The organism is Micromonospora sp. NPDC051924 (assembly GCF_055586005.1).
The window spans coordinates 1-57671 of record NZ_JBVJJA010000043.1 but is presented as its reverse complement, the minus strand read 5'-3'; the positions used below and the strand labels follow the sequence as shown (position 1 = coordinate 57671).

Here is a 57671-nt window from a genome sequence, read left to right as displayed (position 1 = left end):
ATCCGCAAACTGCTCGCCTACCTGCGCAAGGTGCACGGCCGGGTGATCCGCATCGGCCGCGAGGCCCTGCGCTAACCCCGGACCCAGTCGCGCCCGCAGGAGCACGCGCACAACCGACAGATGCGTCACAAGTGCGTGTTTTACGCGTTTGGGTCCCAGTCTGCGAGCTGCTCCATCGGCTCGGTGTCGCCGGTGGTCTCCAGGCCGTCGAGCGGGGTGCGATCGTAGAAGTAGAGGACCAGTTCGCTCGCTGCGCCTCGCATCGCCATGTCGCCCGGCTCCGCGTCGGCGGCGAGGTCGTCGCAGCGGACGCCGTCGGCGTTGAGGGTCAGGCGCCAGGAGCGGCCCTCGGTCGTGTGCAGGTCGATGGTCGCCGGCTTGAACGGCCAGGGGACGGTCGTCGCCGAGACGGTCGTCAGGAACTCGTCAACGCCCTCGACCGCGACGTCCGTCGGCAGCGGCTGTGCGGCCCCCTGGGTGACCTGGACGTCGTAGGTGTGGACGGCGATCTCCTGGATCTGGTGCCGGGCCACGGCTCCGCTGGTCTGCGGGGCCTGCGAGCGGCCCCACCAGGTCCAGCAGCCGCGGTCCGGGCCGGCCTCGCGCATCGCGTCGAGCATGAGCTCGGTCGACTCGGCGAGCCAGGCGTCCAGGGCTTCACGGTCGCGGGGCGCGGTCGGGGCGCCCTTCGGGTCCGTCCTCGCCGGGGGCTCAGCGCCCGGGCCCGCCGCGACGATGGCAGCCTGGCGGCGGCGGCCGTCGCCGAAGTGCTGCGCCAGTTCGCGCAGCGTCCAGTCCGGGCAGGTCGGGACCTGGACGTCAAGGTCAGGGGCGGACGCGATCGCGGCGCGGAACGCGGCCGAGCGGTCTTCGATCAGCCGCAGGACCTCGGGGAACTCCAAAATGTTTTGCACCTCGGTTGTGTATCACTGCGCTCCGGCCGCCGGGTAGCGAATTTGTCGGACGAACGCGTCGACAGCCGGGCGGAGCGCCGGCGCCGAAGCCGTCCCGAAACTCCGCGCACTGCTCGCCAACGGCGACTTCGACCGCTACTGGACCTACCATCTGGGCCAAGAGCACCAGCGCAACCACAGGCCCGCTACCAACTCGCTGCTTGACCTACGAAGTCACTCCCACAATCCGCACCCCTGGCCGATGCCAGCGGCCTGAGTAGTGTGCGGCCGGGCGGCGCGGAAGTGTCCGTGCCGCGGTTGTGCAGCGTAGCGCCGGTCAGGGCGAGAAGTGCGAGGCCGACCAGGGCCCCGCCAGACCGAGCCCCTAGCCCCAGCAGGGCCTCGCGCCTGTCTGGAGCCCAGGCCCCGGCATTCGCCGGGGCCTGGGCTCACTACCAAGTGTCGAGATGTCAGTAGAAGTACGAGACCACGCCGGCGTCGACCGTGGCGTCCTCGCCGCCCGCGAGGTTCATCCAGTCGCTGTAGCCGTACCTCGTACCCGAGGAGTCGGAAATGTTGTCGTAGTACACCAGGTCGGAGTCGGTCGAATCGATGTAGATGTAGGGGTTCCGTACGGCGAACCGGACCCGGTAGGTGCCCGGCCGCGCCTGGGCGACATAGGTGCCGTCGGGGTTGACGGTTGCGCTAGCACCCGGTTGTCCGTCTGCCTGCGGTTCGAGCTGGATCCCGGCGACGCTTGCAGTGGCGGCACCCGGCTCGCCCTCGTCCCGTACGCCGTCCTGGTCGCTGTCTACCCAGACTGTGCCCCGGATGGTCACCGGCGCGACGACCGTGACCCGCGTCCGCAGCGTGTCATTGTCGGGATTGACGTCCGGCACAGGGTTGGACACGGTGGCGACCATGTCGAGGACGGTGCCAGGCTGCGCCCCAGAAATCTTGGCGACTACACCGAGGTAGTTGCTCGTCTGGTCGGCCCAGAGCGGGGCGTAGGTGCAGCGGTAGCCGGGCAGCCCGTCGGCGGCCGTGTCGCCGTAGGCGCAGGTCCAGCCGGTGCCGGATGCGCTGTAGGGCACGAGGCCGGCCGGGAGCGGCACGGTGACCGCTACCTCGCCCGACTTCGCCCGCCCGGTGTTCTGCACGTAGGTGTTGAGTCCGACAACTTCCCCGTCGAGCCTCTGGTAGTCGGCCGGCTGGGCGGTGAAGCCGAGGTCGACCGTGGCCGGAACGTAGCGAAGCTCCGCCGTGCCGGTGTTGTTGGCAAGCGACGACTCGCTGCCTCCGCTGACGGTGGCGCTGATGGTGAGCACATCACCGGCGGTGCCGGCGGCGACGCTGAGCGGGATGCTGAGCGCCTCGGCCGCAGACCTGGCGGAAATCGGCGCGGTAGTGCAGGTGGCCGTGCCGAAGAGGTCGCACTGCCAACTCTCCGGGATCACGTAGCCGTCGCCGACGAAGGCGACGCCGGCCGGGAGCGCGAACGACAGGGTCACCGCCTCGCTCGTCTGCTTGCCGGCGTTGCGGATGTCGACCGTCAGGGTGCTCCAGTCGCCGCTGTCGACGACCTCGGCCGGGCCGACACTGGCGGACACCACGAGGTCGGCCGGTGGCGGTGCCGCGTTCGCGGCGGTGGCGGGCAGCAGCCCGATGATGAGGGTCAGTGCACTCCCCGCGAGTGCGCCGACCAGCTTGAGACGTCGTTGCTGGTGCAGAGCCATGGCATCCTTACATCAGAGGACGGGCCGGATCGTTCCGGCCGGGACAGGAGCATGCCCTGTCCAATTTGGACAGCGGCCAACTGGCGATCTTCGTCACGTGTCCCGTCGCGACCAGGCAAGGCCCGCCGTCGCCACCGCCGTCCTCTACCGCTGCTACCTGGTCACCCGGGACGCGAAGGCTGTGGCACCCGCGCTGCTCGCGGGCCTGGAGATCCTCGACATCAGCGAAACCTGGGACTGACACCCTTCCCGCTGCGATGTCGCTGGGCGACGCGGGCGCTGGGTGGGGCGGTGGAATCTGCCGGTGATCGAGCAGCTGACGCCAGCCGCTCAACACCGACGTCGGGGACGTGCTTTTCGCGGAGCAGCCCTCGACATCGGGTCCTCTCGGCAGCCGACCGCGGATGGCATCGCGCGGGCCGGTCCGGAACCAGGCCGTTCCACCCCTGGCCGGCGGCGAGCCCACGGGCGTGAGCCGGCCGCGGCCGCCAGATCGGCAAGGTGTGGCGCAGACTGGCCGGCGATCTGCTCGGCGATCGCCGAGATCGGCTGCATTGCCCTATGGCAGACCGGAGCGTTGATCGACATCATGGGAGTCGCGGTCATCCCGCAAGGGCGCCGGAGAAGCGGCAAACGCCTGACCGCCAACACGGAGGGGCCGACGCCTAGCGTCGTCCTGGCGACCAAGGAGCTGCATGTGCTTATCGGCGTTGTCAACGAGTCGAGGCGCGGGGAGACCCGGGTGGCCGCAACCCCCACTACAGTCGCGCAGCTGTTGAAGCTGGGCTACCAGGTGGTGGTCGAACCTGCCGCCGGGGAGCCGTCGAGCTTCCCGGACGAGGCCTACGTCTCTGTCGGCGCGCTACTGGGGAACCCCCTCACCGCGGACATCGTGTTCGGTGTGAACGCGCCGTCGGTGGAGCAGCTCGACTCGCTCCGCCCGGCAGCGACGTGGGTCAGCCTGCTGGCTCCGGCGTCGAACCCCGAACTGGTAGAGGAGCTGGCGCGTCGTCCGATCACCGCCCTCGCAATGGATGCGGTACCGCGTATCTCCCGAGCGCAGTCCCTGGACGTGCTGTCCTCGATGGCGAACATCGCGGGGTACCGGGCTGTGGTGGAGGCAGCACACGTCTTCGGCCGATTCTTCACCGGTCAGGTGACCGCTGCCGGCAAGGTGCCACCGGCGAAGGTGCTGGTGGCGGGTGCAGGCGTCGCGGGGCTGGCGGCGATCGGCGCCGCCGGCAGCTTGGGCGCCGTCGTCCGCGCTTCCGATCCCCGTCCAGAGGTGGCCGACCAGGTGCGCTCGCTGGGCGGGGAGTACCTCGCGGTGGAGGCGCCGGACGTGGAGGTCTCGGCCACCGGTTACGCCAAGGAGATGTCGGAGGACTACAACGCCAGGGCGGCTGCCCTGTACGCAGAGCAGTGCAAGGACGTGGACATCATCATCACCACAGCGTTGATCCCCGGGAAGCCCGCGCCCCTGCTCCTCACCAAGGAGATGGTGGCGAGCATGAAGCCGGGAAGCGTCATCGTCGACATGGCGGCGTCGAACGGCGGGAACGTCGAGGGCACGATCCCCGGTGAGGCGGTCGTCACCGAGAACGGCGTGACGATCCTCGGCTACACCGACCTCGCCGCTCGGCTGCCCACCCAGGCATCGCAGCTCTACGGCACCAACCTCGTCAACCTGATGAAGCTGCTCACGCCCGGCAAGGACGGCCAGCTCGTGCTCGACTTCGACGACGTGGTGCAACGGTCGATGACCGTGGTCCGGGACGGCGCACTCACCTGGCCGCCACCGCCCGTACAGGTCTCGGCGGCGCCGGCCGCGGCAGCCGCAGTGGAGAAGTCACCGGAGCCGCAGGCGAAGCAGCCCGTGCCGGCGTCCCGCCGCCTCGCGGTGGTGACGGCCGTCGGGGTAGCACTGTTCCTGGTCGCTGCTCTGGCCCCGCCGGCCCTCCTGGGGCACCTGACGGTGTTCGCACTGGCGATCGTGATCGGCTACTACGTGATCGGTCACGTGCACCACGCGCTGCACACACCGCTGATGTCGGTGACCAACGCGATCTCCGGGATCATCGTGGTCGGCGCGTTGCTGCAAATCGGTCATGGTGAAACGTCGAACCGAGCCCTGATCACCGGGCTGTCGTGCGCCGCGATCCTGCTGGCCAGCATCAACATCTTCGGCGGCTTCGCGGTGACCCGCCGCATGCTCACGATGTTCTCCCGCAGCTGAAGCCTCACCCGAGCCCTGGAGCTTCTACAACATGACGATCGAAACCGCGGCTCAGTCCGCGTACATCGTGGCCGCGCTGTTGTTCATCCTGGCGCTGGCCGGCCTGTCCAAGCACGAAACCGCCAAGGCGGGCAACGGCCTGGGCATGGCCGGCATGGCGCTGGCCCTGGTCGCCACCATCGCGCTGGCCGCCGACCACGGCATCGGTGCCACCGGCGCGAGCCTGCTCGTCGGGGCCACCCTGGTCGGTGCCGTCATCGGCCTGGATCGGGCCAGGCGGGTGGAGATGACCGGCATGCCCGAGCTGATCGCGCTGTTGCACTCATTTGTCGGCCTCGCCGCCGTGCTCGTCGGCTGGAACGGCTACCTCCAGGTCGAAGGCGACCTCGACGGCGCCGAAGCTCACGCGCTTCAGACCCAAGAGATGCTGGGAATCCACCACGCCGAAGTCTTCATCGGCGTCATCATCGGCGCGGTCACCTTCACCGGATCGGTTGTCGCGTTCGGGAAGCTGTCGGCACGGATGAAGTCCGCCCCGCTCATGCTGCCCGGCAAGAACGCGCTCAACATCGGCGCCCTGGCCGCGTTCGCGTTGCTCACCGTCTGGTTCGTCCTCGACCCGCAGCTCTGGCTGCTCGTCGTAGTCACCGCGATCGCGCTGACACTGGGCTGGCACCTGGTCGCCTCCATCGGCGGGGGTGACATGCCGGTGGTGGTGTCCATGCTGAACAGCTACTCCGGCTGGGCTGCCGCCGCATCCGGATTCCTCCTGGAGAACAACCTGCTCATCATCACCGGCGCGCTCGTCGGCTCCTCCGGCGCCTACCTCTCCTACATCATGTGCCGGGCGATGAACCGATCGTTCCTGTCCGTCATCGCTGGCGGCTTCGGTATCGAGAGCACCGCCCCGGGGGAGGTGACCCAGGGCGAGCACCGCGAGGTGACCGCCGAGCAGGTCGCCGAGATCCTCGCGGAGGCGGACTCGGTCATCATCACCCCCGGCTACGGCATGGCGGTCGCCCAGGCACAGCACGGCGTCGCCGAGCTCACCCGCAAACTCCGCGAGCGGGGCACCCAGGTCCGCTTCGGCATCCACCCGGTAGCGGGACGGCTGCCTGGCCACATGAACGTCCTGCTGGCCGAGGCGAAGGTCCCCTACGACATCGTCCTGGAGATGGACGAGATCAACGACGACTTCGCGCACACCTCGGTCGTCCTGGTGATCGGCGCCAACGACACCGTCAACCCGGCTGCCGCAGAAGACCCCGACAGCCCCATCGCCGGAATGCCCGTGCTGAGTGTGTGGAAGGCAGGCCAGGTCGTGGTGTTCAAGCGCTCGATGGCCACCGGCTACGCCGGTGTCCCGAACCCGCTCTTCTACCGGGACAACACATCGATGCTGTTCGGGGATGCCAAGCAGCGCGTCGAAGACATCCTCGCGGCGCTCACGGCGCACAGCACGACTGGCCCGACACTGACCACTGCCGGGTAGAGCCTGTGCTGAAGCCCCGGTGGTGGAGCAAGAAGCTCCGTGTCGGTGATCGATAAGCAGCGGAGAATCGGGGAGGGGGATGGGAGCAGACGCCTGCACCACGACGGCAGTGAAGTCCGCGCGACGACGCAGAACAGTGCTCAACGGCACCAGCGCCCACCGGCGATTCTGTGTTCGCGCAGGTCAAAGTGCACGCTGGGCCCTGCTTCACACGGAGTACGCAGCGGTTTCGCGCAGCAGTTGATCCGCCTGGAATGGCCTCGGCCGACCTGACAGCAAAGCCAACGACGAGAAAGGGGCAGCTTGGTCGGCATGGTGTTGATCGGGTGCCGGTTGTCGGCGGGGGAGTTGGCGGCAGTGGCCGCCGACGAGTCGGCTGTCGACCTGCTGCTTTATGGCGATCTCGACGATGACGAGGCCGACATGCCGGAGCCGGAGTTGAACCTGGACAAGTCGTGGCATGGCATTCACCACCTGTTCCCCGGCACGGCTTGGCAGATCGGCGAGGGTGCTGGGGCGGCGATCCTCGGCGGCGTCGAGATCGGTCAAGATGGTGACTACGGCCCGCCCCGGCTGCCGCTGCGACCGGGCCGGCACCCGCGGGCAGGCCAGGAGACCGCTCGGGTTGACCGCGCCGCGTCCCCGTCGCTGCCTCGTCGCGGTGGTCGCCGATGGCGCCTCCGTCCGGCCCAGGCTGATAGCGTCGCCCATCGTGGCCAGCGTGGAGTCCTCACGGAGCCGCGTCGGATGCCCGCCTCACGAGACGGTCAGTGGAGACGGGCCCGCAGGTCGGCGATCCGATCCGCTGCGGCGATGAAGCCGGCGGAGTCGAGCTGCCCCTCGGTCTGGCCGTTGACCAGGGCCGCCGCCCACCCCATCGCCGTACGCGGCTATTCGACTAAACCTTCGCCCCGCCCCGGCTCGGCGTTCTCTGCTGGTGGTCGGCCCGGAGAGCGTGCTGCTCGGCCGGCTCGACCGGCGGGGACGACTGCGGTACACCAACCGCTCCCACCCGCTGACCACCGGCCAGGCCGCGGAGTTGGCGGCGCTGCTTTCGCCGCCGCGCCCGCCACGGCCCGGCATGATCGCCCACCCGTGGCCGCAGCCGCTGCTCGCGTCCTGGTCTGGCCAGTTGGACCGGCCCGAGCCCTTGCCGTATGTGCAGGTGGACCCAGTTGTGGTGGCCGAGATCGACGCCGACGTCGCGTTCGAGCACCAGCGGTGGCGCCACCGGGTGCGCTACGCGCGGGCCCGGCCGGACACGTCGGTCTACGACGTGCCGCTACTCCTCGGTGAGGGCGAAGACCTCTTCGGAATACCGGTCGACTGACAGACGTGAACCGGTGGCGATGGCTCGTCCGCAGCCACGTCGCCGCCGAGGATGTCCAGGCCGTCGTCGTCGGCGCTGGCTTCCATTGATCTCCGTTGTGGTGGACCGCCCGACGTCATACGATCATGAACGTCCAATGTGGTGACCGACCAGTGGGTGGTCCAGATGACGAGCCAGGTGGCAGAGAGCCATCATCCCGAGTCTCCGTGGGGTGGCGCCGTCGGCGAGTCGTCGGATGCTCCCGCGGGCGGCGCCGCCGATCGCACCGTACCCGAGGCGGTGCTGCGGCAGGCGCGGAGCGCTCCCGACCGTGCCGCAGTCGTCGATCAGCGCGGCACGCTGAGCTACCGGGAGCTGGTCGACCGCGCAGGAGCGCTCGCGGCCTCCCTGCGGTCGGCGCTGGCCGAACACGACGACCGCGCCGAACCGGTCGTCGCGGTGCTGTGGCCACGTACCGCGGCGGCGGTGGTCGGCCAGCTCGCCGCCTGGTTCTGCGGGGCCGCCTTCCTGCCGCTGGACGCGGGCCTGCCGGCGGCCCGGATCCGCGAGATCCTCGACTGGGCCGGCTGCCGGGCCGCCACCGTCGACGACGGGCTGGCCGACCTGTTGGCCCCGGAGGTGGCCCGGGTGGTCGAGGGCGACGGCCACGCCATCGAACTCGCGGCACCGGACCGGCTCGCGTACGTGATCTCCACCTCCGGATCCAGCGGGCGGCCCAAGCAGGTCGAGATCGAACATCGTGGCCTGATGGGCACGCTCTCCTGGTACGCCCGGTACTTCGGACTCCGCCCGGGGGTACGGACGGCGGCCTTCGCGGGGTTGGCCTTCGACGCGTGCCTGCTGGACCTGTGGGCGCCGCTGATGTCCGGTGCGACCGTGGTGCTGGCGGACGAGGCGACCGTCCGCGACCCCGAGCTGATCGCGGCCACGCTCCGCGAGGTCGACCACAGCTTCCTCGCCACCCCGCTGGTCGAGCAGCTGCTGCGCGGCGGTGCGGACACCGGTCGGCTGCGTACCCTCGCCACCGGCGGTGATCGGCTGCGCGTCTGGCCGGCCCCCGACTTCGGGGCGGCGGTGCACAACCTGTACGGGCCGACCGAGGCGACCATCCTGGTCACCGCGACCGGTGACCTGCGGACCGGCGGGGACCGCTCGGTGCCACCGCCGATCGGCCGGCCGGTCGCGGGCGCCCGGCTCACCCTCGAGCCGCCGCCGGCCCGGCCCGGCGACGAGGGCGAGCTGTTGATCGCCGGCGGTGGGCTCGCCCGGGGATACCGCGGCGCTCCCAAGGAGACGGAAGCCGCATTCGGCGTCGGCTCGGACGGGACGGCCCGCCGGTACCGGTCCGGGGACATCTGCCGGTGGACCGAGGATGGTGAGCTCAGCTTCGTCGGTCGCGCCGACGGCCAGGTCAAGATCCGTGGCAACCGGCTCGAACTGCGGGAGGTCGAGCTCGCGCTGCTCGACGTACCGAGGGTGACGCAGGCGGCGGCGGACGTGACGCACCGGGCGGGCGAGTCGGTGCTGACGGCCTGGGTCGTCGGTGCGGTGGACGCCGATCGGGTGACCGCCCGCCTGCGGGAGCGGCTGCCGGCCGCGATGGTGCCGGGCCGGGTGGAGGTGCTCGCCGCGCTGCCCCTGACGGTCAACGGGAAGCTGGACCGGGCGGCGCTGCGGGCCAGTGCCGAGACCGAGCCAACGGACACCGCGTCGCCCTCCGAGGGGCCGGCCGCCGGTGCCTCTCCGGCTGGCCGTGCGGTGACGCGGGCGTGGCACACCGTCCTCGGCTCGACGCCCGGGGCGGACGACGACTTCTTCCGCGCCGGCGGGGACTCCCTGCTCGCGGTGCGGCTCACCAGCCAGCTGCGGCGCGAACTCGGCATCGACGTCAGGTCGTCGTTGCTGTACGAGCACCGGCGGTTCGCCGACTACCTCGCCGAGATCGAAGCGGCGCACGCGGGGCTGACCGCCGGTACGGAGGCGGGCGCCGAGCCGACCGCCGGTGGATCGGAGTCGCCCCAGTGAGCGGCGTCGCGTTGAAGCAGGTCAAGCGGGGTTCGGGGCGGTGCCTGCTGTCGGTGGAGTTCCCCGGCGACTCGTCGGGTCCCGGGCTGGCGGCCGCACTGGCCGAGCGCAGTCCCGACCACGAGATCTGGCGGCTCGACCCGGTGACCACCCTCGACCTCGGGGGCGACCTGCACGACTACGCGACCCTCGCCGACCTCGCCGTGGCGGAGCTCCGACGGCTGCGGCCGGCGGCGGACCCGACGCTGTCCGTCCTCGGCTACTGCAGCGCGGCCGCCTTCGCCCAGCACGTCACCCGGTCCGTGGCCGCGGCCGGGCTGACACCACGCTCCCTCGTCCTGGTCGACGCGCGGATCCCGACCGAGCAGACGATCCGGGACGAGTTCGGCGAGCTCAGCCGGAAGCTGACCGGTGACCGACCGGCCGAACCGCCGTTCCGGCTGGTCGACGACACGACCGCGGCGATCGGCTGGCTCACCGGGCAGCTGACCGTTCAGGCCCGCGACTTCGTCGTCGAGGCCGGCTACGGGCCGGCCGAGGCGGCGGATGCCGTAGACGAGATCGTCGGACGCTACCGGGCGTGGTTGTGGTTCCTGCTGGCGGCGGCCCGGCCGGGCGGGCCGCCGGCCGGCTGCCCGACGATGCGGGTCGATCGGGACGGCGGGCGGTCGGTGGCCGGCGACGCGCCGACCGGCCGGTTCGACGGCGGTGCTGACCTGACGGAACTCGTACTGCGTGCCGTAGCGACAAGCGACACAACCCACAGATGCGGAAATGAGCCGTGACGACAGACCAGGGTCCAGAAATGTCTGAAACCGCGCTGTACGAGGTCGTGACGGTCGCCTGGAGTGCGGCGCTGCGCCGCGACGAGGTGACCGGCGAGGACGACTTCTTCGCCCTCGGCGGGGATTCGCTGGCCGCGACGCGGATGGCCGCCATTCTCCGCACCGCCCTGGACGTGCCGGTACGGATGAACGCGGTGTTTCAGCACGCCACGCTGGCCGACTTCGTCAGGGCTCTGCATGCCGAGTACGGGTCGGCCGTGGATGCGGCCGCCGAGCAGTACCTGACCGTGCTGGGCTACTCCGACGACGACGCCCGGGCGGCGCAGGAGCGGACCGGATGACCGACCTGCTCAGCCCACGGAAGGCGGCCCTGCTCGCGGCGCTGCGCGCCGCACAGGGGGACCGGACCGCCTCGGACCGGATCACGTCGGGTGGCCCGACCGGGACGGCGGTCACGTCGTACGCCCAGCGGCAGATGTGGTACCTGAACCGGCTGGCCCCCGACGAGCCGACCTACCTGGTGCCGGTCGCGTACCGGATCCAGGGACCGCTCGACGAGTCGGCGCTGGTGTGGGCGCTGGACGCGGTGGTGGCCCGGCACGCGCCGCTGCGTACCGCGCTGCGCGCCGACGGCGACCGGCCGGTACAGGTCGTGCGTGACGCCGAACCGGGGCTGCTGCACATCGTCGATCTGACCGGGGTGCCCCCGGCGCGGCGGGAGGAACAGGTGCGGGCCCGCGTCGCCGCGCAGGCGGAGACCCCCATCGATCTGGCCCGCGACCCGGTGCTGCGGGCCAGCCTGCTGCGCTGCGCCCCGGACGAGCACGTGCTGCTGTTGACGTTCCACCACGCCGCGATCGACGAGTGGTCGCTGCGGATCGTCAACGAGGAGTTGGCCGAGCTGTACGCGGCCCGGCGGGCCGGCCGCGAACCGGTGCTCGCCGAGCCCTCGATCGCCTACACCGACTATGCCGCCTGGCAGCACGAGTGGCTGACAGGGTCGCAGGCGGAGACCCAACTCGCGTACTGGCGGGATCGGCTGGCCGGTGCGCCCCCCATCCTGGAGCTGCCCGTCGGCAAGGCCCGCCCGGCGGACCCCTCGGTCGCCGGAGCCGTCCGCTCCTTCCCGCTCGACCTGCCGGACGACGTGATGCGTCAACTGTGCCAGCGGTTGCGGGTCACGCCGTACATGGTGACGCTGGCCGCCTATCTGGTGCTCCTGTCCCGATACAGCGGGCAACGCGACATCGTGGTCGCCACGCCCGTGGCGAACCGCCAGCGCGCGGAGACCCACTCTCTGGTCGGCTTGTTCGTCAACACCGTCGCGATCCGCTGCAACCTGGCGGACAATCCGTCCTTCGTTGACCTGCTCGGTCGGGTCCGCTCGGCCGTCCTGTCCGCCAACGACCATCAGGACCTGCCCTTCGAGAAGGTCGTGGAGGCGGTACGGCCGGCCCGGGAGCCAGGTCACAGCCCTCTGGTGCAGGTGATGTTCCTGTACGGCGACGAGTCGACGCCGCCGCGCCTCGGCAACGTCACCGCGACCCCGATCGAGGTGCCGCCGCGTACCGCGAAGTTCGACCTGACCCTAGGGGTGCGCGGGGTCGGCGGTGCGTTCGTCACCGACATTGAGTATCGGACGGACCTCTTCGACGAGGATGCCGTCGAGCGGCTCGCCGGGCACTTCGACACGCTGCTCGGCGCGCTGCTGGCCGAGCCGACGGCCCCGGTCGGCGGCGCGCCGCTGCTCAGCGCCGCCGAGCGTGCCCAGCTGAGCGTCTGGAGCCGTGGCGCCACCGCTGCGGACGCCACCGGGGCGGCTGCGGCCGTGCCGATGCCGGCGGTGCACTCCCTCATCGCGTACCGGGCGGGAACGAGCCCACACGCGCCGGCGGTCGTCGACGGCGCGCGCACCCTGAGCTACGCCGACTTGGACGCGCACGCCGAGGCGCTGGCCGGGGTGCTGCGCGACCGAGGTGTGGGCACAGGTTGCCTGGTGGCGATCCTGTTGGACCGGCAGGCCGAGCTGACCGTGGCGGTGTTGGCCGTCCTCAAGGCCGGCGCGGCGTACGTGCCGCTGGATCCGTCGAATCCCGCGGCGCGGCTACGCCACGTCCTGGACGACACCGCCGCGCCCGTGGTGCTCACCTGCGCGGCGCTGCGGCCGCTGCTGCCCGACACGGCGGCGACACCGGTCGACGTCACGCTCGACGAGACGCCCGCCGCCCGGCCCGAGAGTCAACCACGGGCGCGCGCGCCGGTCGGGCGGGGTGGAGTCACGCCCGGGCCGGAGGACCTGGCCTACGTCATCTACACGTCCGGGTCGACCGGGCAGCCCAAGGGCGTCATGGTCACCCATGGCGGCGTGACCAACTACGTGACCTGGGCCGCGCGGACGTATCAGATCGGGCCCGGTGACGTCGTGCCGGTGCACTCCTCGATCGCGTTCGACCTGACGGTGACCAGCCTGCTGGTCCCGCTGGCCGCCGGCGCCACGGTGCGGATGCTCAGCGAACGGCTCGGCCCGCAGGGGCTGGGCGAGGTCCTGCGCGACGTGCCGAGCCCGTTCGGACTGGTGAAGATCACCCCTGCCCAGTTGGAGATGGTCAACCGGCAGGTCGGATCGGGTGCGGCCGCCGGCCGGACCCGGTGCTTCGTCATCGGCGGCGAGAACCTGCGCGCCGACCAGGTCGCGTCGTGGCGGGAACACGCCCCGGACACCCGCCTGGTCAATGAGTACGGGCCGACCGAGGCGGTGGTCGGCTGCGCCGCGTACGAGGTCGGGCCGGCCACGCCGACCGGCGGCTCGATCCCGATCGGCCGGCCCATCGCGAACACCGAGTTGTACGTCCTCGACGGGTGGGGCAACCAGGTCCCGGTCGGCGTGGTCGGCGAGCTCCACGTCGGGGGCGCCGGCCTCGCCCGGGGCTACCTCAACCGGCCCGACCTCACGGCCGAGCGCTTCGTCGCGCACCCGTTCTCCGCCGTCCCGAACGCCCGGCTGTACCGCACGGGCGACCTGGTGCGGTACCTGCCGGACGGCAACCTGGAGTACCTGGGACGCACCGATTCCCAGGTGAAGATCCGCGGCTTCCGGGTGGAGTGCGGCGAGGTCGAGGCGGCGATCCGCCGGCGGCTGCCCGGGGCCGAGGTGGCGGTGGTGGCGCGCGGGGACACCCCGCAGGACCGGCGGCTGGTGGGCTACGTGGCCGGGCTCGACGCCGGCCAGCGGCACGGCGAACCCCTCCGCGAGGGGCTACGGGCGGAGCTACCGCCCTACATGATTCCCGCCGCGATCGTCTTCCTCGACGCGCTGCCCGTGACCGGTAACGGCAAGCTCGACGCGGCGGCCCTGCCCGTCGAGGCGTTGGCCCCGAGCCGATCGACCGAGGACCCCGCCGTCGCCGGATCCACCGGCAGTTCCCACACGGCGGTCGACCCGGCCCGCGACGACGTCGAACGGGTGGTCGTCGACACGTGGCGGGAGGTGCTCGGCCTGCCGCACGTGGACGCCCACGACAACTTCTTCGACCTCGGCGGTCACTCGCTGCGGCTCCTCGCGGTGCACGCCCGGCTGTGCGAGCGGCTCGGCGACGTGGTCGGCCTGGGCGACCTGTTCCGTCATCCCACCGTGGCGTCGCTTTCCCGCTTCCTGAGCGAGGCCATGGGTGCGGCCGCGCGGACCGCCGCGCCGGTGGCGGCGCCGATTCCGCGCGCCGCGCCGGACGCCGGACCCGCGCCGTTGTCTCCCGGCCAGCACCGGCTGTGGTTCCTGGACCGGGTGTACGACCAGGTCGTCTACACCACGGGGACCGCGTTGCGGCTCGACGGCGACCTCGACGTGGGCGTCCTGGGCGACGCGCTGTCCGAACTCGTCCGCCGGCACGAGGTGCTGCGGACCATCTTCCCGACCGGCCCCGACGGTGACCCTGTCCAGGTGGTGCTGCCGGCCCGCGCCATCGCGCTGCCTGTCATCGAGTTGCCGGCGACCCCGCCGGCCGCCGGCCGCGACCCGGTGCACGCGGCCCTGCTCGCCGAGATCCATCGGCCGTTCGACCTGGCGTCCGGTCCGCTGTTCCGCCCGGTGCTGTTCCGACTCGCCCCGGACCGGCACGTCCTGTCGATGACCATGCACCACAACGTCACCGACGGCTGGTCGCTCGGCGTGCTCAACACCGAGCTGGCCGCGCTGTACGACGCCTTCCTCGCGGGCCGGCCGTCGCCCCTACCCGAACTGGCCGTCCAGTACCACGACTTCGCGCGGTGGCAGCGGGACCGGCTGGCCTCCCCGACCGCCGCGGAGGCGCTGCGTTACTGGCGAGGCCAGCTCGACGGCGCGGCCACCACGCTCGACCTGCCCACCGACCGGCCGCGCCCGCCGGTGCAGACGTTCACCGGCGCGGTCGTCGCCCGGGTGCTGGGCGAGCCGCTGACCGGCGCGCTGCGCCGGCTCGGCCAGCGGTCCGGGGCGACGCTGTACATGACGCTGCTGGCGGCGTTCCAGACGCTGCTGTTCCGCTACAGCGGGCAGCGCGACATCTCCGTGGGTACGCCGGTGGCGGGGCGGCTCCGCACCGAACTCGAACCGATGGTCGGCTTCTTCGTCAACATGCTGGTGATGCGCACCACGGTCGACGACGGCTGGACCTTCACCGACCTGCTCGCCCGGGTGCGGCAGACCGCGCTCGAGGCGTACGAGCACCAGGAGGTGCCGTTCGAGCGGGTGGTGGACGTGCTCAAGGTGCCCCGGGACACCAGCCGCAACCCGCTGTTCCAGGTGGTGTTCAACCTGCTGAACATCCCCGACCGGGGGGAACTGCGGATGGCCGGCCTGCGGGCGGCGCCGATCGACGTGGAACCGGAGGTCGCCCAGCAGGACCTCGCGCTGTACGCATACGAGGTGCACGAGGAGCTGCGGCTGCGGCTGGAGTACAACACCGCGCTGTTCGACGCGGTGACCGCCGAGCAGCTGATGACGCACCTGGAGACGCTGCTCGCGGCGGTGGTGGCCGACCCCTCGCTGCGGCTGTCCGAGGTGCCGCTGCTGACCCCGCAACAATGGCATCGGCAGGTGGTCGAGTGGAACGACACGGCCCGGCCGGCGCCGGACCGCACCCTCGTCGATCTGTTCGAACGGCAGGTCGCGGCGGCCCCGGACCGGCCCGCCGTCACCTTCGAGGGCACCACGCTCAGCTATGCCCAGCTCAACGCCCAGGTCAACCGGCTCGCCCACCGGCTGCGGGCGGCGGGAGTCGGTCCGGACCTGCCGGTGGCCGTCTCGCTGGAGCGCTCCGACCGGCTGCTCGTCGCGCTGCTGGGTGTACTCAAGGCCGGCGGCGCGTACGTGCCCCTGGATCCGTCGTACCCGATCGAGCGGCAGCGCTTCGTGCTGGCGGACAGCGGGGCGACCGTGCTCGTCACCGAGGCAGGTCTGGCGGGGCAGTTCCCGGACTTCGCCGGCGAGGTGCTGTGTTGCGACAGGCCGCGGCTCGACGCGCCGGAGCGGGAGCTGCCGGACGGCAACCCGGAGCCGATGACCACGCTCAAGCACCTGGCGTACGTGATCTACACCTCGGGATCCACCGGCCGACCCAAGGGAGTGCGCATCGAGCAGGCGAGCCTGGTCAACCTGCTCGCGGCGATGGGGGACGAACCGGGCCTTCACGCCGACGACACCCTGCTCGCCGTCACCAGCTACGCCTTCGACATCTCCACCCTGGAATTGTTCCTGCCGCTGGTCGTGGGCGCCCGCGTGGTGCTGGCCTCACGGGAGGCGGCGTACGACGCGGCCCGGTTGAGCGACCTGATTGAGGCGGAGAACGTCACAGTCATGCAGGCGACCCCGGCGACCTGGCGGTTGCTGATCGGCTCCGGCTGGGCCGGCGAACCCGGATTGCGGGCGCTCTGCGGCGGCGAGGCGCTGCCGGCGTCGCTGGCGCGTGAGCTGGCCGCTCGGGTGGGCGAACTGTGGAACCTGTACGGCCCGACCGAGGCGACGGTCTGGTCGACGGCGGAGCGTGTCGAGCCCGGCGCGGAGGTGGTGACGATCGGACGGCCGATCGCCAACACCCAGGCGTACCTCCTCGACGCGGCGATGAGCCCGGTACCGGTCGGCGTGCTGGGCGAGCTGCACCTGGGCGGCATCGGGCTGGCCCGCGACTACCTCGGCAGGCCCGAGCTCACCGCCGAGCGCTTCGTGCCGGACCCCTTCCGCCCCGACGGGCGGCTCTACCGCACCGGTGACCTGTGCCGCTACCGGCACGACGGCAGGATCGAGTTCCTCGGCCGCAACGACTCGCAGGTGAAGGTGCACGGGTACCGCATCGAGTTGGGTGAGATCGAGGCAGTGCTGCAGCGGCACCCGAGCGTACGGGAGTGCGCCGTCGTCGTACGCGAGGACGGCGGCGAGCCGGCCATTGTGGCGTACCTGGCCCTGCGGCCGGACGCCGACGAGGCCGGCACCGCGCAGTGGCGGGCCCACCTGCGGACGTACCTGCCGGACTACATGGTTCCGGTGGCGTTCGTCGTCCTGGACGCCCTGCCGCTGACCGACAACCGGAAGGTGGACCGCAAGGCGCTGCCGGCGTGGCAGCGCGGCGGTGCCGAGGTGGGTGGGGCCGCGCCGCAGACCCCGCTGCAGCACGCGTTGGTGGCCCGCTGGGCGCAGGTGCTGGGCTACGAGACCGTCGGCATCGACGACGACTTCTTCGACCTCGGCGGCGACTCCTTCAAGGCCATCAACGCGTTGCGCGGCCTCGACACCCCGATCAGCGTGCTGGACCTGTTCCGCCATCCCAACATCCGCGCGCTGAGCGAGCACGTCGAGAATTCGGACGGACCGGACGATCGGCTGCTGCACGAACTGACCCCGGCGCGGTCCGGTCGACCAGCCACGCTGACCGTGATCGGCGTACCGTTCGCCGGCGGCGGCGCGGCGACCTTCCGACCGCTCGCCGGCGCCATGCCCGGCAACGTGGCGCTGTACGCCCTGGAACGACCCGGCCACGACCTGAACCGGGCGGACGAGCGGCAGCTGTCCATGGACGAGATCGTCACGCGGTGCGTGGCGGAGGTGGTCGAGCACGTCACCGGCCCCGTCGTCGTGTACGGGCACTGCATGGGCGGCGCCATCACCGTCGAACTGGGCCGCCAGCTGGAGGCGGCCGGCGTCGATCTCGTGCGGGTCGTCATCGGCGCCCACTTCCCGACGCCCCGGCTGCCCGGTCGGTTGGCCGGCTGGTGGCACCGGCTGTTCCCCGCGCAGCGGTGGACCTCCAAGCGCACGGCCCTGGAGAACCTGCGCGCCCTGGGTTTCTTCACCGACGTCCTCGACCGGCGCGAAAAGGAATTCATCATGCGGGTGGCCCTGTCCGACTGGGCGATCGGGGAGGACTACTACACCGACGCCTACGCCGACGGGTTGCCGGGCAAGCTGCGCGCGCCGCTCGTCTGTGTGATCGGCAGCGGCGACCGTTCCACCGAGCTGTTCGAGGAGCGGTACCTCGAATGGGAGTTCTTCGCCGACTCCGTGTCGTTGGAGGTCATCGAGGGGGCCGGGCACTACTTCGCCAAGCACCAGGCCGACGAGCTCGCGAAGATCATCGTGGCCGTCGCCGAACGCGGCCCGTTCGCCGCGGCCGGCGCCCAGCCCGCGGCCGCCGAGACCGGGACCCCGCCGGCCGACCTGCCCGCGGGGGTGCCAGCGGTGGCGGCGCCCGAGGGCGCACCGCCGGCCCGGCCGGCCCAGAGCAGCCTGAGCGTGTTCTACCGGGTCGCCTTCGGTCAGCTCGTGTCCCTGATCGGCAGTGGACTGACCAGCTTCGGGATGGGCCTGTGGGTCTTCGAACGGACCGGATCGATCTCGCTGTTCGCCACCGCCGCAGTGTTGGCGCTGCTGCCCGCCGTGGCGCTCTCCCCGATAGCAGGCGCCGTGGCCGACCGGTGGAACCGTCGTCTGATCATGGTCTTCGCCGACACGCTGGCCGCCACTGGCACCCTGGGACTGGCACTGGCGTTGTGGCTGGACCGGCTACAGCTGTGGCACATCCTCGTGGCGATCACCGTCACCGCGGTCGCCAGCGCCTTCCAGCAACCCGCCTACCTGGCCGCCGTCACGCAACTGGTGCCGAAGCGGTACTACGGCCGGGCCAACGGCGTGGTGTCGCTGGGCGGGGCCTCCAGCACCCTACTGGCCCCGCTGCTCGGCGGCGCGCTGGTGAGCGCGATCGGGCTGCGCGGCATCATCCTCCTCGACCTGTTGACCTTCGCGGTCGCGGTGACCATCACCCTCTCGGTGCGGTTCCCCGACCTGATGTTCAAACGGCGTGAGGAGTCATTCGGACGGGAGGTCGTCGGCGGGTTCCGGTTCATCCTGCGCCGGCACAGCCTGCTCGCCATGATCCTGCTCACCACGCTGTTGAACTACTTCTTCGCCATGGTCGAGGTGCTGGCCACGCCGCTGACGCTCGCCTTCGGCGACCCGTCGGTGCTCGGCGTGGTGCTCGGGGCCAGCGGCCTCGGACTACTGGTGGGCAGCATTGTCATGAGCGTGTGGGGCGGACTGGAACGGCGGGCGGTGGGCATCCTCGCCAGCGTGCTGATCCTGGGTGTCTCGCTGATCACCGTGGGCCTGCGGCCGAGCCCGGTGTTCCCGGCGATCGGGCTGTTCGGGATGGGGCTGGCGACCGCGCTCGTCAACACCCACTGGCTGGCCATCGTGCAAACCAAGGTCGGCCTGGAGTTGCAGGGACGGGTCATGTCCACCGGGATCATGTTGGCCTGGCTGATGGTGCCGGCCGGGTTCCTTTCCGCGGCGCCGCTGGTCGACCGGGTCGCCGGGCCGCTGGCCGTGCACGGCTCGGTGGCCGGTGTGCTCGGCACGGTCGTCGGGATCGGCCCGGGCCGGGACATCGCGGTGACCGTCGTCATCGCGGGGCTGTGCACCCTGCTGCTCGCCGCCGTGGGCTTCGCCTATCGTCCGATCCGCAACCTCGACGCCGAGTTGCCGGACGCCGAGGCGAGCGCGGTGGTCCTGCGGGACAAGGATCGCCTGCAGGCACTCGCCGACCGCCGGCTGGTCGCGACGAACAGCGGCACGTCGGACGGGACGACCGGGGTACGCGGCACGTGATCCGGCAGACGCCGGGTCGCCCTGGGGAGCCGACCCACGGGAAGAGGAAGGTCGTCGCAATGCCGGATCGGGAATCGCGGGTGCTCCTGGTGGCCTACGACCTGGGCGCCGCCACCGCGTTCGGCATCGCCGCCGCGGCGCGGGGCCTGTGTCGGGTCGTCTTCCTTGCCGACCGTGCCCGGCCCCACGTCGCCGACCAGTACGAGGCCATGCGCGAACTGGCTGACGTCGTCGACATCACCGGGCTCGGCTCGGAGGACGTCTGGGGGCGGGTGTCGCACGTCGGTGCCGCCGGTGTCGCGACTTTCAGCGAATTCTCGCAGCGGCTGGTCGCCGAGCTCGCGCATCGGGCGGGCTGGGTCGGGCACACACCCGCGACGGCGGCGCTGCTCACCGACAAGCTCGGGCAACGGCGGCGCCTGGCGGAGGCGGGCGTCGAGTCGACGCGTGTCGCCCTGATCGTCGAGGAGTCCGACATCGACGAGGCGGCCGTCGAGGTGGGCTTCCCCGCCGTGCTCAAACCGCGCCACGGTGCCGCGAGCGCGCACACCCGGCTGGTCGGCTCCGCCGAGCAGTGCCGCTCCACCTGGCGTGACACGCCGGTCGATGCGGGCACGCCGTTCGTGCTGGAGGAGTTCCTCGTCGGCGATCCGCACGCCGCCGGCGCCGGCTGGGGCGACTTCGTCTCGGTGGAGTCGGTGCTGCGCGACGGCGCGGTGCGGACGATCTGCGTGACCGGCAAGCACCCGCTCGCGGAGCCCTTCCGGGAGACCGGTGACGTTCTTCCGCACACCTTAGGCGACGCCCTCGCTGCGGACGTCGTGCGGCTGGAACGCGCGGCACTGCAGGCGCTCGGCGTACGGGACGGGGTGTGCCACACCGAGATCAAGCTCACCGCGGACGGACCGCGGGTCATCGAGGTCAACGGGCGGCTGGCCGGTTACCTGAGCGGGCTGCTGCGCCGGGCGAGCGGGATCGACATGATCCGGGTCGTGCTCCAGGTGGCACTGGGCGATCCGGTGACCATCGCCCCGCCCGTCGTCGACGGGGTCGTGTACCAGCGTTTCGTCGCGCCCGCGCCGGGCAGCCGCGAGGTCGTCTCGCTGGCCGCCCTCGACGAGTTGACGAACCTGCCCGGTGTCGACTGGGTGGACGTCCGCGCCGAGGTCGGCCAGCGGGTGAACTGGGACGAGGGCACTCAGAACATGCTCGCCGTCGTGCACGGCCAGGCGAGCGATCACGCCGAGCTGCTGTCGCTGATCGGGCACTTCGAGCATGCCGCCGCACGGTGCTGCGCCTGACCCGGTACCTCTGTCGCGCCCCCCGTTGAGGCGAGATAGGCAGAAGCGGCCACCCCGACCTCGTAACCGGCCGGCAGCCACGGCAGCGGCGAGGCGGGCGTCCACCCCACGTACGGCACGTCCCGCCACCACCCCGCCCGGTTCGCCAGGGCGGCGGCGACTGCGGCGACGATGAGGTGGTCGACATGGCCGCCGAGCGCCTCCGGACCGACTCTGACCTGCGAAAGCGTTCAGCCGCAGGCGGGTGCGGGTGCGGTTGAGCGCTGTTCACTGCCATCGTGTGCAGTTGACCGCCGTTCAGTGCACCCCGCTGCCCCCACCCCGCTTCCCTCAGCGGCTGATCCCGCGGTCAGAGCTTCCGGTGCCGAAGCCCGCGCCGGTGGGGTGCACAGCCCGCCAATCGGCAAGGCGACGCCGGCGCGCTGCAGGTACCTGTAGTTGCGCCGATGGCGGCAGACGGCGTGTGCTGGTCGCCGCTTGCCAGCACACCTCTGCTACCAAGCCTTCCCCGGATGGGGGGCACGTCGAGGTCGTGTTCGCCGCCGCGGTGCTCGGCGAGTAGCTGCCGACGGATCGAACGCCAGGCGACACGCTCCTGCCGACGGGCGAGCCTGCGGTGCGACTGGAAGGTGCAGAACTGACAGCCGCAAAGGTTCGGAGCTTGAGCCGACGGCTGCCGGCAGCAGCGAGTGCGGTTCCAAGCGGGCGAGGCGAGGAACTCGTCGAGGTCGCAGGGGCCGGAGCCGTGTTGGTGGATATCGGTGAACCAGCGACGCAACTGCGGATCTCGCTGCTGCACTCGCTCAGGTCGGTGAACGTCGGTACGGGCCATGTGACGACCGCCTTCCGGCCGCCCGCGCACCGTGCGCCGTGGGCGGGACGATGGCCGTGTTTGGGAAGTGTCGTAGGTGGTGGGCATGCTGTGGGGTTGTGGGGAGGTTTACTGCGTTCCGGTTCACGGTTGACCCGTCGCCGTCGCTGGTGGTGGTGTTGGCGCGTCATGCGGGGGCGTCTCGGTTCGCGTTCAACCAGTGTCTGGCTTTGGTGAAGGAGGCCCTGGATGCGCGACGTCGTGACGAGTCGGTGGTGGTGCCGTGGTCGGGTTTCGACCTGATCAACGCGTTCAACTCGTGGAAGACCTCGGCGCAGGCGGGTCGCCGGTTCGTGGTCGACCCGTCCGGCTCGACCGAGGTGGTCGCGACGGGGTTGTCGTGGCGGGCGCAGGTGTGTCAGCAGGTGTGTGAGGAAGCCGCCGTGGACCTGGGCCGTGGCCTGAGCGCCTGGGTCGACTCTCGGCGGGGGAAGCGGCGGGGCCGTCGGGTGGGGTTTCCGACGTTCAAACGCAAGGGCCGCTCTCGTGCGTCGTTCCGGGTCCGCTGCATAACGAGGGCGGGTCGGGCGAGCATCCGGGTAGGGGATCCGTTGGCGGGATCTCGGAGTGTCTGTCTGCCGAAGATCGGGATCCTGCGGGTACGGGAGGACACCCGCCGCCTGCGGCGGATGATCCGCACCGGCCGAGCCCACATCCGGTATGCCACCGTCTCCTGCCGGGCCGGCCGATGGACCATCACGGTGACGGTGGAGGCGGCGGACCTGCACCCCGCCCGCCAGCACCCGCCCCGGCCCGACGCCGACGGCGGTGGTTGGGTAGGCGTCGACCGCGGCCTGGCCGCCCTCGTCGTGGCCGCGGACACCACCGGCCGGCAGGTACTACGCGTTGATGATGCGCCACGGCCGCTGCGGATCGCCCTGCCGAGGCTACGGCGTCTGTCCCGCCAGGTCAGTCGTCGACAGCGAGGCTCACGGAATCGGGCTGAGGCTGTGGCCCGGCTGGGCCGGGCCCACCTGCGTGTGGCGAATGTGCGTCGCCACTTTCTGCACAAGGTCGCCAACCGGCTGGTCAAGACCCACGACCGGCTGGCTCTGGAAGACCTGCACACCGCCGGTCTGCTGCGTAACCGGCGTTTGGCCGCCGCCATCTCCGATGCGGGTTGGGCGGACTTGGCCCGCATCATCGGCTACAAACAACGCTGGCGCGGCGGGCAAGTTGCCCTGGCGCCACGGTGGTATCCGTCCACCAGGACGTGCAGCGCTTGCCGCACCATCGGCCCCGCCCTACCCCTCTCGATGCGCATCTTCGGCTGCCACGAGTGCGGGCATACCGCGGACCGGGACATCAACGCGGCGGTCAACCTCGCCGTCTGGGCCGAGCAACACCACGCCCAGACCCGGGACCCCGAAGCACGAGGCCCGGTCACCAACGCCTCCCGAGAGGATGGCTCTGGCCAGCGCTCACGCGCCGGTGAAACCAGCCTCAACGACGGAGGAACCCCACCGCCACGAATACCCGTGACGGCAAGGACGCCCGAGAAGGGCGGTGTCTCATGACCAACCGACTATTGAGACACGCTGTAACGCCTGTCTGGCATGTCGATCACCTCCACGGGGTGGGGTGGACGCCGGTATCTGAGTGGTGCGGTGTGCCCGGCTCCCGGCTCAGCGCGGTACACCTCTTACAGCCTTGTCGGTTGCGCCGTACATGCTAGGCCCGCCCTCTGACGGGACTCGACCACCCGCAATGGTCTTACAGGGGCGAACGGCCGACGCCGACTCGCTGCCCTGGGCGCCGGAAACTGACCGGGCGTGGCTCAGCGGATCAGGCGACCGGTGGGCTCGGGCAGCGGCTCGTCGGTGTTGATGAGCGAGGGCGGCCCGGCGGTGACGGCCTCCTCGGGTTCGCGGCTGGAGGCACGGGCGTCGGCTAACACCTCGGCAGGTACGTGCTGTTCGAGGAATCGCCGCGCCAGCCGGGTCGACGGGTGCACGCCGATGGTGGCCGCCACGATGATGCCGGCGATCACCAGCCAGCCGACGGCGCCCCAGTTCATCGCGAGGAAGGTGTACACCGCCGGCGCCCATACCCGGCCCAGGGTGCTGCTCAGCTCGGCGGCGCCCTGGTAGGCGCCGCGCTGACGTGGGTCCATCAGCTCGGCCTCGAAGGACCAGCTGGCGGCCGAGAGGTAGAGCTCAGCCCCGGTCACGGTGACGTGACCCAGCCAGACCAGCGCGATCGTGACCCACCCGACGGTGTCGTGGGTCGCCAGCGTGATCAGACAGGAGAGCACGAAGAAGGTGGACGACACCCGAACCGCCTTCAGCGCGGTCGGCACGTCCTCGACTCCGCGGGCCGCCACCATCGGCAGGAAGATGCACATCACCGTGTTGGTTGCGAACAGGAAGGCCAGCAGCACCCGCGGGGCGTCGGTCTGCTCCACCAGCCACAGCGGAATCACGATGTTGAGCAGCACCTGATTGGTCCAGAAGACCCCGCTGAAGAACGTCGTGAGGAGCCAGCCGGGGTTTCGCAGCGGTCCGGGCCCGGCGATCTTCGCCTTGCGGTCCTGGGGGGTGCGGTCGTCGTGCGAGGCCCGCGGCAGCCGGCTGATTGCGGCGGCGTTTACCAGGAAGACCACAGCGGTGAACCAGGGCAGCGCGTGGAGGACGTCGTTGGAGTGGAACGCCAGCGCGATGCCACCGATCAGGGAGCCGAGGGTGAAGCCGACGTTGAGCGCGGAGTACATGTAGGCCCGTGACTTCACTCGCTCGTCCGGCGGCAGTGCGTCGATCGTGTACGCGCCGTGCGCCGCGTTGCCGAGGGCGCCGATGACCTCCATGCCGACGGCCATGGCGACGTAGCCCTTGAAGTCGGTGATGAGCGGCCACACCGCGAACATCGCCGCCTGCCCGGTGGCGCTGACGGCCCACATCTTCTTCGGCCCGAACCGGTCGACCAGCTTGCCCATCGGCAGTGCGGCCAGGAAGGCGGCGATGCCGGCGCAGGTCAGGCCGAGACCAACCTGAGCGGCGGACAGCCCGACGATCTTGGTGAAGAACACCGCCGAGCCGGTCATGAAGGTGCCCTCGCCGAGGGCGAAGAGGAGTGACTGGGCAGCGAGCTGACCGGCGAGAGGCGACGGGGGGCGCGCTCGGCGGAGGACGGCGGCGAACATCACCGGGGATTCTCCGGAACCTCACGACCATTGTCGTGCGATTTTCCGACGCGGCGGCGGTGGCGCTGCAGCGTCCCGGCGGCTATGACCGGCGTGGCGCCTACGCCGCTAACCTAGATCAGCCGCCGTCGCCTCGGCGAGCCGGTTGGCCGATGCCGGCGCCGTGTGCGCTATGCCGGCGGCAGGCGGCAGTAGCTTCACCCCAGCCAGGCAGCGGACTACATGCGGCGCGTCGGCCTCAGCGGCCCTTTCTGGGTCCTATAGAAGAGCGGCACCCGATCGGCAGACACTCCCTGCGGCCTCGCATGGGAGGCGCGTGACAACGGCGTTGCCGCCCGCCACCGCCAAGCTCGACCGGGTGCCCGCCTGCTATCAGGACGTGGCCGTCCGAAAGCGTCTCAACCATGAGAGTACGTCAATGCGTCTCATGCCCCCTCGGATCGTCGTGGCCGAGCCGTTCGGCAAGGAAGGCCAGGATCTCGTCTCTGGCGCGCAGTGTGGGGTGTCCCTGCTGGTCGACGAGATGGGCTGTGACGACGCTGTGGGGGCAGCCGACGACATCACGGAAGAACGGGGGTGGCTCGGGGTTGGCCGTCTCGCCCGGGATGACGCGTCCGTCGAACGCGTCGCCCAGGAGCGACTGGTAGGCGGCGAACCGTTGGCCGGTGCACCACCGGTCGTTGTCGAAACGGTAGGCGAGCACCGTCAGCCCATCACGCTCGATGCGCTCGCGCACCATCGCGGCGTCCTCGTCGCTGATCTCCAGTCCGGCGGGGTCGTCCAGTGGCAGCGAGGGATGGTTGACCACAGGCGCGATGACGGCCGGTTCGAGTGTCATGGTGAGCGCGAAGTTGCCGGTGAAGCACAGCCCGATCGCTCCCACGCCGGGCCCGCCGCATTCGGCCAGCGCCGTCCTGGCCAACCCCCGAAGCCAGGCCGTGATCGGGCTTGTGCCGCCACCGGCGAACGCGCGGAACTCGGCGCTGACGCAGGCACGGCGGATGACCTTCTCCCCGTCGGCGGTGCTGGGGAAGGCGCCGTCGATGCCGAACAGCGACGGAAGGTAGACCGTGAATCCCGCGTCTCGAATCCAGCGCGCCAGGCGGACGACGTCCGGGCTGATGCCGGGCATCTCCGGCATCAGCACGACTGCCGGCCCGGACCCGCCGACGTAGACGGTCTTGCTGACGCCTTCGGTGTCGATAAGCCGCGTCGAGAAGTCCGCGAGAGCGTCGTCCGCTTGCGGTTCAGTGATCGCCATAGCCGTATCGTCGGGCGGTAGTGTCTGGTCCGGCCAGGGGCGAGATCGCCACATGTCAGGGTAATCTCGCCACCATGGTGGCCCCGCTTCGTGTCGGTGTGCTCGCGTATCCAGGATGCTTCGCGTCGGAGGTCTTCGGGGTTCCCGACCTCCTCACGATCGCCTCGCACATCGCCGCGGCCAACGTGAACAGGGATCCGCTGTACGACGTGTCGATCCTGTCGCCGCGGCGGCGCGTGGTCGCCTCCGGCGGCGTGGCGATCACAGTCGTGCCGGTGCGGCAGGTCGATGTCCTCGTCGTACCCGGGTTCGAGCTGTGCCCCGGACTCGACCTGGACGCGACGCTCACGTCGCTCGGGCCGGAGATTGAAACCATCAGGTCCAGCTCACAATCGGGAGTCGCGCTGGTGTCGATCTGTGTCGGCGCGTTCCTGCTGGCCGACGCCGGCCTGCTTGACGGGCGAGAGTCGACGACCTCGTGGCTGTTCGCCGACCGGCTGGCAGACCGTTGCCCTGGCACCGACGTCAGACCGGAGAAACTCGTGGTCACCGACAGCGGGGTGACCACGACAGGCGCGTTCAGCGCGATGTACGACTTCGCCCTCGGCCTCATCCGCGAGCACAACGGCAGCCGCGTCGCCCGCGCCACCGCGCGTGTCGCGCTCGTCGACGACGCTCGGCCGAGCCAGGCTCCGTACGTCGACGCGGAGCTGTTGCCAGCCACCGGCAGCCAGTTCTCGCAAGGCGTCAAACGCTGGCTGGACCAGAACGTGCGCGAGCGCTACGACCTCGGGCTGCTCTCCGCGACGTTCGGCGTCAGCACACGAACCCTCCTGCGGCGGTTTCGCGGCGAGACCGGCCAGACCCCGCTCGGATACCTGCAGGCGCAACGGGTGCGCAGGGCGAAACACCTGCTCGAGACCACTGAGCGGACAGTCGCCAGCATCGCCGCCGATGTCGGCTATCGCGACCCCGGGACGTTCAGCGCTGTCTTCACCCGCCTGGCCGGGCACCGCCCGCGGGACTACCGCGCGACGTTCGGGGGTAGCGCCAAACCCATCTCCTGACGAACCGAAGCACAACGTCCGCCCATCGGCTTCTTATCTACTGGTGTCACGACCGCAGCCCGGCCAGGCTAGGTCGGCTCTCTCATCGGCTGCCCAGCGGAGCCACGTCCGGATGCGTGCACCCGTGAGCTGGTTACCTTGAGGTTGCCGCAGTCCAGGCAGGTCACCTCGTCCGTGACGAGCGCTACGCGGCAGATCCGGCGTTCGATGAGGACCGCACGATCACGGGGTGACGCAATCCTGCCGGTGGGTCGTCACGCAGTCTCTGACTCGCCGTGCCAAGATCGTCTCATGCGCAACGAGCAACGCCTACGAACACGGACGCCCGAGTCCCGAGCCTTCGCGGAGCGCGTGCAGCTCGTTATGAACCTGACCTCGCGACTCAACGTGCTGCCGTTTGACGACCTCGACACGCGCAGGACCGTGCTCACCGACATCTTCGGTGGACCCATCCCTGACTCGCTGTCGATCCTGCCCCCGTTCTATTGCGACTACGGGCTTGGAGCATCGTTCGGAGAGCGCGTGTTCATCAATCAGGGATGCTTCTTCCTCGACTACGGGGGCATCACCATCGGTGACCGCGTCCTGATCGGTCCCCGAGTGACTCTGAGCACGGCCGGACACCCCGTCGAGCTCGTCGAACGGTACGACTTCATCACGCACGCGCCCATCGTCATCGAGGATGATGTGTGGATCGGCGCCGCAGCCACGGTCACCCCGGGAGTGACAATCGGTCGGGGCTCGGTCGTCGGCGCGGGCGCCGTTGTCGCGAAGGACGTGCCGCCTCTGAGTGTGGTGACAGCAACAAGCGTTGTCGAGCGCAAGCGCCTGAAGCCAGCGTCTACTGCAACCTGAAACCTGCGGCTCACCCGCGCTCATCGACACGTCCGGACGCGTGCAACGTGAGCTGGTTACCTTGCGTGACGAGCGCTACGCGGCATAGATGTGCGGATGCCAGGGGACAGATGGTCATCTATCCTCGGTCGGGTGAGGTGCAAGATCATTCGGTGGCCGGTGTGGCAGCGCGGTGTCCTCATCGGCATCTTGTGGACCGCCTTTATGACGCTCACGGGCGGTGTCATCCTCGGTTACGGGATCGGTCCGGCCCTGGCGGGTAGCCTTGTCGGCGGCGTCATCTTCGCTTCCGTCATGACGCTGGCGATGGCTCGGGCCGAGAAGGCGCTCAATCCGGTCGCCGGGCCACCGCTAACGGCCGACGAACGGGTGTCCGCAGTCCGCGCGGCCTACCGCGGACAACGCTCGGACAACCCTCGAGTTCAGGCGGCCGCCGTAACGCTGGCGCGGCAACGCGTCCGACAGCGAATCGGCATCGTCCTGCTGCCCGTACTGTGCGGAATCCTCGCCCTGGTAGCCGCGGCCTTCGCCATCGTGGAGAACCCATGGTGGTGGCTCCTCGCTGTGGTCGTCGTCGTGGCCGGCCCACTGTCGATCGCCGAGCTTCGCTGGCAACTCAGGGGCGCGATCATGCTTTTGGACCAGGTCGAGAAGGGTGCCGCACGGCAGTAGCCGGTGCCGACAAGGTGTGCTTACGCGGATACATCCAAGGCGTTGCGGGAAATATGATCAGGTCATGCCTTTGACGGTGGATGACGTCGACCGATTCGAGCTGTCGAGGCCCCGTCTGGAGGCCATCGCATACCGTCTCCTCGGCTCCGCGGACGATGCAGAGGACGTTGTGCAGGAGACTTTCTTGCGCTGGCAGGCCGCCGACGTGGACCGCGTCGAGATCCCCGAGGCTTGGCTGACGAAGGTACTCACCAACCTGTGTCTCAACCAGCTCACCTCCGCGCGGGCGCGCCGCGAGACCTACGTGGGCCGATGGCTCCCCGAGCCGCTGCTCGCGGGGGACCCGATGCTCGGCCCGGCCGACACCGCTGAGCAGCGCGAATCGGTCTCGTACGCGGTCCTCACCCTCATGGAGCGCCTGACCCCCAACGAGCGGGCCGTGTACGTGCTGCGGGAGGCCTTCGACTACCCGCACCGGGAGATCGCCGAGATCATCGGCATCACCGAGGCCGCCAGCCAGCAGATCTTTCACCGTGCCAAGAAGCATGTCGCGTACGGCAAAGCCCGCAGCGAAATCGACCAGGCCGCCGCCCAGCGGATCGTCGAGGAGTTCCTCGCGGCCGCCACCAGTGGCCAGACCGATGAGCTCGTACGCCTGCTCACCAAGGACGCCATCTCCATCGGCGACGGCGGAGGGAAGGTTCCGGCACGCACCAAGGCGTTCGAGGGAGCCGTCGCGGTCGCGAAGTTCGTGTGGGGCCTGTTCAAACCCGGCGAGGCCAAGCGCGCCGTCGTCGGCGGCTCGCCCGAGATATACGCCGGGACCGCCAACGGCGAACCCGCCGTTGTGGCCGTCGTGGAAGGCCGGGTCGTCGCCATCATGTGCCTGGAGGTCACCGCCGAGGGCATCACTGCCTGCCGTACCCAGGCAAACCCCGACAAGCTCGAACGCGCGACCGAGCAATGGGCAGCGGCTGACCATGGGGAACCCCTGCTCGTGATGTGAGCTGCTTCACGTCGCCTTCCTGTCAGGAATCGGCGGGGCATCCGGTTCAAGTGACATATCCGAACCGGAGGGCAAGGGAGCCGACGATGAGAGTGCTGGTGGCAGGAGCTACCGGAGCGATGGGCAAGGAACTGGTGCCGCGTCTGGTCGATGCCGGACACGAGGTGTTCGCCATGATCCGCAGCGAATCCAACAAGGCCAGGGCATCGCAGCTGGGCGCCGTACCGGTCATCGCCGATGCGCTGGATCGCGCCCAGGTCGAGGCGGCCGTGCGCCAGGCGGCCCCGGAGGTGATCGTTAACCAGCTGACCGCCATCGGGCACGTCGACACCCGCCATTTCGAACGCAGCTTCGCCGCCACCGACCGGCTGCGGATCGAGGGCACCGACAACCTGCTCGCGGCCGCACGCGCCACAGGTGTACGACGGTTCGTCGCCCAGAGCAACGGCGCGTTTACCTACACGCGGACCGGCGGGTCGGTCAAGAACGAACAAGACCCCCTGGATCGCGCACCGGTCGGCCAGATGGCCCCGATGATCGCCGCGATCGAACACTTGGAGAAGGCCGTGCTGGGCGCCGCCTGGACCGAAGGGATCGTGCTGCGCTACGGCGCGTTCTACGGGCCCGGCACCTCCATGGCGCCAGGATCCGAGCAGCTCGAGATGATCCGCAAACGCAAGTTCCCGGTCGTCGGCGACGGCGGCGGGGTGTGGTCGTTCGTCCACATCGCCGACGCCGCCGAGGCCACGGTCGTAGCGGTGGAGAGCGGCGGCCGCGGCATCTACAACATCGTCGATGACGACCCCGCCCCGGTCGCCGAATGGCTGCCGGAACTGGCAGCGATGCTGGGTGCCAAGAAACCGATGCGCGTGCCGCGGTTCATCGGACGGCTGGCCGCCGGACAGGCCGGCGTCGTGCTCATGACCGAACTACGCGGCGCATCGAACGCCAAGGCCAAGCGCGAACTGGGCTGGCACCCGACACACCCCACCTGGCGCCAAGGCCTCCAGGTTGCGCCGTGACCTGCTGAGCGTCGTTCTTCCCGCCTCGGTAGATATTCGGGGAGCCGAACGCCTGTCGAAGGGCAACCATCCGGCGAGGATGGTTGCCCTTCGACCGTGCCCGAGGTATCGCTGCCCCCTGGCTTATCGGCTTCAACTACGAGCCTGATCCGGCGGCACTGGTGCCCGCACATCGGCCAGATCCGGTCGCGCTGCCAGCGGCTCCTTGCCGACTTTGCGCAGGACCGATGTCGCGGCGGACTGAGGTGCTGGGCTCTCGGCCTTTGCAGGCTGGCCCCAGGCCACGCGAATGTCGTAGGTATCCGCCATAGTGCCTTCACCGCGGACCGGTGCATGGGGGCTGATCGGGGGATACGCGTGGCGAGCCTGGGGAAGGGGCGAGGCGTGGCCAAGATGACGGTGCGTGACGAATCCATGTCGGGCAAGGCGATCGAGTCGTGGGTCCTGCCGGACGTGCCGGATGAGATCAGCGCGCGGGAGCTGCTGCGGCTGCGCGTCCGCGAGGAGGTCGCCCGGTTCAACGCGGCGTCCACAGAGGTGTTCCGGGGACTCGTGCGGCCGGCCGACTCGAGGGAGACACTGGACGGTTTCGTGGTGCGTGAAGGTCGCCGCCTCGACTGGGAGGTCCAGGCCAACGCCGCCTGTGCCGCGTTTGAGCGCAACGGGTTCGTGATGCTCGTGGGTGACCGCCAGATCGACGATCTCGACGAGATGATCGACCTGTGCTGCGACCGCACGGTCTCGTTCATCCGGCTCGTCCCACTGGTTGGCGGGTGACCATGGCGGCCTGGACAGCCTTCCTGCCGTCCCTGACCGAGGCGGCGAGCGCGGACTACGCGCGGACGGTTGCCGAAGCCGGCGATCTGGCCGCGACCGCGACGACCGCGGCGCGCTCGGACTACTTCGACGATCATGACGTGGCCCTCGACGAGGTGAAATCCTGGTCCGACGACCAGCGCCGGCGGGCGGCGTTACGGATCCACTCCGATGCGGTGTACAGCGACGGGCCGCCGTCCGCCGTCGCGGCTCTGGCGGTGACGCTCCTCTCCCGCCACGGCGTTCGCTGGTCATGCGAAGACCTTGTGTGGAGCCTGCGCCTGCTGGCTGACGAATGTGGCCTGAACGACGGTTCGGCGCAGCGACTTCCCGCGATCATCGCGGAGGCCTTGGACCCCGGGCAGCTCGACGGTCTCGTGCCGGGGCTGCAAGCGTTCATGGACGGGCTCAACAGGAGCCGGATCCCGGTCACCATCCGGCAGGAGTTGATCCGGCTCGTCGGCACGGCGATCGACCGGACGACGGGCAGTGGCGTCCCGGCGCATCTGCTGCATGCGGGGGACGCGTTCGGTCCGGCGATGAAGGCCGCGCTCGCCGGCATCCTCGCCGCGCCGGGCGTCAACGAGGTGCTCCTGCACAGCGCCTCGCTGCGCAAGCCTGTGCCGCCCGCGACGTGGTCCCGCGCCGCTGAGCCGTTGCTCGCAGCAACCGGGGACGCGGTGCGCGCGATTCTTGACCGTTTCACCACGTTCGGTCGCTACGTCCACGACGACACCGACGTGCTGTTGCGCGGGCTGACCTGTGTGCTGGACCGCGACCCGTCGGACGAGGCGACCGCGCTGATCGGGCAGGTGGCGCTGGCCGCGGGTTCGGCCGACCCGCGCTCGGCGGGATTCCCCTACGCGCCGCGTACCGCCGCTGCAGCGGTGGAAATCCTCGCCCGCCGCAGCGGCGACGTCCCCGTCCGAGTGTTGGCCCGACTCTCGATCGGCGTCAAGAACAAGGCGCTGCTGGCGCGGACCGAAGCGGCCCTGGAACGGCTCGGGGCATTGCGCGGCTGGCAGCCCGGCGAGGCGTTGGAGTTGGCCGTTGACGACCACGGCCTGGACTCAGACGGACGCCGGACCTGGGACCTCGACGGCTACACGGCCATCGTTGAGGTCGGCGAGGACAAGGCGCGGCTGCGCATCGAGCGCGACGGCAAGCCGCTCAAGGGTATGCCGACGGCGATCAGGGAGGCGCCGACGGTGGCCGAGGCGCGAGCCCTGGTCAAGCACATCGGCAAGACGCTCGTTGCAGAGCGGACCCGGATCGAGTCGCTGTTGTCCGAGGACCGGGTCTGGTCCTACGCGGACTGGGTCACCCGCTACCTGGAACACCCGGTCAGCGCGGTCGTCGGCCGTCGGCTCATCTGGCAGGCGTCGACCGACGGCGAGACGTGGACCGCCGGACTACCCAAGTACGGCAACGGCACCTGGACGCTGGCAGGCCTGGACGGTGAGTGTCAGATTCGGCTCTGGCACCCGGCGCTCGCCCACGCGACCGAAATCGCCGCCTGGCGGGACCATGTCACCGAGTCCGGCCTGCGTCAGCCGTTCAAACAGGCGTTCCGCGAGGTCTACCTGATGACGCCGGCCGAGGAGCAGGCCCGAACGTACTCGAACCGCTTCGCCGCGCACATCCTGCGCTACCGGCAGGCCAACGCGTTGATGCGTACCCGGGGATGGCAGGCAAGCTACCTCGGTACCTGGGGCGGCGGTGGCCAGAGCGAGGCGACGAAGCTCTTCGGCGGCGGCACGTGGCGAGCGTCGTTCTTCCACGGCCTGGCCGGCGACATCGAGCCGCCGCACTACGACGTGCGGTTCTGCGCGACCGACCAGGTGCGCTTCGCTCGGCGGGACGGCGCGCGATGGGACGCCGCGCCGCTGGCCGAGGTGCCGGCGCGGGTGTTCAGCGAGGCCATGCGCGACGTCGACCTGTTCGTCGGGGTCACCTCGGTCGCCACCGACGACGCGTGGGCTGACCGCGGCGAGGACCCCTTCTACCCGTACTGGTCGTCGGCCAGCTTCGGCGTGCTGACCGCCTCGGCGGAGGTCCGACGCGACGTTCTGGCGCGGATCCTTCCGAAGCTGAAGATCTCGGCACAATGCGAGCTGCGGGAACGGTATCTCCGGGTAAGTGGCACCCGAACTGCCTACAAGATCCACCTCGGCTCCGGCAACATCCTCATGGAGCCCAACGACGCCTATCTGTGCATCGTGCCTGAGCGAGGTAAGTCAGAGACGGCGTGGCTGCCGTTCGACGACGACCCGATGTTGTCGATCATCCTGTCGAAGGCGATGCTGCTCGCCTCCGACGACAAGATCACCGACGCGACCATCCTGCGCCAGTTGTCCCGCTGACCGTACATGACTACGCGGCGAGCGGGTCGCGGAACTGACGGACCACAGTAGGTGGCTCGACGTCGCCGCCCCGGCGCGTCAGGCCAGATCCACCGATAATTCGGCGTCACCCAGGTCGCCGCGCCCGCCCGATCACTGGGAAGTTGCGCAGCAGCGCGTGGTCGCGCTGCAGCAGGTCGCGGGCGGCGAGCGCGGCGACGGCGGCGGAGATGACGGGTACGGCGCGGCTGGCCCACTTCATGCCCGCCACTCTTTCCGCAAGCCGCACCGCCGAAACGCCTGCGGCTCGCGGCCGAGGGTGGTCAGGGACGACCGGTCGCTTCGTCGGTCCGCGGATCGGCCCCATCGCCACCTCAAGCTCACGAACTCGCCGTCTGGCCGTGACGTCCCTGACAGAGTGGATACGTGATCGGGAGCGGTCGGGGACGGGATCCGAGGCGGTCGTCCACCCGATTTCTCGGGCGGTTCGAGCTCAAGGCCGCGGGCTTCGGGGTGACCCGGCTGGAACTGTTTCTCGACCTGGTGTTCGTTTCCGCCTTCCTGAGCGTGACGGACCTGATGGCGGAGAAGTTCCAGATCGAGGGCCTGCTGCAGGGTGTGGTGGTGGTCCTGCTGCTGTGGCGGGCGTGGACCTCGTACACCCTGGTCGGCAACGTCGTCCGGCTCCGGTGGGGAATCATCCGGCCGATCATGTTCGGGGTGGCCGCGACCATCCTGCTGACCGGTATCGCGACGCCGGTGGCCTTCGTCGATCGACCGGGGGCGCTCTTCGGGCCACTGATCTTCGTGGTCGCCTTCGTGCTGGCTCGGCTGGTGGCGGCGCTGATCCTGACCTACACGGCCTGGGGCACGCTGGGTACGTGGCGGCTGACGCTGGGGATGTGGCTGCCGTTGTGCGGCAGTGTGGCGCTGCTGCTGTGCGGCGCCCTGCTGCCGCGTCACCTGCCGGCGGGGGTGAACGGTGAGGCGGTCCGGCTGGCTTTCTTCCTCATCGCCGCGGTGATCGACTTCATCGGCGTCCGGGCGATCGGGGTGGGTGCCCTGCGGATCGTGTCGGTGCCGCACTGGACCGAGCGGCACCGACTGATCGTGCTCATCGCCCTCGGTGAGACGATCATCTCGATCGGCACCAGCCGGGGCCTGAACGGCGGTCCACCGATCACCAAGGCCGTCCTCATCGGCTCGGCGCTGAGCCTCGTCATCGTGGCCGTGCTGTGGTGGCGCTACTTCGACATCGCCGGGCCCGCCGCCGAACAGGCGTTGGAGCAAGGCCCGGCAGGCAGGAGATCGGCACTGGGCCGGGACGCGTACAGCCTGCTGCACGCCCCCATGATCGTCGGGCTGGTCCTGCTCGCGCTTGGCCTCAAACGCGCGTTGAGTTCGGTCGAGCCCGCGACCGCGCACCGGTGGGACCGGCTGAGCGTGTTCGTTCTCTACGGGGGCGCTCTCCTCTACCTGCTCGGCCTGACGGCCCTGGAACGCCGCACCATCAGCCTGCTCGGTCGCAGCCCGCTGCTGGGAATCGTCCTGATCATCGCCCTGCTGCCGATTGCGGTCCAACTGCCGGCGGTGGCTGTGGTGGGGCTGCTGGCCGCCGTGCTCGTGAGCATGGCGCTGGTCGACCTCTCCGTGTTCCGCCGGCGGCACCGCGCACTGCACGACATGGTCGCGCCGGTAGCGGCCCGCGCCGTCGGCCCCGGCGTCACGCCGAAGGAACTGTTCCTCGACCTGGTGGTCGTGTACACGTTCATCCAGGTCAGCGTGCTGATGGCCCGGCACCCCTCCGTGCTTGGGGTTGTCCAGGGGCTAGCGGTGCTCACTCTGCTGTGGGCTGCCTGGTGCGTCTACGCAGGGCTCGGCAACGCCCTGCGCAGCGAGTCCATCCTCGCCCGGCTGAGTGTCCTGCTGATCGTGGCGCTGACCCTGACGATCGGCATTGCCACCCCGCAGACGTTCGACCGTGTGCCGGGCGGCCTACCCGGTCCCATGATCGTTGTGCTCTGCTATGTCGCACTGCGAGTGCTGCACCTGGCCGCGCTCCGTCGGGTCGCTGGCGCGGCGCTACGCGCACAGCTGTGGCGGGTCAGCGTCACGACGGTGACGGCGCTGATCCTGCTGCTGCTCGCCGCGGTGGCCGTCTCGCGACCGCACGGGTCCCACACCGGGCAGCTCGCAGCCGCCCTCTGGATCGCGGCCATCGTCATCGACTTCGCCGGCGCCTACCTCGTCGGGTCGAGGTTCTGGCAGATCGGTTCCGCGCGGCACTGGACCGATCGATACGAACTCATCATCCTCATCGCGCTGGGCGAGGCGATAATATCGATCGGCGTGGCCGTATTCGGTCGCCCGATCTCCTGGCCGGTCATCGCCGCCATCGCGGTCAGCATGGTCCTGTTGTCCAGCCTGTGGTGGGCGTACTTCGACACCGATGCCGTCGTCGGGCACCGGACCGTGCAGGCCCTGCCCGGCCGGCAGCGCGCGACGCTGGCCCGGGACGCCTACACCTACCTGCACCTGCCCATGATCGCCGGGCTGATACTGCTCGCCTTCGGCCTGCACGAGTTCCTCGGCGCGATCAGCCACCCACCCGGTGCGCACCTCCGGCTCGCGCACCTGGCCCTCTTCACCGGAGCCGTCCTCTATCTCCTGGCCAACCAGGCATTCTGGTGGCGCATCCGGCACGACATACGCCGAGTCCGGATCTTCGGGATCCTGCTCATCGCGGCCCTCACGCCGACCACCATCCGCCTGCCCCCGCTCTGGGTGCTGACCATCCTGGCCACCTTCACCGCCGCCATCATGGCGATCGACTCCCGGCAGGCCGTCGACCTACGGCGACAGCTGCGCGAACCACGACGTCGGCCATCCTGACCGATGCCCGCCCGCTCAAACCCCTCCAATAACGGAAGGCCGTTGGCGTAGCCGCCCGTTCCGTCGCGGACCCGCTCGGGCCTGGCGATGACAGCGACCCGGGGGACCAGGCTGCTATCAGGTCACGACGACCCTGCTAGTGACATGCAGGAACGGGGTCACCCGGAATCGGTCGACGAATCCCACAGCAGGACAGCATCGTCGATCAGGCGCTGGTCAGACCAGACCGGGTGACCCCGCACCTACATCCTCACTAATGAGGCGCGGAGCCGGCGGTCCACGACCACGCCGACCAGGTTGTCCGGCCCGAGGTAGCCGTAGTGCCGGGAGTCGTAGCTCAGCGAGGCGTTATCTCCGAGTACCACCATGCGGTCGGGCGGCACCACCGATCCCGGGGTCGCCGTGAGGAAGAAGACCGGGTCCTGCGGCACCGGGTCGCCTGGCAGCGCCACCGCCCGTTTCACCATCAGCAGCCGCCGCACCGTCCCCCCGCCCGGCCCGCCGTCGACAGTCTGTGCCGGCACGTCGCGTACGACGACGAGCTGCCCGGCGGACACGTCGGCCAACCTGCTCCGGCGGACCCACACCACGTCGCCGGGACGCAGGGTCGGTTCCATGCTGCGTCCGGCTACGGTGACCAGCAGCATCCGGCGCCGGACCACGGCGAGCAGCAGCCCGGCGGACAACAGCAGAGCGAGCAGCAGCACTGCCGGGGCGTCGACCAGCACCGTCACCGCACCTCGCCGGATGCGAACGCCGGCGCCTCCCGATAGCCGGCCGCCTGCAGCCGGAACAGCTCGGCGTACCGGCCCGGCGCCCGCAACAGTTCATCGTGAGTGCCCTGCTCCACCACCCGACCGTCGTCCAGCACCACGATCAGGTCCGCCTCCCGCACCGTGTTCAACCGGTGAGAGATCAGCAGCGTCGTGCCGCTCCGGTACCGCCGCATCCGCTGCTGCAGCTCGTGTTCGGCTTGGGGGTCCAGGCCGGCGCTGGGCTCGTCGAGAATAAGCAGATCGCGGTTCCGGCGCAGGAATGACCGGGCCACTGCCAGCCGCTGCCACTGGCCGCCGGAGAGCACTACGCCCGTCTCCACATTGCCTGGGTCTGTGTCGGCGAAGAACTGGCGGGTCAGCAGCGTGTCGTACCCCCGGGGCAGGGCGTCGACGACGTCGTGGACGCCGGCCGCTTCGGCCGCCGCCCGGACCCGATCCGGGTCTCGGCCGGCTGACAGGTCGCCGAGGGCGATGTTCTCCGCCGCGGTCAGGTCGTAGTTCATGTGGTCCTGGAAGGTGGCGCTGATCCGGGCCCGCAGCTCGGCCGGGTCACAGTCGCGCAGGTCCACCCCGTCCCACCGGATCGACCCGCAGCTCGGGTCGTACATCCGGCACAGCAGCTTGACCAGCGTGCTCTTGCCCGCACCGTTGAGCCCGACCAGGGCGACCGTCGCGCCGTACGGAATGGTCAGCCGGACACCACGCAGGATCCACGGATGGTCCTCGCTGTGCCGGAACCACACGTCGCGCAGCTCGATCCCGGTCGCCAACGGCGCCAGCGGTCGGGGCGCGAGCGGCACCGGCAGGTCCGGTGGGCCGTGCACCACGGCGCTGTGGTGGGTGAAGAGCAGCACCTGCTGATGCCCGTCGGCCAGCGACCGGACCAGCAGATCCAGTCCGGCCTGCACGCCGGCGACGGCCGCCAGAAACATCGTCACGTCGCCGACGGTGAGCCGGCCCTGCCGGGCGGCGACCGCCGCCCAGAACAGCCCGGTGGCGGCCGTGGCGGCGCCGAGCCCGGCAAGTGAGCCTTGAGTGATCAGTTGACGACGGTCCATCCGGCGCTGCGCCTCGTTGGCCGACCGGCGCTCCCGCAGCATCCGCTCCCGCAGGTAGCCGCCGGTGCCGAACAGCCGGATCTCCTTCGCGGCCTCGATCCCACTCAGCAGCCGGCCGAAGAAGAATTCCCGCCGCCGCATCGGCTCGATTTGTCCGAACACGTCGGCCCGGCGCCGGGCGAGGGCGAGCTCGGCGCCCAGCGCGGGCAGGGCCGCGGCGAGTACGAGAACGGTCATCGGCCGGCTCACCACCAGCAACGCGCTCAGGAAGCCGGCAAGCATCAGGGCTGCCCGCAGCAGTCCGAACGCGGCCTCGACCAGTTCTCCGGAGCTGCTGCCGGCCTGTTGGGCCAGCCGCAGCCGGTCCTGGAACGCCGGGTCTTCGAACCGGGACAGTCCCGAGAGCGCTCCAGCGGCGACGAACAGCCGGTCTACGGCGACCAGGTTCATCGCCCGGTCCGCCTGGGCCTTCAGGTACCGCCCGGCCAGCGGAAGCAGCGCGGTCGCCAGGCTGGCCGCGGCCAGTCCCGCCGCCGCGACCAGCAGCGGACGCATCGGTCCCGGGCGGGTGAGCAGGTCCAGCAGCAGCTTGGTGCACCAAGCCGCGCCCACTGGAGCGACCGCACCAGCCACCGTGAGAGCCAGGTAGGAGGCGACGGTGCGGGGGGCGGCCCGGCAGGCGAGCGACACCGCATCGCGAACCACTGAGGACCTGCGCACCCCTTCCGACCCGACGGCCGTCGGCGGCCCGTTCCTGGTGGACGGGATCATCGGTGTCTCAGGCATCCGCCGTCGCCCCGGCCAGCAGCACGTCCAGCCGGTTGCCGCTGGCCTGCACCCGGCCGTCCGAACCGACCAGGTAAAGGGCTGGATACCACTCGTTACGGAAGGCCGTGCCAAGCTGACCGCCGGGCCGCTCCACGACGACCCGGGCCACCCCGTCGAGGGTGGACACCTGACCGGCGGTCGCCGTGGCGTCGCCGGTGAGAACGGCGAGCACCTGCCGTCGGCCTTCCGGCATCCTGGCGGCGTACGTCACAAAGCTGGGCAGCAGTTCGTGACAGGGGCCGCAGTCGGGCGAGAAGAAGCCGACCAGCGTCCGCTCGCCGAAAACCCCCCGGGTGAGGGGCTCACCGTCCACCGTGACCGTGCTGAAGTCGCCCACCTCGTCGCCCGGCCCGAGCAGCGAAGGAACGGCGATACCCGGCCCAGCATGCCCGGCGAGCAGCTCGGTGTGCTCGCGCAGCCGACGGATCACCCCGACCATCAGTAGCAGGTTCAGCAGTCCCAGCAGGCCGACCAGAGTGAGTGCGGCGGCGAGGTACGGCATCTCGGATCTCCTCAGGAGCGGACGGAACGGACGGGCGGACGACGGAGGGACACCGAGGTCGGCGGTCGCGGCACGACGAGGTCAACCAGGTCGTCGAAGGCGATCATCAGAAGAGCGCCGACGAATCCGGCACCGACCGCGACGACCGCGCCGGCCGCCGGTACGGCACCACCGGGAGCCGCGGTCAGACCGGCGAGCGCCACCGTCAGCAGGACGGCGTTGCGCGCCACGTGGCGCGCGGTCAACGGTCGCCGGGCCGGGCCGAAGCACCGGCACACGAGGTCGAGCTTCCGGCGCAGGGCCACGGCGGGCACCACCGTCAGCCCGGCGAGCAGCGCCGCCGCAGCCGCCAGCCCGACCGGCGCGGTGCGGGCAGTGAGCAGCAGGGCCGGGATGGCCGCCTCGGCGATCACGGCCAGCGCGGCCACGCCGCCCGGCAGTCCGAGCGGACGCAGCGACATGGCGAACTCGTCGAACGACGCGCGGTTGCGCAGCTTCGAGCCGGCGGCCGCGATAAGGACGACGGCGAGCAGGCAGCGGGCCGCGATTGACAGGTACGTCATGACGGGCACCTCCTCGGGGATCGGGCGACAGCGACGCCGCCGCCCGATCCGAAGCGGCTCAGCAGGGGCCGTCGGCCCAGTAGCAGCCGCAGCCCTCGTTGAGACAGCACTGCTTGCAGTACCGCGTTCCACCAGTGCAGTAGCAGCTCAACGTGCAAGCGGCGGACGCCGTGGTGCGCGGCACCACCAGCGACAGCAGTCGTTCGGCGAGACGGGACATCGCTAGCTCCTTCCGGCTGATCAGGACACCGCGAGGTCGCGGCGCGGGGTACTCGTGGTGGGCTCCGATCCACGCCCGGCGGGCATCGGGTTCAGCAGGGGCCGTCGGGCCAGTAGCTGCTGCAGCCCTCGTTCAGGCAGCACTGCTTGCAGTACCGCGTTCCGGCGTAGCAGAAGCAGCTCAACGAGCAACCAGCGGACGCTGTGGCGCGCGGCACCACCATCGACAACAGTCGTTCGGCTAGACGGGACAACTCATGCTCCTTTCGGCTGATCTGGACATCACCGCAGCCATCGCACGTGCGCGTCGTGACGGCCCGCTCGGCGGCTGGGCAAGCCGCCTCGGGTCACCGCGTGTCGATGACCCGACCCCCCCCGATGGCTCTTTTCCATGCTCGACGTTCAATGAGCGCGGGGACACGAAGTTCACCCGCAGTTGGCCCGTAGCTACCGGTACAGTCGGCGACGGCAGGATGCCCGTCACGGCGAAAGTCGGGGAGTGAGTGTCATGTCCGCGCACCCGGTACGCGTCCACCGCGGCCGGCTCGGGCTGTCGCAGGAGGACCTTGCCGCGATGACCGGGTTGAGCGTCCGCAGTATCCAGGCGCTCGAATCGGGCCGGGTCCGCACGCCGCGACCCTCGACACTGCGGCTGCTCGCCGACGCGTTGCAGATCCCGGCGGCGGACCGCCCTGCCTTCATGCAGCAGCTCGCCTCGCGAGCGGGCGCCGGCGATGGACCGGCGATACCGCTCGGCGCGGATCCGTTCCCGCGCCCGGCCCAGCTCCCGCCGGACCTGCCCGACTTCACCGGCCGGACGGCCGTCACCACCGAGCTGGTGGCCCGGCTGGATTCCCCCGGCCGGCCGACGCTGGCGACGATCTGCGGGATGGCCGGGGTCGGGAAGACAAGCCTCGCGGTGCACGTGGCCCACCTGCTGCGCGACCGGTACCCGGACGGACAGCTCTTCGCTGATCTGCGGGGCATCGGACCCGATCCGGTGGAGCCGTCCCGGGCCGCCGGCGCGTTCCTGCGGGCGCTGGGCGTACCGGCCGGTGCGGTACCCACCGACCCGGCGGAGCGTACGGCGCTGTGGCGGTCGCTGGCCGCGACCCGGTCGCTGCTGGTGCTGCTGGACAACGTCCATGACGGCGGCTCGATCGCGCAACTGCTGCCGGGAACCGGCTCGGTCGCGGTCCTGGTCACCAGCCGGGAACCGCTCGTCGGGCTGCCCGCCACGGTCCGCGTCGACCTCGAGGTGTTCGAGGCGGACGAGTGTCTGGCGCTGATCCAGTCCGTTTCCGGCGCCGCCCGGGTGGCCGCCGACCCGGTCGCGGCCGTCGCCGTCGGTCTCGCCTGTGGCCGGCTCCCGCTGGCGGTCCGCCTGGCCGCTACCCGACTCGCGAGCCGTCCGATGTGGTCGCTCCGTGACCTTGCCGACCGGCTGGTCGACGGTCACCGCCGGCTGGACGAGCTCGCCGTCCCAGGCATGGAGGTACGGGCCAGCCTGGAGCTGAGCTACCAGGCGCTGTCCCCGGCTTCGGCCACGGCGTTCCGCCGGTTCGCGTTGACCGGACTGGACGAACTCTCGGTGGACGCGATGGCCGCGGTGCTGGAGGTCGACCTGGCCGGCGCCGCCGGCAACGCCGAAGGGCTGGTGGACGCCCGGATGATGACCGCCGCCCGAGCGGACCGGTACCGCTACCACGATCTGGTGATGCTGTTCGCCCAGGAGAAGGCCGCGGCGGCCGAGCCGGCAGACGAGCGCGAACGGCTGCTCCGGCGGCTGGTCGAGGCGCACCGGGAATCCGCCGAGGCCGCCCAGCTTGCCTCGACGAACCAGACCACAGACCGGTTCCGCACGCCCGACGAGGCGCGGGCCTGGCTGGCCGCCGAGCACGACCTGATCGTGGCCGTGGTCGAGCGGGCCGCGGACCTCGACGCCCCGGTCGACCCGCAGGCTCTCACCGCGCTCGCCGTCGCGGTCTCGCCCTACTTGCGGACGGCGGGCGAGTGGGACGAGTGGTTCCGGCTGGCCGAGGCACTCGGCCGCGCCACCCGCCGACAGGGCCATCCGCCGGGTGAACTGATCGCCCGAATGCACCTAGGGCAGCTGGCCACGCTCCGCGACGATGTCGAGGCGGCGGAGGAGCACCTGGCGGCTGCGGCGGCGCTGGCCCGCGACCTCGCGGACACCGGGGCGGAGGCGCGGGTCCTCAACCTCATCGGATTGCTGCGGTTCGTACAGGCCAGACCGCTGCTGGCGTTGCAGGCGCATGAGGCGGCTTGCAAGCTGTTCACCGATCTGGGTGATGCCGCAGGCGCGCTCAGCGCCCGGATCAACATCGCGAAGGCGCTCGCCACCCAAGGACGCGGGGAGGCTGGGCTGGCGGTGATCGATGAGGCCACCGCGACCCTGACGGCGGCGGATGACACGGCCCGGGTGATGCTCTGGCACCAGATGGCCCGTTGCCAGTCGGTGTCCGGGCGGTACGAAGAGGCGATCACCACTCACCGCCGCTGCCTGGCCGCGGTGCGGGAACGGGGGATGCGGGAGGGCGAGGCCTACGTCCTAGCCGAGTTGGGACTCACCCTGGTCGCGGCCGGCCGGCCGGAAGCGGCCCAGGGGCACTTGGAAGTCGCGGTGCGGGCCTTCGAGCGGCTCGGCGACCGGAACGCGGCCTGTACCTACCAAGTGGTGCTCGGCCTGGCTCACCGAGCCGTCGGCAACCTGGACCGGGCGCGGGCTGCGTGGCGACAGGCGATCACGCTTCCCCGGCTCGACAGGTCCCGATCTGCAGGGTGATGTCCCTTCGGCCGGCTCAGCGCGGGCGACGCCGGCCGCGGTGCTTGAGGTCGTTGGCCCTACGGGTGAACCAGGTGCGGTCGTAGATCCGGCCGGCACCGTTCGTTGCGACTGCGGCTAAGGGCGGGCGGTGGGGCACGCCATCGATAGATAGGCTGCCATCCCTACCGTCGCCAGTGTGAGCTGAGGAGACAGCACGTGACTTTGCCCGGCAGTGAGCCTGAGGAGTTCCGGGCCTCGTGGGGGCAGACGTGGCGCACGCACATGAAGCCGTTCCTGATCTCCAATATCATGATCGCGCTCGTCGCGTGGGTGCTCGGTTACGTATTCGGCGGCCCGGTCTTCTCCGTGCTGTTGCCGGTGATCCTCGTCGGGCTGATCACGCTGATGCACCGGGTCTCGAGCCGCGGGCCCGGCCTGCGGCTGTCCGCCAACGGCGTCGAGTTCCTGCGTCGTGATGGTGTCGTAGTGCGCATGCGGTGGGCCGACATTCGAGAGATCACCGTGTTGGCGCAGCGCCGGACCGCGGTCATCGCACCCACTGGTGCCGCCCGGTCGGTCGCCGCTGCCGGCGCCGCAGCGTTCGCCGCCGCCAACACCGGCGATGGGATCGTCGGAATCGGCGAGATGCTCACCCCGAAGCAGGTGGCGCACCAGCGCCAGGCCGACCCGGTGTGGCAGGTCGCCAAGACCGACGAGGCGTTTCTGCGCCTCGCGCTCATCGATCGCGATTGGCGTACCGGCCGCATCGGCGATTGGTTCCGGACATACCGGCCCGACCTCAGGCTGTAGCATCCTGGGTCTCCTGGGGGACCGTCGGGGTTGACGGTGTGATTGTCACGGGGCAGCTGGTGGGTAGCTGCTGGCCTTCACGTCCACAGGCTGATCACTTTCGGATGCGGCCGACGGGTCCTCGGCACAGCGGGAACCTCGCCGTGCCCCACGTTTGGACGGAAGGGCCGGGGTCATTGCCCCTCGGCGGTCTTCGCGTGGGGGCGGCCGGGTGTAGAAGTCCTTCGGACCCCGACCTTCCGCGTCGTGGAGAGTAGCGGTACCTACTGACACTCGGGTGCCGCCTATGGCTGACTTAAGCCGCCACTAAGCCTTCGATTAGCCTGTTCGCTCTCGCCGAGGAGGCGCGCGGCTTGCCGATCGACAACAAGCACTACGAAGCCGGCCGCTCGCCATCGAGCTGTGCTATCAGCGAGAGCACAACAGCTGGCCCGTCGTCAGCATGGACCCGGCGAGCGAGTTCCGTGGCGCGGTTGCGATAGGTCGGCCAAGACAGGACCGCAGCGCGCGGTGAGGGTGTCGGCGGTCAGTTCGTGGATCGGCAGTGGGCGCGGCGCAACGCCGAGGCGGTGCAGCCTGGCCGCCCAGAACGGCTGGTCGACCAGGATGGGCACGGCGACCGCTGGTACTCCCGCGCGCAGCCCGCCCCGGCGCAGCCCGCCCCGGCGGTGCCCGCTCCGGCGTGGTGGACCACGGCAGCCGTCCGGGGAACAACCAGTCGTGTGACACGTCACCGACAAGCAGGATGCCGCCACCGGCGGGTCCGAGTTCGGCCCAGCCGGACTGGACGACGGCACGCACGCCGGCACGTTTCACGGCGACCGTGACGACGTCATGGAGTCGCTCGTCGGTCGGGGTCATGCTGCCGAACCCGACGAACACCGGAGGGGGCCAGCCCGGAGGAAGTCGACCAGCAAGTTTGGAGGTTGCCATCCCGGCCGCCTAGCCGGCCACCGGTATCAGGGAATTGGGAGTTCGTAGCACGTCCCGACGGTCGCCCGATCTGGGTGAGGCAGGGTCACCCACCGTCGCCGGAAGCTGTGGGCAAGGCGCACCGAACGGTTCGACGCGATCCGGCTTGGGGGGAGAGTCAGGTGGAATACGAGGACTTCATCAACGCAGTGGCCTTGCGGGCAAAGGTGTCGACTGACCAGGCGGCGACACTCACCCGCGCGACGTTGGGGACATTGGCGGATCGGATCAGCGCCGGCCAGGCTGAGAACCTCGCCTATCAGCTTCCGGAAGGGCTTGACGACTGCCTTCGCACGGCGATCAGACGGGAGCACGCCACGGCGTCGTTCGGACTCGAAGAGTTCGTGCAGCGAGTGGCGGACCGCCCAGACCTCGACCGTGCGCTCGCCGGCGCCGGGGTCCGCGCGGTGCTCACCACATTGCGAGAGGCCGTTACCCGGGACGAGTTCGAGAACGCGCTGGCCCAGCTCCCGAACGAGTTCTGGCAGGTGATCGAACCGGTGGGCGCTGGCGTTGGGCAGCGCCCCGGCCCATAGCACGCACAGTCGAGGCAGGAGCAGGTGTACCCGCGCCGCGCGCGGGCACACCGCTCCCGCCTGAACGCCGGGCGGCGTGGCGGTCAGCCTTCCAGGTCGACCTCGATCTCCACCGCCACGTCGTCCCGGACCTTGAGCGCGCCGAGAAGAGCGGAGTACGGCTTGATGCCGTACGACGACTGGGTCACCACCGTGGTGGCGCGGTAGCGGGCGGGCGTCACCTCACGCACCTCGACGTCGATCGGGGCGGTGACCCCGTGCAGAGTGAGCATTCCGCTGATCGTGGCCTGGTCGTCGCGGGTGACGACGCGGGTGGACTCGAAGGTTGCCGTCGGGTGACGACCGACGTCCAGCGTCCGCCGGGCATTGTTCTCGATCTCGCCCCGGTCCTTGTCGGACAGCGGGCGCGCGCCACCGGTGCCCTCCCGCACGGCCAACGATCCCAACTCGATGCGGGCCGTCGCCGTGGCGTCGGCGGGACCGGTGTCGGGAACGTCCAGCTCCACCGACCAGTCGGTCACCTCGATGGTCAGGTCGTGTCCGACGGCCGACCCGACCCCCGTGCGGCCGGTGCGCAGCAGCATGCGCCCGTTGTCCCCGTTGAACCGCATCCGTCCGGCTCTGATCGCCACCCGCCCAGCGTATGTGGAATCACTACCGCCCTCGTCGGCGTCCGGCAATTCGTTCGCCCGATCGGCGGTCCGGCGCTCTCTACGAGTTGATCCGGACGCTTCCCGCGCGTCAGTCCCGGGGCGCGAACAGCATGCGCGCCAGCAGGAGCATCATCGCCGCGAAGCCGCCGACCAGGGCAAGCCACGACCATGCCCAGCCGATGGTGAAGCCCAGCACCGCGAACGCCGCGATGGCGATCAGCCAGAGTGTGAGGGTGTACAGGCCGAACCGAGCGGCAGCGGCCGGGTCGTTTGTGAAACGGTCGGCAGCTTCATGGTGGGATGCGTGTTGTTGGAGCACCCACTGCTTGTGGCGGTTGGTCTGCGTGGCGCCGAGGTAGGTGAACCCCACGGCTGAGGCCACGATGGCGAGGGCGCCGCCGATCAGCCAGGGCAGCTCGGTCTCGGTCAGGTAGCGCCAGCTCGAGCCGGCGCCGGCCAGAGCGACAGTCGTGGCGGCCCCGTATCCGGCGGCGCGAATGCCCCGCATGGGGTAGTTGGTGGTGGTCTCCTGCCGCAGTGCGTCGGCCACGATGATGCCGACGGGCAGCGCGACGGCGACGATCGCGGCGAGCTGCGCCGGCTCGGGCACCGCGACGTCGAGCGCGGCCAGGACGAGGACGGCGAGCGCGGCGACCGCGATCGCCGCCAGGACGACGGTGCGTACCAGGAATCCGGGCTTGGGTCGGACGCGGTGACGTGCCCACGCGGCGGCGGGCGAGTCGGACGCGGTCTCCATCTCGTCGATCAGCGATCGGACGTCGCCCAACTCGGCCGTCGCGCGTCCGACGGCGGCGGTCGGGGAGAGCCCGGCACGTTCGAGGTCGGCCACCCGGGCCACCAGGTTCGCTCGGATCTCCTCCTTCAGGTCCTGGACTTCGGTGGTCATCTCGACGCCGGCGAAGGCCTCGTCGAGGAGGCGGTGGATGTCTGTCGCGGAGCTGCGCGTGGTGCCGTTCGAGGCGGTCATGACGATGCCTTTCCAGTGGCCGGTTTCCGCCGGGAGTGGGTTAATCGCCGAGGTCGAGCAGAGAGTCGATGAGGTCGCGCGTGACCACCCATGCCGCGACGTTGCGGCGGTAGACGGCGTGGCCGGCGTCGGTGATGCGGTAGTACTTCCGCCGCCCGCCCTTGGTCTCGTCGCCCCAGTAGGCCTCGACGAGCCCGTCCTTGACCAGGCGCCGGTAGCTCGCGTAGAGCGTCGCTTCCTTGATCTCGTACGCCCCGCCGGTCGCGTCGCGGATCGTCTTGAAGATCTCGAATCCGTAGCTGTCGCCGCGGCGCAGGATCCCCAGCACGATCGTGTCGGTGTGCCCGCGGAGCAGGTCGGCGGCGAAGGCGTCACCGAGCAGGGCCGCGTCACTCCCACTTCGCTCAAACATGACTAGTACTGTATCAGGTCTAGTACTAGTGTAGCTATAGACCGTAGCCCTCGGCATCGAGTCCCTCTCGGCAACCACTGCTGGAGGTGGACAGCACGCGTTGGGCTGGCGCAGCCGACGCCGGTCCGTAAGGCGGTCGGGGGAGCGTCCTTATTGGCGGCAGGGTGTCGTGTCGGCCCGGCCAGCGGTGCCACCCGGGCCGGGAACCCGGCCGGGGTCTGGCGCGTCGTAGGAGCCATGACAGGCAGCAGCGCCCACGTACCCGATCGACCGGCCGCCGCAGGCGTCCCCCTGGCCGTGGGACTGGCCCTGGTCGCCAGCCTGGCCCTGGTCGCCGGTTGTACGGCGAAGCCGGTTCCCGCACCACCACGCGACCGGGCGGTGCCAGCCGGCGGGATCCGACTCGTCGCGTTCGACTCCTGCGCGCAGGTGCTGCAGCAGCTGAAGACCGCGGCGAAGGCGTACGTCGGGCCCTGGGGGTTCGGGCCGAACGGGGACATGCGTGCCCTCGCCAGCGGGGTACAGGCTGGGGCGCCCGCCGCAGCGAAGCGGGCGGATGCGGCGCCTGGGGCCGACGCCGGCTCCGGCTACTCGGGCACCAACACCCACGAGGCCGGGGTCGACGAGCCGGACCTGGTGAAGACCGACGGCAAGCGGATCGTCACCGTCAACCACGGCAAGCTGTACGTGATCGACCCGGCCACCCGCCGGCTGACCGGGGAACTGCAATTGTCACCTGGTGGGTTCGGCGGTGCCGACGACAGCCTGCTGCTGCAGGGTGACCGGGCGCTGGTGCTGCTCCGGCAGGACTGGCCGGCAATCGCGAAGCCGGCTGTCCCCAAGCGGGGCGGCCGACCCGCGCCGGCAGCCGGCCCGGCGTCCGACGACATCGCCGGCCCCCGGCTGATCATGGTCGACCTCGCCGGCGCGCCGAAGGTCATCGGCGAGTACCGGATCGACGGCAATCTGGTGGACGCCCGCCAGGTGGGCACGACGGTCCGCGTCGTGGTCCGCTCTCAGCCCCGGCTGGCCTTCCCGTATCGGGAGCGGGTCACCGACGCGCGGCGCACCGCCGCCAACCGCGAGATCATCGACGCCGCGACCGTCGACGACTGGCTGCCCCGCTACGAGATCACCTCCGGCGGGCAAACCAGCACCGGACGGGTCGGCTGTGACCGGGTGAGCCGGCCGGCGAACTATTCGGGCACCTCGCTGGTGACCGTGCTCAGCTTCGACCTCGGTGCGGCCACCCTCGGCGCCGGTGACCCGGTCACCGTGGTCGCCGACGGCGACACCGTCTACAGCACCGGACCCCGGCTGTACGTCGCCAACGACCAGCGCTGGAAGGTGCTGCCGATGCTGACCGCGCGGAACCTCCCACCCGACCCGCGGGACGAGGCCACCGAGATCTACCAGTTCGACACCTCCGGCGCGGGCGCTCCACGCTACGTCGCCGCCGCGTCCGTGCCCGGCTGGTTGATCAACCAGTACGCACTGTCCGAGTGGGACGGGCACCTACGCGTGGCCACCACCAGCGGCCGTACCTGGGGCCCCAAGCCCGACTCGACGTCCAGCGTGTACGTCCTGCGCGCCGACGGCGCGACGCTGACCGAGGTCGGCAAGGTCACCGGACTGGGCAAGGGGGAACGGATCCACGCCGTACGGTTCGTCGGCGGCTCCGGATACGTGGTCACCTTCCGCCAGACCGACCCGCTCTACACCGTCGACCTGCGTGATCCGAAGGCACCGAGGGTGAGCGGCGAACTGAAGATCAACGGGTACTCGGCGTACCTGCATCCGGCCGGCGAAGGCCGGTTGCTCGGCGTCGGGCAGGAGGCGACCGACCGGGGCCGCGTCCAGGGCACCCAGCTCTCGCTCTTCGACGTCTCCGATCCGGCCGAGCCGACCCGGATCGCCCGGTACCACGTCAAGCAGGGGCAGTCCGAGGCGGAGTTCGACCCGCACGCGTTCCTCTACTGGCCGGCCGAACGCCTGGTCGTGGTCCCCCTGACCGTCCCGGTCACGGGCGGGTACAGCCTCGGCAACGTGGCGTTGGCCCTGCGGGTCGACGACGCCGGGATCACCGAGGTCGGCAGGGTCGACCATCCGCTGGTCGCCGGACGCCCCGGGGAACTGGCGCCGATCCGCCGGTCACTGGTGATCGACGGAGTGTTGTGGACCGTCTCCGACGCCGGCCTCAAGGCGACCAACCTCTCCACCATGCAGACCCTCGGCTGGCTGCGCGCGGCGTGATCTACCGCCGTCGCGGGTGTATTTGTCGAACGGGACGTCAGCGACGAATGGAGTCGCGGTCGGGTGCCGGCTGGATCGTTGTGACGGCGGCGGCCAGGACGATGCCGAGGCTGCCCAGTTGCAGCAGGGGTGCCCACCCGGGTGCCCGGGTCGCGAGCAACGCGCCGAGCGCGGCGCCGGTGACCAGCCCGAGGAGGGTGAGGGCGCTCTGCGCGACGTCGCGTAGTCGGTGCCCGGAGGTGAGTCGCGCGATCAAGGTGGTGAGCGTCCCGGTGAGGTAGGTGGTGGACAGTCCCGCCACGCCGAAGCGCTGGACCGTGCTGCTCTGGATGCCGAGCGCGAGCGCGTTGAGAACGAGCAACGACAGTTGCAGTTGCCCCGACGGATGGGCATCGCTCCACCACCAGCCCACCGCGTACGCGACGAGCACCACGCCCTCGACGGCCAGGGCCCGGGTCACCGCCGGCGGCCAGACCGGGTCGTCGGGCTTCGGGGTGCCGGCGATGCGTGTGCCGAGGGAGCAGCCGAGGATGAAGCAGAGGATTGCCGCCCCGGTGTGCAGGGCCAGCGCACCGTCGGTCCCGGCCAGGGCCACCCCGAGCAGGACCATGTTCCCGGTCATGACGCTGGTGAAGGCTCCGCCCAGGGCCAGGAACCCGATGGCGTCGGTGGCTCCGCTGTTGACCGCCAGGACGACGGCCATCGCCTCCCGCCATCGGCGCTGCTGGCCGCTGCTCTGCGACGCTTTTGTCGGCGTCCACCTGAATCGGCGCGGATGCGTGCTGTTGATCGTGGGCACCGGCTCACGATGGCAAACCTGCCACCGTTGGCGCTGTGGGCTGTCTGCACAGAAGGCTGCGGCGAATGATGTGCATCTTGACCGTGGGGTGCTGGTCGTCGGGCTCCTTAGCGTTGGTGGCATCCCAGAGACTCCCAAGGCGCTGCGCCGAGCCGCCGGGACCGCACCGACGCACCACAGAGAGAGGCGACCAGATGACCGAGCTGCTCTCCCGCGACAAGTTCCGTGCTGCCCTCGAGGACGCGATCAAGGGCAGAGAGGCCAAGAACGCGTCGTTCAGCCAGGCATGGGCCGATGGCAAGCTGCAGCGGCACCACTTCGCGCGCTGGGCGGAGAACCACTACCACTACGTGGGCCCGTTCGCCGACTACCTGAGCTACGTCTACGCCAACACCCCCGACTCGTGCACGGACGCCAAGGACTTCCTCCTGCAGAACATGTACGAGGAGGAACTGGCCGACATCCGCCACACCGACCTGCTGATCCGCTTCGCCGAGGCGTGCGGGACGACCCGGGAGCGGATCGAGGACCCGAACAACATGAACGCGGTGACCCGCGGCCTTCAGGCGTGGTGCTACGCCACTGCCATCCGCGAGCACTTCGCGGTGGCGACCGCGGCGCTGGTCGTGGGCCTCGAGTCCCAGGTGCCGAGCATCTACAAGAAGCAGATCGTCCCGCTGCGCGAGGTGTACGGCTTCAGCGAGGACGAGATCGAGTTCTTCGACCTGCACATCACCTCCGACGAGGTGCACGGCGAGCGTGGCTACCAGATCGTCCTGGACCACGCCAACACGCCCGAGCTTCAGCAGCGATCGCTGCAGTTCGTCCGCTGGGGCGCGGAGATGCGCTTCTCCTACACCAGAGCGCTCTACGACACCTACGTGGCGCAGGACCTGGTCAGCGCCTGATCGAAGCAGTCGGACGGGTGGGTCCACTGGTTGGCCCACCCTTCCGGCATCTGTGGGCGTAGAACCGCAACCGCTTCAGACACGGAGGGAGTCGGGAGTGAGCGAGCCTAACCCCGTCGAGTGGGTGCTCGTCGCCGAGCTGCCGGAGCTCGCGCGCCGCAAGAAGAAGCAGGTGCTCGTCGACGGCACACCGATCGCGCTGTTCCTCGTCGGCGGCCGGGTCTTCGCCCTGCACGACGTCTGCGTCCACAAGCAGCGCTCGCTGAGCAAGGGGACCGTGCTGCACGGGCGGATCATCTGCCCCGGCCACCAGTGGTCCTTCGACCCCGCCACCGGACAGGCGGCGGACCAGGTCGAGTGCCAGCCGACGTACGACGTCCGGGTGGCGGACGACAAGATCTACGTCAACGCGCGCCCCCGCCCCGACAGCGCCGGCGCCGCCCCGTACACGACCACTGCAGCCGGGTGAGACGCCGATGACCAGAACAATTGTCACCGTCGGAGCCGGTCAGGCCGCCGCCGTCGCCGCCCGTGCCCTGCGCCGGCGCGGATTCGACGGCCGAATCGAGCTGCTCGGCGCGGAACCGGAGGCGCCGTACCAGCGGCCACCGCTGTCGAAGGAATACCTCGCCGGCGACGACGACTGCGGCCTGAACCTGCTGTCGGAGCAGTGGTGCGCGGCCAACGACGTACACCTGCGACTCGGCCAACCGGCCGCCCGGATCCGGCCGGAGCGCGGACGGGTCGAGTTGGCCGACGGCGCGGAGGTCGCCGCGGACCTGATCCTCCTCGCCACCGGCGGCAGCCCACGCCGCCTCCCGGGCGTCACCGGTGAGCGTATCCACTACCTGCGCACCCGGCGGGACGCCGACCAGCTCCGCGCCCAGCTCCGTCCCGGCGTACACGTGATCGTCATCGGCGCCGGTTTCATCGGCGCCGAGGTCGCCGCCACCAGCCGCGGCAAGGGCGCCGACGTCACCGTGGTGGAGGCGCTCCAGGTGCCGCTGCAGCGCGTACTCGGCCGCGAGATCGGCGCCACCTGCGCGGCGATCCACCGCCGGCAGGGCGTCACGTTGCGGCTGGGCGAGTCCGTCGAATCCGTCCTCGAGACACCGGCCGGCGTCGTCGTCACCACCAGCGGCGGCCGCATCGAGGGTGACCTGGTGGTGATCGGCATCGGCATCACGCCGAACACGACCGTGGCCGAACGGTCCGGCCTTGCCGTCGACAACGGCATCCTGGTGGACGAGTACTGCCGCACCAGTGCGCCGAACGTGTACGCCGCCGGCGACGTCGCCAACCACTGGCATCCGCTGTTCGGGGAGCGGATCCGGGTCGAACACTTCGACAACGCGAGCCGGCAGGCGACCGCCGCCGCCAACAACATGATCGGCCGGACCACGTCGTACACCGACCCGCACTGGTTCTGGTCGGATCAGTACGACCACAACCTGCAGTACACCGGCCACGCGCCGGTCTGGGACGAACTGGTCGTGCGCGGCTCGGTCGAAGAGTGCGACTTCTCGGCGTTCTACCTGCGCGACGGCCTGGTGCGCGCGGCGTTCGCCGTCGACCGCGGCGGGGACGTCCTCGTCGCCAAGGAGTTGATCGCCGGCCAGATCAGCGTGGATCCACGGATCCTCGCCGACGAGGACGTCGACCTGGCCGAGCTGACGACGTTGGAGGAGCAACTGTGAAGGGCAACTTCATCGGTGGCGAGTGGGTGGGGTCGGCCAGCGGGCGTACCCGCGAGCGGCGGAACCCGGCCGACGAGCGCGAGGTCGTGGCGGTCTTCCCGGATTCCGACGCAAAGGACGCACACGACGCGGTCTCCGCGGTGACGGCGGGCCACCGGGAATGGGCGGAGCGCGGCCCGGAGGCCCGGGCGGCTGTCCTGCACCGGGCGGCGGACATCCTCGCCGCCCGCGCCGACGACCTCGCCCGCGACCTGGTTCGTGAGGAAGGCAAGACGCTCGCCGAGGCGCTCACCGAGACCCGCCGGACCCCGTCGAACCTCCGGTTCTACGCAGGAGAGGCACTGCGCGTCGCCGGCCGCACGTACGCCACGGGCGACGGCAGCCTCGTATACACCTCCCGGGAACCCGTCGGCGTCGTCGTCGCCATCACCCCGTGGAACTTCCCACTGAACATCCCGTCCCGAAAGCTCGGCCCGGCGCTGGCGGCGGGCAACGGGGTGGTGTTCAAGCCGAGCGAGGTGACCCCGCTGATGGGACAGCGGCTGGTGGAGGCGCTGATCGAGGCGGGCGTCCCGGCCGGTGCGCTCGCCCTCGTGCAGGGCGGCGGGGAAGCCGGCGCGGCACTGGTCGCGGATCCGCGGGTGGGCGCCGTGACCTTCACCGGCTCGTACGAGGTCGGGGCGGCCATCCACCGCGCGGTCAGCCCCAGCCAGCGCTGCCAACTCGAGATGGGCGGCAAGAATCCGGTGATCGTGCTGGAGGACGCCGACCTGGACCGGGCGGCGGACATCGTGGTCCGCGGGGCGTTCGGCCTCAGCGGCCAGGCATGCACCGGCACCAGCCGACTGATCGTCCACGACGCGGTGCACGATGCGCTGGTCGAGCGGGTGGCCGCCCTCGCCCGCGCCCGCCGAGTGGGTGACGGGCTCTCCGACGGCGTGCAGATGGGCCCCCTCGCGACCCGCGCCCAACTGGAGAAGACCCGGCACTACCTCGACCTCACGGCGGCCGCCAACGCCTGTCTGCGCGCCGGCGACGAGCCACTCGGCCCGGGTCTGGAACACGGCAACTTCGTCCGACCGGCGGTGATCACCGACGTCGACCAGTCGTCGCCGCTGGCGCAGGAGGAGATCTTCGGGCCGGTCCTGAGCGTGCTGCGCGTCGGCTCCTTCGACGACGCGATCAGCGTCGCCAACGACACCGCGTACGGTCTGTCGGCCGGGATCGTCACCCGCGACCTGGGCCGTGCGCTCGACTTCGCCCGTCAGGTCGACAGCGGCCTGGTGAAGGTCAACCAGCCCACCACGGGCATGGCGATGAACGCCCCCTTCGGTGGGCTGAAGAACTCCAGCACGCAGACGTTCAAGGAACAGGCAGGGGAGACGATGATGCACTTCTACACCGTCGACAAGACCGTGTACGTGGCCTCATGAGCACGTCCGAGGTCACCGGCACCGCAGACGCGGGAGCAGAGCCGGGCGCCGTCCGATTCGTCCGGGTGGCCCGCTCCGGTCAGGTGCCTGACGGTTACGTCCGCCGCTTCTACGCCGACACCCTGGAGCTGTGCGTCGCCCGCTGCGAGGGCAGGGCGTACGCGACGTCGAACTACTGCACGCACCTGGACTGCCTGCTGTCGTCGGGCAAGCTGGTCGACGACGGCATCGGCTGCTCCTGCCACGGCAGCGTCTTCGACCTCGAGACGGGCGAGCCGGTCTGCCCGCCCGCCACCGAACCGATCAAGACGTTCCCCGTGCGGGAAGAGGACGGGCAGATCTACGTGGGCGTGACACCGGAGGACATCGCGACCGGTGGCCCGCGGCGACGCAAGCAGGTGACATGACCGGCGTGGACATGGACTGGCCGGCACCGACCCGTAACGCGGTGCTCGCCGGCGAACACATGGCGATCTCGAGCCACCCGTCGGTCAGCGCCGTCGGTCACCGCGTGCTCGCTGAGGGTGGCACCGCGATCGACGCCACGGTGGCGATGGCCGCGATGTCCTGGCTGGCGCTGCCCGGCCAGTGCGGCGTCGGCGGCGACGCCTTCGCCGTGGTCCGGGAGCCGGACGGATCGGTGTGGACCATCAACGGCAGCGGGTACGGGCCGGACGGCGGCGACCTGGACTTCTATCGAGCGCGCAAGCTGTCCGCCATTCCCCTCACGGGGGCGCTCGCCGTGGCCGCTCCGGGTGCGGTGGCCGCGATCGCCGCGCTGCACGCCCGCAGGGCGACCCGCGCCCTGGCCGAATTGTGGGCGCCGGCGATCGCCGCCGCCGAACGTGGTCTGCCCTGCACCCGCAAGACCCGTACCGACATCCTCGAACACGAGGCGCAGCTGCGCGCCGACGAGGGTGCGCGACGGACGTTCCTGCGCAACGGCCGGGCGCCGCAGGTCGGCGAACGGCTGGCCCAGCCGGAACTCGCCGACTCACTGCGGCTGCTGGCGGCCGACCCCCACGCCCTCTACACCGGCGAACTGGCCGAGCGCGCGGTGGCCGCACTGGCAGCGGCAGGTGCTCCGTTCAACGGCGACGAGTGGGCGGCCTCCGGCGTACCGCTGGAGGGCGAGGCGATCAGCGAGCGGTACGGCGACCTGGTCGTGCACACGACGCCACCGCCCACACCGGGCTGGATGGTGCTGCAACAGGCGGCCGTCTGCGACGGGATGCTCTCCGAGCTGCCGTGGCTGAGCGCCGGCGCCGTCGGCTGGCTGGCCGGAGCTGCCCGACAGGCCTTCCGGGACCGCTGGGACCGGTGCGCCGCCGACACGGACGCCTGGCGGTCGTTGCTGCGGCCCGAAGCGGTAGCGGACGTGCGGGCGAAGCTGGCTGCCGGACGGCAGCCGCTTGCCACGGCCGGCCTGACGCCGGACGGGGACACCACGACGACCGTCGCGGTCGACGGCGACGGGCGTGCGGTCAGCTTCATCCACTCACTCGCCTTCACCTTCGGCGCCCGGATCACCGTCCCGGGCACCGGCATCATGCTCAACAACCGGCTCGGACGCGGCGCGTACCTGCTCGAGGACCACCCGAACCAGGTACGACCGCGACGCCGTCCGCTGCACACCTGCCTCGCCTGGTTGGTGACCGACGCCGGGGGAGCCCTGCGGCACGTCGGCAACACCCCCGGCGGCGACGGGCAGGTGCAGTGGAACATGCAGGTGCTGTCGCACCTGATCGACCACGGCCTGGACCCGCAGGGGGCGGTGTCGGCGCCGCGGTTCACCGTGTTTCCCGGCAGCGACGCGGACGTCGTGGGAGCGCCCGACCAGCTGATCTGCGAGTCGCGGCTGGGCGAGCGGACCCTCGCGGGGCTGCGCGCCGCCGGGCACCCGGTCCGCACGATCGGGCCGTGGGACGCGGGCGGGAGCGCCCTCGTGGTCTCGGTGGACGAGCGGCTCGGCTGCCTCACCGGGGGCGCCGACCCCCGCCAGGACGGGGTGGCGCTCGGTGGCTGAACCAACCGGCCGGGGGAGCCTGCCGGCGCCCCCGGCCCCGCAGGGTCACTACGTGCCGGCGGTGGTGCACGCGGGCACCGCGTACACCGCAGGCATGACCCCGCGGGTGGACGGCCGGCTCGCCGTGTGCGGCCTGGTGGGCGCGGATCTGACCGTGGCCGAGGCGCGAGCCGCAGCCGGCCTCGCGGCCGGCAACGCCGTCGCCGCGGTGGCCGAGGCGGTCGGGGGACTGGACCGGGTACGGCGGTGCCTGCGGATGACCGTGTACGTCGCCTGCCGTCCCGACTTCACCCAGCACTCGATGGTCGCCGACGGGGCGTCCGAGGTGCTGCGGGACTGGCTGGGTGAACGCGGCGCCGTCGCGCGCTCGGCCGTCGGGGTGTCCAGCCTGCCGTCCGGCGCGCCGGTCGAGGTGGAGCTCACCGTCGCCGTCGCCGCCGACTGAGCGCGCATGGGCATTCAGCCTGGTCGTCGGCGCCCGCATCTAGTGCGGTGTCCACTGACGTTCACCGGGTTTCCGGTGCAGCGTTGTGGGTCCTCGCCGTGTGGCGAGCGACTCCCCACCGGTTGGTGGGGCGG

Annotated in this window: 43 protein-coding genes and 1 pseudogene (1 of these 44 running past the window's edge); 31 read left to right on the top strand and 13 right to left on the bottom strand. The window is 70.6% G+C overall.

Going from position 1 to position 57671, the window contains the following annotated elements:
* Positions 1-75, top strand: the 3' end of a protein-coding gene (locus ACZ6S5_RS27790) for a helix-turn-helix domain-containing protein (RefSeq protein WP_466005052.1). The gene continues 378 nt to the left of window position 1, outside the view; the window shows 75 of its 453 coding nt (coding positions 379-453); its start codon lies off the left edge, out of view; its stop codon occupies positions 73-75.
* A 65-nt stretch (positions 76-140) separates the two neighbouring features.
* On the opposite strand, the gene ACZ6S5_RS27785 is transcribed toward ACZ6S5_RS27790, so the two are convergent.
* Positions 141-914, bottom strand: coding sequence for a maleylpyruvate isomerase family mycothiol-dependent enzyme (locus tag ACZ6S5_RS27785; RefSeq protein ID WP_466005051.1), 774 nt, complete (start codon positions 912-914; stop codon positions 141-143).
* A 449-nt stretch (positions 915-1363) separates the two neighbouring features.
* Positions 1364-2629: an SdrD B-like domain-containing protein gene (locus ACZ6S5_RS27780; RefSeq protein WP_466005050.1), complete on the bottom strand. Its 1266-nt coding sequence runs from the start codon at positions 2627-2629 to the stop codon at positions 1364-1366.
* A 97-nt stretch (positions 2630-2726) separates the two neighbouring features.
* Between ACZ6S5_RS27780 and ACZ6S5_RS27775 the strand changes: the two genes are divergently transcribed.
* The 11 genes and pseudogenes from ACZ6S5_RS27775 to ACZ6S5_RS27725 all read left to right on the top strand — a co-directional run bounded on the left by ACZ6S5_RS27775 (position 2727) and on the right by ACZ6S5_RS27725 (position 23316).
* Positions 2727-2870 carry a hypothetical protein gene (locus tag ACZ6S5_RS27775; protein WP_466005048.1) on the top strand — a complete coding sequence of 48 codons (144 nt, stop codon included), beginning with the start codon at positions 2727-2729 and terminating at the stop codon, positions 2868-2870.
* Between the two features lie 63 nt (positions 2871-2933).
* Positions 2934-4865, top strand: coding sequence for a Re/Si-specific NAD(P)(+) transhydrogenase subunit alpha (locus ACZ6S5_RS27770; RefSeq protein WP_466005047.1), 1932 nt, complete (start codon positions 2934-2936; stop codon positions 4863-4865).
* A 31-nt stretch (positions 4866-4896) separates the two neighbouring features.
* A complete protein-coding gene (pntB, locus tag ACZ6S5_RS27765) occupies positions 4897-6357 on the top strand; it encodes a Re/Si-specific NAD(P)(+) transhydrogenase subunit beta (RefSeq protein WP_466005045.1) in 1461 nt (486 codons plus the stop codon).
* A 312-nt stretch (positions 6358-6669) separates the two neighbouring features.
* A pseudogene (locus ACZ6S5_RS27760) lies at positions 6670-6873 on the top strand (DUF1877 family protein); the annotation flags it as partial.
* Between the two features lie 421 nt (positions 6874-7294).
* Positions 7295-7687: a hypothetical protein gene (locus tag ACZ6S5_RS27755; protein WP_466005066.1), complete on the top strand. Its 393-nt coding sequence runs from the start codon at positions 7295-7297 to the stop codon at positions 7685-7687.
* Positions 7688-7852: 165 nt separating this feature from the next.
* Positions 7853-9712: a non-ribosomal peptide synthetase gene (locus ACZ6S5_RS27750; RefSeq protein ID WP_466005043.1), complete on the top strand. Its 1860-nt coding sequence runs from the start codon at positions 7853-7855 to the stop codon at positions 9710-9712.
* On the top strand, positions 9709-10497 hold the full coding sequence (locus tag ACZ6S5_RS27745) for an alpha/beta hydrolase family protein (RefSeq protein WP_466005042.1): 789 nt from the start codon (positions 9709-9711) through the stop codon (positions 10495-10497). The genes ACZ6S5_RS27750 and ACZ6S5_RS27745 overlap by 4 nt, the downstream gene beginning before the upstream one ends.
* Positions 10498-10517: 20 nt before the next feature.
* Positions 10518-10838, top strand: coding sequence for a phosphopantetheine-binding protein (locus tag ACZ6S5_RS27740; RefSeq protein ID WP_466005041.1), 321 nt, complete (start codon positions 10518-10520; stop codon positions 10836-10838).
* A complete protein-coding gene (locus tag ACZ6S5_RS27735) occupies positions 10835-19627 on the top strand; it encodes a non-ribosomal peptide synthetase/MFS transporter (protein WP_466005039.1) in 8793 nt (2930 codons plus the stop codon). The genes ACZ6S5_RS27740 and ACZ6S5_RS27735 overlap by 4 nt, the downstream gene beginning before the upstream one ends.
* Positions 19628-19686: 59 nt before the next feature.
* Positions 19687-20928 carry an ATP-grasp domain-containing protein gene (locus tag ACZ6S5_RS27730; protein ID WP_466005037.1) on the top strand — a complete coding sequence of 414 codons (1242 nt, stop codon included), beginning with the start codon at positions 19687-19689 and terminating at the stop codon, positions 20926-20928.
* A gap of 882 nt (positions 20929-21810) precedes the next feature.
* Positions 21811-23316, top strand: a complete 1506-nt coding sequence (locus ACZ6S5_RS27725; RefSeq protein WP_466005035.1) for an RNA-guided endonuclease InsQ/TnpB family protein — start codon at positions 21811-21813, stop codon at positions 23314-23316.
* 260 nt (positions 23317-23576) lie between these two features.
* On the opposite strand, the gene ACZ6S5_RS27720 is transcribed toward ACZ6S5_RS27725, so the two are convergent.
* Positions 23577-24938 (bottom strand): MFS transporter, encoded by a 1362-nt coding sequence (locus ACZ6S5_RS27720; RefSeq protein WP_466005034.1) that lies wholly within the window; start codon positions 24936-24938, stop codon positions 23577-23579.
* A 415-nt stretch (positions 24939-25353) separates the two neighbouring features.
* A complete protein-coding gene (locus ACZ6S5_RS27715) occupies positions 25354-26199 on the bottom strand; it encodes a dienelactone hydrolase family protein (RefSeq protein ID WP_466005032.1) in 846 nt (281 codons plus the stop codon).
* A 74-nt stretch (positions 26200-26273) separates the two neighbouring features.
* Here ACZ6S5_RS27715 and ACZ6S5_RS27710 point away from each other — a divergent pair, with 74 nt between their 5' ends.
* The 7 genes from ACZ6S5_RS27710 (at position 26274) to ACZ6S5_RS27680 (ending at position 34000) form a co-directional block, all read left to right on the top strand.
* A complete protein-coding gene (locus ACZ6S5_RS27710; protein WP_466005030.1) occupies positions 26274-27266 on the top strand; it encodes a GlxA family transcriptional regulator in 993 nt (330 codons plus the stop codon).
* 291 nt (positions 27267-27557) lie between these two features.
* Positions 27558-28121, top strand: a complete 564-nt coding sequence (locus ACZ6S5_RS27705; RefSeq protein WP_466005029.1) for a sugar O-acetyltransferase — start codon at positions 27558-27560, stop codon at positions 28119-28121.
* A 132-nt stretch (positions 28122-28253) separates the two neighbouring features.
* On the top strand, positions 28254-28793 hold the full coding sequence (locus ACZ6S5_RS27700) for a hypothetical protein (RefSeq protein ID WP_466005027.1): 540 nt from the start codon (positions 28254-28256) through the stop codon (positions 28791-28793).
* 64 nt (positions 28794-28857) lie between these two features.
* Positions 28858-29799, top strand: a complete 942-nt coding sequence (locus ACZ6S5_RS27695; RefSeq protein ID WP_466005025.1) for an RNA polymerase sigma-70 factor — start codon at positions 28858-28860, stop codon at positions 29797-29799.
* 86 nt (positions 29800-29885) lie between these two features.
* The gene (locus tag ACZ6S5_RS27690; RefSeq protein WP_466005023.1) at positions 29886-30821 is read left to right on the top strand and encodes an NAD-dependent epimerase/dehydratase family protein; all 936 of its coding nucleotides are present in this window, start codon (positions 29886-29888) and stop codon (positions 30819-30821) included.
* 393 nt (positions 30822-31214) lie between these two features.
* Positions 31215-31598 (top strand): hypothetical protein, encoded by a 384-nt coding sequence (locus ACZ6S5_RS27685; RefSeq protein ID WP_466005064.1) that lies wholly within the window; start codon positions 31215-31217, stop codon positions 31596-31598.
* Between the two features lie 2 nt (positions 31599-31600).
* Complete coding sequence (locus ACZ6S5_RS27680; RefSeq protein ID WP_466005062.1) at positions 31601-34000, top strand: DUF4132 domain-containing protein; 2400 nt, start codon at positions 31601-31603, stop codon at positions 33998-34000.
* 106 nt (positions 34001-34106) lie between these two features.
* On the opposite strand, the gene ACZ6S5_RS27675 is transcribed toward ACZ6S5_RS27680, so the two are convergent.
* The gene (locus ACZ6S5_RS27675; protein ID WP_466005021.1) at positions 34107-34241 is read right to left on the bottom strand and encodes a hypothetical protein; all 135 of its coding nucleotides are present in this window, start codon (positions 34239-34241) and stop codon (positions 34107-34109) included.
* Positions 34242-34492: 251 nt separating this feature from the next.
* On the opposite strand from ACZ6S5_RS27675, the gene ACZ6S5_RS27670 reads away from it, so the two are divergent.
* The gene (locus ACZ6S5_RS27670) at positions 34493-36871 is read left to right on the top strand and encodes a low temperature requirement protein A (protein WP_466005019.1); all 2379 of its coding nucleotides are present in this window, start codon (positions 34493-34495) and stop codon (positions 36869-36871) included.
* Between the two features lie 242 nt (positions 36872-37113).
* On the opposite strand, the gene ACZ6S5_RS27665 is transcribed toward ACZ6S5_RS27670, so the two are convergent.
* From ACZ6S5_RS27665 to ACZ6S5_RS27650, 4 genes are all read right to left on the bottom strand, one after another.
* Positions 37114-37605 carry a S26 family signal peptidase gene (locus ACZ6S5_RS27665; RefSeq protein ID WP_466005017.1) on the bottom strand — a complete coding sequence of 164 codons (492 nt, stop codon included), beginning with the start codon at positions 37603-37605 and terminating at the stop codon, positions 37114-37116.
* Positions 37602-39317 carry an ABC transporter ATP-binding protein gene (locus ACZ6S5_RS27660; RefSeq protein ID WP_466005015.1) on the bottom strand — a complete coding sequence of 572 codons (1716 nt, stop codon included), beginning with the start codon at positions 39315-39317 and terminating at the stop codon, positions 37602-37604. Before ACZ6S5_RS27660 ends, ACZ6S5_RS27665 begins: the two co-directional genes overlap by 4 nt.
* Before the next feature lie 166 nt (positions 39318-39483).
* A complete protein-coding gene (locus ACZ6S5_RS27655; protein ID WP_466005013.1) occupies positions 39484-40035 on the bottom strand; it encodes a TlpA family protein disulfide reductase in 552 nt (183 codons plus the stop codon).
* 11 nt (positions 40036-40046) lie between these two features.
* Positions 40047-40598, bottom strand: a complete 552-nt coding sequence (locus ACZ6S5_RS27650) for a MauE/DoxX family redox-associated membrane protein (protein ID WP_466005011.1) — start codon at positions 40596-40598, stop codon at positions 40047-40049.
* A 727-nt stretch (positions 40599-41325) separates the two neighbouring features.
* On the opposite strand from ACZ6S5_RS27650, the gene ACZ6S5_RS27645 reads away from it, so the two are divergent.
* The 3 genes from ACZ6S5_RS27645 to ACZ6S5_RS27635 all read left to right on the top strand — a co-directional run bounded on the left by ACZ6S5_RS27645 (position 41326) and on the right by ACZ6S5_RS27635 (position 45923).
* Positions 41326-43623 carry an ATP-binding protein gene (locus ACZ6S5_RS27645; protein ID WP_466005009.1) on the top strand — a complete coding sequence of 766 codons (2298 nt, stop codon included), beginning with the start codon at positions 41326-41328 and terminating at the stop codon, positions 43621-43623.
* Between the two features lie 264 nt (positions 43624-43887).
* Complete coding sequence (locus ACZ6S5_RS27640; protein WP_466005007.1) at positions 43888-44415, top strand: hypothetical protein; 528 nt, start codon at positions 43888-43890, stop codon at positions 44413-44415.
* A 1094-nt stretch (positions 44416-45509) separates the two neighbouring features.
* A complete protein-coding gene (locus ACZ6S5_RS27635; RefSeq protein ID WP_466005005.1) occupies positions 45510-45923 on the top strand; it encodes a DUF2267 domain-containing protein in 414 nt (137 codons plus the stop codon).
* 83 nt (positions 45924-46006) lie between these two features.
* Here ACZ6S5_RS27635 and ACZ6S5_RS27630 read toward each other — a convergent pair whose 3' ends face one another.
* The 3 genes from ACZ6S5_RS27630 to ACZ6S5_RS27620 all read right to left on the bottom strand — a co-directional run bounded on the left by ACZ6S5_RS27630 (position 46007) and on the right by ACZ6S5_RS27620 (position 47976).
* Entirely contained in the window at positions 46007-46555 is a 549-nt protein-coding gene (locus ACZ6S5_RS27630; protein ID WP_466005004.1) for a YceI family protein, read from the bottom strand.
* Between the two features lie 109 nt (positions 46556-46664).
* The gene (locus tag ACZ6S5_RS27625; RefSeq protein WP_466005002.1) at positions 46665-47564 is read right to left on the bottom strand and encodes a permease prefix domain 1-containing protein; all 900 of its coding nucleotides are present in this window, start codon (positions 47562-47564) and stop codon (positions 46665-46667) included.
* A 40-nt stretch (positions 47565-47604) separates the two neighbouring features.
* Positions 47605-47976: a PadR family transcriptional regulator gene (locus tag ACZ6S5_RS27620; protein ID WP_466005000.1), complete on the bottom strand. Its 372-nt coding sequence runs from the start codon at positions 47974-47976 to the stop codon at positions 47605-47607.
* Positions 47977-48213: 237 nt separating this feature from the next.
* Between ACZ6S5_RS27620 and ACZ6S5_RS27615 the strand changes: the two genes are divergently transcribed.
* Positions 48214-50229, top strand: coding sequence for a beta-propeller domain-containing protein (locus ACZ6S5_RS27615; RefSeq protein WP_466004998.1), 2016 nt, complete (start codon positions 48214-48216; stop codon positions 50227-50229).
* A gap of 37 nt (positions 50230-50266) precedes the next feature.
* Here the strand turns inward: ACZ6S5_RS27615 and ACZ6S5_RS27610 are convergent, their stop codons facing one another.
* Entirely contained in the window at positions 50267-51028 is a 762-nt protein-coding gene (locus tag ACZ6S5_RS27610) for a YoaK family protein (RefSeq protein WP_466004996.1), read from the bottom strand.
* 194 nt (positions 51029-51222) lie between these two features.
* On the opposite strand from ACZ6S5_RS27610, the gene ACZ6S5_RS27605 reads away from it, so the two are divergent.
* The 7 genes from ACZ6S5_RS27605 (at position 51223) to ACZ6S5_RS27575 (ending at position 57537) form a co-directional block, all read left to right on the top strand.
* Positions 51223-51936, top strand: coding sequence for a TenA family transcriptional regulator (locus tag ACZ6S5_RS27605; protein WP_466004994.1), 714 nt, complete (start codon positions 51223-51225; stop codon positions 51934-51936).
* 97 nt (positions 51937-52033) lie between these two features.
* Positions 52034-52405, top strand: a complete 372-nt coding sequence (locus ACZ6S5_RS27600) for a Rieske (2Fe-2S) protein (protein ID WP_466004992.1) — start codon at positions 52034-52036, stop codon at positions 52403-52405.
* A gap of 7 nt (positions 52406-52412) precedes the next feature.
* The gene (locus tag ACZ6S5_RS27595; RefSeq protein ID WP_466004990.1) at positions 52413-53633 is read left to right on the top strand and encodes an NAD(P)/FAD-dependent oxidoreductase; all 1221 of its coding nucleotides are present in this window, start codon (positions 52413-52415) and stop codon (positions 53631-53633) included.
* Positions 53630-55066, top strand: coding sequence for an aldehyde dehydrogenase family protein (locus ACZ6S5_RS27590; protein WP_466004988.1), 1437 nt, complete (start codon positions 53630-53632; stop codon positions 55064-55066). Before ACZ6S5_RS27595 ends, ACZ6S5_RS27590 begins: the two co-directional genes overlap by 4 nt.
* Complete coding sequence (locus ACZ6S5_RS27585) at positions 55063-55473, top strand: Rieske (2Fe-2S) protein (RefSeq protein ID WP_466004987.1); 411 nt, start codon at positions 55063-55065, stop codon at positions 55471-55473. The genes ACZ6S5_RS27590 and ACZ6S5_RS27585 overlap by 4 nt, the downstream gene beginning before the upstream one ends.
* Positions 55470-57092, top strand: coding sequence for a gamma-glutamyltransferase family protein (locus ACZ6S5_RS27580; protein WP_466004985.1), 1623 nt, complete (start codon positions 55470-55472; stop codon positions 57090-57092). Before ACZ6S5_RS27585 ends, ACZ6S5_RS27580 begins: the two co-directional genes overlap by 4 nt.
* Positions 57085-57537 (top strand): RidA family protein, encoded by a 453-nt coding sequence (locus tag ACZ6S5_RS27575; RefSeq protein WP_466004983.1) that lies wholly within the window; start codon positions 57085-57087, stop codon positions 57535-57537. The genes ACZ6S5_RS27580 and ACZ6S5_RS27575 overlap by 8 nt, the downstream gene beginning before the upstream one ends.
* Positions 57538-57671: the final 134 nt, after the last annotated feature.

What these genes read in the sequence shown, in the direction of transcription:
- ACZ6S5_RS27730 (WP_466005037.1), top strand. Translation starts at nt 19,687, where the DNA reads ATGCCGGATCGGGAATCGCGGGTGCTCCTGGTGGCCTACGACCTGGGC.
- ACZ6S5_RS27720 (WP_466005034.1), bottom strand. Translation starts at nt 24,938, where the DNA reads ATGTTCGCCGCCGTCCTCCGCCGAGCGCGCCCCCCGTCGCCTCTCGCC.
- ACZ6S5_RS27655 (WP_466005013.1), bottom strand. Translation starts at nt 40,035, where the DNA reads ATGCCGTACCTCGCCGCCGCACTCACTCTGGTCGGCCTGCTGGGACTG.
- ACZ6S5_RS27625 (WP_466005002.1), bottom strand. Translation starts at nt 47,564, where the DNA reads ATGACCGCCTCGAACGGCACCACGCGCAGCTCCGCGACAGACATCCAC.
- ACZ6S5_RS27740 (WP_466005041.1), top strand. Translation starts at nt 10,518, where the DNA reads ATGTCTGAAACCGCGCTGTACGAGGTCGTGACGGTCGCCTGGAGTGCG.
- ACZ6S5_RS27595 (WP_466004990.1), top strand. Translation starts at nt 52,413, where the DNA reads ATGACCAGAACAATTGTCACCGTCGGAGCCGGTCAGGCCGCCGCCGTC.
- pntB (WP_466005045.1), top strand. Translation starts at nt 4,897, where the DNA reads ATGACGATCGAAACCGCGGCTCAGTCCGCGTACATCGTGGCCGCGCTG.
- ACZ6S5_RS27605 (WP_466004994.1), top strand. Translation starts at nt 51,223, where the DNA reads ATGACCGAGCTGCTCTCCCGCGACAAGTTCCGTGCTGCCCTCGAGGAC.
- ACZ6S5_RS27650 (WP_466005011.1), bottom strand. Translation starts at nt 40,598, where the DNA reads ATGACGTACCTGTCAATCGCGGCCCGCTGCCTGCTCGCCGTCGTCCTT.
- ACZ6S5_RS27620 (WP_466005000.1), bottom strand. Translation starts at nt 47,976, where the DNA reads ATGTTTGAGCGAAGTGGGAGTGACGCGGCCCTGCTCGGTGACGCCTTC.
- ACZ6S5_RS27580 (WP_466004985.1), top strand. Translation starts at nt 55,470, where the DNA reads ATGACCGGCGTGGACATGGACTGGCCGGCACCGACCCGTAACGCGGTG.
- ACZ6S5_RS27735 (WP_466005039.1), top strand. Translation starts at nt 10,835, where the DNA reads ATGACCGACCTGCTCAGCCCACGGAAGGCGGCCCTGCTCGCGGCGCTG.
- ACZ6S5_RS27675 (WP_466005021.1), bottom strand. Translation starts at nt 34,241, where the DNA reads ATGAAGTGGGCCAGCCGCGCCGTACCCGTCATCTCCGCCGCCGTCGCC.
- ACZ6S5_RS27705 (WP_466005029.1), top strand. Translation starts at nt 27,558, where the DNA reads ATGCGCAACGAGCAACGCCTACGAACACGGACGCCCGAGTCCCGAGCC.
- ACZ6S5_RS27615 (WP_466004998.1), top strand. Translation starts at nt 48,214, where the DNA reads ATGACAGGCAGCAGCGCCCACGTACCCGATCGACCGGCCGCCGCAGGC.
- ACZ6S5_RS27585 (WP_466004987.1), top strand. Translation starts at nt 55,063, where the DNA reads ATGAGCACGTCCGAGGTCACCGGCACCGCAGACGCGGGAGCAGAGCCG.
- ACZ6S5_RS27645 (WP_466005009.1), top strand. Translation starts at nt 41,326, where the DNA reads ATGTCCGCGCACCCGGTACGCGTCCACCGCGGCCGGCTCGGGCTGTCG.
- ACZ6S5_RS27715 (WP_466005032.1), bottom strand. Translation starts at nt 26,199, where the DNA reads ATGGCGATCACTGAACCGCAAGCGGACGACGCTCTCGCGGACTTCTCG.
- ACZ6S5_RS27690 (WP_466005023.1), top strand. Translation starts at nt 29,886, where the DNA reads ATGAGAGTGCTGGTGGCAGGAGCTACCGGAGCGATGGGCAAGGAACTG.
- ACZ6S5_RS27695 (WP_466005025.1), top strand. Translation starts at nt 28,858, where the DNA reads ATGCCTTTGACGGTGGATGACGTCGACCGATTCGAGCTGTCGAGGCCC.
- ACZ6S5_RS27640 (WP_466005007.1), top strand. Translation starts at nt 43,888, where the DNA reads ATGAAGCCGTTCCTGATCTCCAATATCATGATCGCGCTCGTCGCGTGG.
- ACZ6S5_RS27680 (WP_466005062.1), top strand. Translation starts at nt 31,601, where the DNA reads ATGGCGGCCTGGACAGCCTTCCTGCCGTCCCTGACCGAGGCGGCGAGC.
- ACZ6S5_RS27780 (WP_466005050.1), bottom strand. Translation starts at nt 2,629, where the DNA reads ATGGCTCTGCACCAGCAACGACGTCTCAAGCTGGTCGGCGCACTCGCG.
- ACZ6S5_RS27710 (WP_466005030.1), top strand. Translation starts at nt 26,274, where the DNA reads ATGGTGGCCCCGCTTCGTGTCGGTGTGCTCGCGTATCCAGGATGCTTC.
- ACZ6S5_RS27750 (WP_466005043.1), top strand. Translation starts at nt 7,853, where the DNA reads ATGACGAGCCAGGTGGCAGAGAGCCATCATCCCGAGTCTCCGTGGGGT.
- ACZ6S5_RS27725 (WP_466005035.1), top strand. Translation starts at nt 21,811, where the DNA reads ATGGCCGTGTTTGGGAAGTGTCGTAGGTGGTGGGCATGCTGTGGGGTT.
- ACZ6S5_RS27685 (WP_466005064.1), top strand. Translation starts at nt 31,215, where the DNA reads ATGACGGTGCGTGACGAATCCATGTCGGGCAAGGCGATCGAGTCGTGG.